This window comes from Burkholderia sp. A9 (assembly GCF_000801975.1).
Genome location: NZ_JSZN01000019.1, coordinates 1 through 57,417, shown reverse-complemented (window position 1 = coordinate 57,417; position 57,417 = coordinate 1). Strand labels below are relative to the sequence as shown.

Here is a 57,417-nt window from a genome sequence, read left to right as displayed (position 1 = left end):
ATTGCCGAGCCCCAGATTGGAGGTCGAGCTGTTGTGGAGATAGGCGAATTCCGAGTACAGGAAGGTCCGCTTCGACAGACTGTAAGTGCCGCCAAGCGTATACATCGTCGCGTTGCCGTTGCCCTTGTTCGCGTTGGCGTGATAAACGCCACTGGTCAAGTTGATGAACGGATTCACGAGGTATGAAACCCCCACCCACTCGTGGTCAACTGCCGTGGGCACGCCGCTGACACCCGACGGCAAGGCGCCCGCCGTCACACCGTAGCTGCCGGGAGACGCATCCGGCGCGCTCAGGTGCTGGTATCCGACGTACGCCTTGAGCGGACCCCATGCGTATGTGCCGCCGGCCATGATGGACCGGGAGCTGACGTAGACATTCGAAAACTTGCCGTTCGGATCACGCGTTTCGTCATAGATCGCGAGCAGTTCGAGATTGCCAGCGTTGTACATCGCCTTGACGCCGTCCGCGCGTCCTTGCGCACCGCCCAGCTGATTCGGACCCGAACCCGAGATGCCGGAACTGGACGGTGCCGAATTCCAGCCTCCCGGATTGTTGGTGAGGCTGTACTGCCCTTTCACGGTCAGCCCGCCAAGGCTCGGAGACGTGTATTCGAGTCCGTTGCCGGCCTGTGACCAGTTACGCCCACGCACCAGCGTCGACACGGCGAACTGCTGAAAGAGCTGCGGATCGAGATCGTAGCTATCCTGCATGATTTCGCCGGCACCCGTGTTGCCCATCTTGAACGTGCCGTACCTGTCGTTCGTCACGCCGACCCACGCATGACGGCCAAACAGGCTTCCGTTCTGGATGTTTCCAGTCAATGTGCTGATCCCGGTTTCGAGCTTGAAGATGACCTTCGTACCCGCACCCAGATCCTCCGCCCCTTCGATACCCCACCACGATTCGCCGAACCCGCCGCTTTGCATGCCGATGAGGCGCCCGTCTCCACGGCCGCTCCAGTACGTCATGCCGTTGTCGATCCGACCATAGAGCGTGACGCTGCTCTGTGCCTGCGCGCCGGCCGCCAACGCGAGCAGCGAAAGACAAAAAATTCCCTTCTTCATGTCGCTTCCTTGTGTTGAAACGTCTCCACCATGACCAGGCTTTCATACGCCGGCGATCAACCTCGGTCGACGTATTTGCCTGTACCCCGCGACAGATTCTATTGACGCAAATGGCATCGGAACGGCGATGGATGGGTCAGGAAAGCGATAATCAAATTTTCCTTGTCACGCTTTATTGATCGGGCTCCGGCGTCGGATGGTCACTTTCCGTGATCAGTATTTCTTGCACGGCTCGACTACGTGTTCGGCGCCGCACCATCTTCGACCTCGGTGTATCGCTTCCCGATGAAGTCGACCGTCCCGGCAGATCAAATCAATGAAATTCGTTGCCAATCCTTGTGTTCAAAATGCAACAACAATTATTAATAGCAGTACTTATCGATTCAATTATTCTCGTTGTGAATTGGCTCGCGTGGTGCCAGCAAAAACTGCAATGGCGGCCCAGCGCGTACGATCATGCATGGCGAAGCGATATCTGACCTGCACGCTGCCTGCGTGGTGCACATTCAAGGGTGATCGATGAGAATCGGAAAAGAACAGCGACGTGGCGCTGCGTCTGGTGCAAGACGTAGCGCCGCCATCGGTCAAAGAATGCATTCGGCCCGGCTCATGAACACCGCTTTACTGAGCCCCGATTTCGAGAAGAATGGGCAAGCTGGTCGTCGTATGTGACACCGGTCACCAGACGGACTCGCCATAGACGAGCGTGTGCAGACGCTTGTCCGGTGTAATGAGAACGGCGTCGACAGTGATCGCGGTCGCCGCGATCAATCGAAGGCTCATATCGATTTCAATGGGAAAATTCGCAGCTCGTATCGTGATGGCCGTATCCACCGGGATGACCCGCAGGCCGTCGATCGATACGAGCGTGGACAGCCAGCGTCGCTTGTCGACCGACAGCTTCAACCGTCCGCCATCGACATACTGCGACACCTCGAGAATGCTGATCACCGAAATGGCGAGCGCACCGGCGTGTCGTTCCCGTTCGATCCTTTCGCGCATGGCCAGACTCAGCGTTCCCTGCCCGCTGAGCCACATGACCAGTGCCGACGTGTCGATTACGACCAAGACGGCTCCGCTCAGGATTCCGCAGGCTCGCGGATCGGATCAAGGTCGAAGTGGACGATGGCGGCCGTTACCGCCGCCATCGCATTACGCTTCGGCCCGACGTATCGACGGATTTCGATGGTCGGCCGACCATGGTCTGTCACGATCACGCTTTCTCCGAGCATCTCGACCTGCCTGAACAGCTCGCACGCCTTCGTCTTGAACGTTGCTTTCGAAACGCGCTTTTCCATTCTCGCCTCGCTAACGGCGACAGCGATACTCAATGATCGCCATCGCAACGTAATTCGCCTGCATACTGCGCCACGAGCACAGCGTCCGTCCGTTGCGTGCCCGTGTCGCCTTTGGCCGCGGTCAGTGCGACTTGCCTCGTCGTCGAGATCCGCCGACCGTATAAATCGCGGCGGCGACAACAATGACCGTTCCTTCGATAACGCCCTGATAATTGGCACCGAGGTTCAGGATGTTGAAACCGTTTGCGAGCGTGACCAGAAGCAGCGCGCCGGCAAGCGTCTTGACGACGCTGCCCGACCCGCCGTAAAGCGACGTTCCGCCCAGGATCGCGGATGCGATGACGGCAAGTTCCTGCCCCTGCATCGCCGTCGGATTGATGGCACCAAGCCGGCTGCCGAACAACACGCCGCCGAAGCCCGCCACCCCGCTGCAAAGCACGAACGCCGCCATCTTGTAGAGCTTGACGTTGATGCCCGACAGTCGCGCGGCTTCCGGATTGCCGCCGACCGCATAGACTCGCCGACCGGTCGTCGTGAACGTGAGCACGGCCCACACGATCGCCGTGAAGACGGCCATGTAGATCACCGGTTTCTGGACCGTCAGCTGCGCGCCAGCCTGCCACGAAATGACGACCAATGCCATGCCGCCGGCAATCGCCCCGACGGGCGAAGCGATGCTCCGTCCGGCACGCCGTGCGCGCGACACGGACGACATGCCGCCCAGAATGAGCAACGCACCGATGACGAGCAAGGGCAATGCGATATGCACTCGTCCGGATTCAAACGCCTGCATGGCGGCCAATGCATCGGAATCCGACACCGAAAGCGAACGGCCGTCGGTAACGATCTGCACGACGCCGCGAATCGCCGTCAGTGTGCCGAGTGTAACAATGAACGCGTTGATGCCGAGGAACTGCACGATCGCGCCGTTCAGCACGCCGACCAGCATGGCGACGACTACCGCCATGCACGCTGCCGGCCAGAAACCCATCGAGTCGGCTGCTCCGACCAGCACCGCGGCCGACAGGGCGGCGACCGACGCAACCGACAGGTCGAAGTTGCCGGTAATCAGGATGACGGTCATGGCCACGGCTATCATCGCAACCAGCGACGACTGATAAAACACGTTCGTTATGTTCGCGAGCGTGAGGTAGTTCGCGCGTCCGGTATACGCGGTAACGACCGACAGCACGACCACCAGCACGATCAGCGCGTAATACACGCCCATCTCCCGCAAGCTCAGCAGTCGTCGCAACGTCGTCGACGTGTGCGACGGCGCACCGGCTGCGTCCTTGCCGGCGAATGGCTGCACGGACTGATTTTTCGAAGTAGACAGATTCATGATCACTCGCTCATTGTTGATTGCTGCGCCGTGCATGTCGCGCGCTGACCACCGGCCAGCAAAATCAGTTCATGCTCGGAAGTTTCTTGCGCCTGGCGTTCGGCGATGCACCGGCCGTCGCGCATGACGAGAATTCGCTGGCTGACAGCCAGCAATTCCTCGAATTCGGACGACACCATGATGACGGCATTGCCGGCGGCAGCGAGCTCGCGCACGAGCAGCAGAATGTCGGTTTTTGCGCCGATGTCGATGCCCGCGGTAGGCTCGTCGAGAAGAAAGATCTTCACGTCGCTGAACAGCCATTTGGCGATCGTCACTTTTTGCGCATTGCCGCCGCTCAGTTCCGTCACGATTGAATCGGGTGACGGCGCCTTGATCTTCAAACGCCGGATCGCCTCCGCTCCGCGCGCACGTTCAAGCTCGCGCTGCGGGAACAGGCGTCGCCGCGCAACACCTTCGAGTGCCGGCAGCGTCGTATTGCGCCAGATCTCGAAGCCTGGGACGAGCCCCTGGCCCATGCGATCTTCGGGAACGAGACCGATTCCCGCCTTGACCGCAGCCATCGTGGATCGCCGGATCGCCCGACCATTTACCCGGACTTCGCCAGTTGCGTCGGGGTCGGCGCCGAAGATCGCGTGCAAGAGCTCGCTACGTCCGGAGCCGAGCAGACCGGCGATGCCGATGACCTCGCCAGCCGCGACGCTCAAGGAAATGGGATCGAGCTTGCCTGGCGACGCAACGTTACGCAGCTCGAGCCGGACGCGTGCGTCGGGAGTAGCCCGCTGCAGCGGCGCACGCTCGAGTGCAACGATTTGCCGGCCGACGATCGCTTCGGCAAGCCGAGCTTCATCGAGCTCATGCGTATCGGCGCGCACGACGACCTCGCCATCGCGCAGGATCGTCACGCTATCCGTCAGCGACATGACCTCGTCGAGAAAGTGCGACACGAAGACGATCGCCTTGTTCTCCGCGCGCGAAAGATGGCGGACTATCCGATAGACGACCTCGCGCTCCTCGGTGGCAAGGGATGCCGTCGGCTCGTCCATGATGATGAGTTCCGCACCCGTGCCGAGCGCCTGGAAAATCGCGACCATCTGGCGCTGGCCGATCGACAGCTCGCTAACCGGGCGATCCGGATCAAGCCAGTACCCCGTGCGCTCGCAGATGTCCTTGTACCGAACACGCAGCGACATATCGCGTCGCCACCGCCCGCGATCGCCAAGAAAGACGTTCTCGAGCACGGACAACGTCGGAATCAGCGGAATGTGCTGATGAATGGTCGCGACGCCCATTTCGTTCGCTTCACGGGGGCTAGACCATTGAACGGGCGCACCTCGCCAAAGGATCTGCCCGCCGGTTGCCGGAAACGAACCCGACAGAATCTTGATCAGCGTCGACTTTCCCGCACCATTCGCGCCCAGCAGTCCATAGACCTTGCCGCGGGCAATGTCGAGGTCAACGCCGCGCAGCGCCACCAGCCCGTTCGGAAACGTCTTCGCGATCCGCTCGAGACGCATGAGCGGAACCTCCTCCGCGAGTTGCATCTTGCCTCCTTCTCTCTTTTTTTCACGCGTGGCGCAGGGGCTCAAGCGTCTCCCGTCCACGGACGCGCCGGCTGGCGGCGCGGTCTCCAATTTCCTGTGGCGTTCATCGCGAGTGACGAATCGACGTGCTGCGCCGTACCGTTCGCGATGTGTTCCAGGCGTTCTTCACTCCAACCCGCATTCCGGAGCTCGGACAGTCGAGCCAGTCGTCGAGGCAGATCATCGGTAATGCGGTTGCATACCGTGACGCCAGTGACGGCGCGCGCGGCCGATACATCCAGCTCGTGTCTCCTGACGAATAACTGCTTCTGCTGCTCGGGATCGTCGGTTATGGGTCGTTAGCGGCAATGTAGCTCGCACATCATCGACCGTCAATTAAAATGAAATGCGTTTCGATCAGTGGAATGCGAGTGCGTCACCCAGGAATCTCTCGACGCTGGTCGACGGCCACCGATCCGAGTCAACGCGGTTTCACTGCTTGGAACTTATTCTATTTAATGAAACCTATGCTACGATGCCCTCATCGGCCACCGTCATGCTGAAACCTCCCCGGTCAGGCACGGCCCGATTTGACATGCAGCGCAAGACCAAGGAGAACGACTGATGATCTACACTCGAAGCGGCGCCGACGCGCTCGCACAGCGCAGCACCATCGTTTCCCCCGGAACCGGGAACGAGCATTGGGGAACCACCTACTTCGGCCCGCGCTCGTCCGCGGGGTCGGCGCCCGGTCCGCAAGCCACGATGTCCGAACTCAGGGCGCACGAAACCATCGTCCCGCACTTTCACGGCGTCACGATGTTCCAGTGCTTCCTTGCCGGCGCCGGCACCCTCGGCAGCCGCGGTCAGGTGATCGAGCCGCTCACAGTTCAGTTCAAGGACCATCACACCGCGTATGGCCCGATCGTTTCGGGTCCGCAAGGGCTCTGCTTCGTCGCGATGCGCATGTACACCGGCAATTCCGAACCCGTGTATCTCGACAAGCCGGGCTATCGCGACCGGCTGCAGACCAGCAAGCGCCGGCACATCACATCCGAGCCCGTCCGCTTTTCGATCGCGCCCGTCATGCAATCGCGCACGGAAGTCGCGTGGGAAACGCTGTTCCATGACGACGATGACGGCATGCATGCCCAAGTCGTACGACTCGGCGCAGGGATGGCCGTCGAAGGCCCCGATCCGCGCGCCGCCGGCGGGTATTACGTGTTCGTCGGCAACGGCAGCCTGTTGCACGGCAGTGAAGAACTCCCGCTGTGGTCGATGATCGTTGTCGAGCCGAACGAAGAAAAATTCGAGATCCGTGCGGGCGAGCAGGGTCTCGAGGCGCTCGTGCTGCAGTATCCGCGCGAAGAACGGTAACGAATCTCGAGCCACCGCTCTCGAAGTGGCAAACGGGGGCGGTTTCGAGGCACACGAGAATGCTTGTCCGGCCATTCCGCTGTCTTCATCGGCCGGAACAAGCGCAATAACCGGACGCTCCCGACGCGACCTCCGTCGCGCGTCGCTCTCATCAGTGCATGGCGACCAATTCGACCGGAGAGCGTGCATAGCCCGGTTGAACTCAGATCACATGAGAGGCGACGCGAAATGAAGATTGGCTACATTGGGCTTGGCGCACTCGGCAGCCAGCTCGCACGCAGATTCCTGCCGGACCACAGTCTGTGCGTCTGGGACATCAACGCCGCCGCGGCGAACACCCTTGCGGCGCATGGCGCAGAGGTCGCGCCGACCGCGTCCGAACTGGCTCGGCGATCGGACGTCGTCCTCCTTTGCCTTCCCCGCAGCTCGGATGTCGAGCGTGTCGTGTTCGGCGCCGAAGGCCTGGCAGCCGGCCTGTCCGCCGGCAAGCTCGTCATCGATCAGACCAGCGGCGTACCCGAAACGACTCGCGATATAGCGGACAAACTCGCGAAATCCGGCATCGACATGATGGATGCGGCGGTATCGGCCAGTCCGCACGTCGTCGCCGCCGGTGGCGCCACGCTGATGGTCGCCGCGTCGGACGCCGTGCTCGAACGAGCCATGCCGGCATTGCAGGCGATTACGCCGACCATCTATCGATGCGGTTCGCGGGTTGGCGACGGCCAGGCAATGAAGATGGTCAACAATGCGATGAATGCCGGTTGCCGCCTCGGGACGCTCGAGGTCGTTGCCGCCGGCAGAAAAGCCGGCTTGTCGCTCGCATTCATGTCGGATTTCCTGGGCCGAAGCGACGCACGCAATCAAACGACGGAAAAGATGCTGCCCGCGCTCGTGCAACGGAAGTCGTCGACGAACTTCGCTCTTTCGCTGATGCTGAAGGATGTCACGCAGGCCGTGTCGCTTGGTATCTCGCAGCGTGTACCGATGCCGGTCACGGGCATCGTTCGCGGCTTGCTGCAGATCGGCATCAATACCCTCGGCAACGGGGCACAACTGGAAGATATGGTCGGTCTGATCGAGTCGATGGCCGGCACTCGGCTTGCCGACGACGCGTCGCAAGAATTCGATCGATCCGCCGTCCGTCGAGATGCGGAACAAGAAACCGTAGCACTCGTCTCGGATGCGATCGCCGCATTGTCCCGGTTGATCAGCTTCGAATGCATTGCTGCGGGCCTGCGATACGGGCTGGCACTCGACGACATGTCGCAAGTCATCAACAAGAGTTCGGGATGGAGCGACGCATCGAAGGCGGTCTTTTCCGAATTGCTGAGCGGCACGCGTCACGACGGCGCCGACCTGAAGAAGATCATGACCCGAATGGATGCCGCATGCATGCTGGGGGACGACTGCGGCGCTCCGATGCTGATCGCGAACGCCGTTCGTTGCCTGCTCGAGCAAGCGCTGAATCATGCCGGCGAGAACGCTCGCCTTGACGAGCTCGCAGCGTTCTACGATGACATGGCGAATGTTCGGCTGACGCCCTCGCACCAAACTGCATCCGCCCCAGCGCGGCAATTTCGCCCGGCCATCCATTATTGACGCCGCAGCGATCCGGGTTTTAGCCGCGGTCCCAGGCAGGCTCGCGACATCGCGGCCGCCCCGGCCGAACCCGGATCACATGCATTCAGCTATCCGGAACATCCATGGCAATCGACCTTGTCGTCAATGGCGAATCGAAGACGCTGGATCTCGATCCCGACACACCGCTCCTCTGGGTACTGCGCGATCACCTGGGCATGACCGGAACAAAGTTCGGATGTGGCATCGCTCAATGTGGCGCCTGCACGGTTCATGTCGATCGGGCTCCCGTGCGTTCCTGCCAGTTCCCGCTGCAGGCCGCCGCCGGAAGGCATGTCACGACGATCGAGGGATTATCGAATGGCGGGACTCACCCGCTGCAGACAATCTGGATCGAGGGCAACGTCGCACAGTGCGGATACTGCCAATCAGGCATGCTCATGGCAGCTTCCGCCCTGCTCCAAACGAATGACAACCCGAGCGATGCAGACATCGACGCTCAGATAACGAACATCTGCCGATGCGGCACCTATCCCCGCGTACGCGCCGCGATACACGAAGCCGCACGACGCTTCAAGAAGGCAAAGGCATGACGATGAATCTCCATCGCAGAGAATTCCTGATCAGGGCATCTGTCGTGGCCGGCAGCTTCGTGCTGGGCGTTGCCCGCTCCAGCAATGCGGACGCACTCGCCTCTCCGCGCCCTTGGGACGACCCCGCGCCGCCGGCCGGTGCGGAGTTTACGCCGTGGATCGTGGTCGGGCGAGACAACGTCGTGACAGTCAGGGTCGCCACGCCCGATATCGGCAACGGTGTCATGACGCAGGCGCTGATGACCGTCACCGAAGAACTGCACTGCGACTGGAACCAGTTGATCGGCGAGTATGCGTCGCCGCATCGAAACTACGTCGAGGAGAATGTCTATGCCCGGGGCATGGGTTACAACGGCTTCTTCGCCCGTTCGACATTGCCTCGCCGCATGGAACTGCTCCTGCAGGCCGGTGCCAGCGCGCGAGAACGACTGAAGGAAGCCGCCGCTCGCACCTGGAACGTACCGCGAAGCGAAATCGACGCAAAAGACAGCGTACTGATTCACGGGCGAACAGGCAGACGCCTGACTTACGGTTACGTCGCTGAACTCGCCGGTTCGATATCGCTCGACGCAGAACCCGCTCCCAAGCCGCAACGTGATTGGTGGTTTCTGGGCAAGGCTAGCCCGTCGCGTGTCCAGCAACCGTTGATCGCGCACGGCACGGCCGTCTATGGCATCGACGTGAAGTTGCCCGGCATGGTTCACGCTGCGCTCATGCAGGCGCCCGTACACGGTGGAAAACTCGTGCGCTACGACTTCGAAAAAGTTCGCACGATGCCCGGCGTGCTCGGTGTAGCGGTTGTCGACCCATCCGAACCACGCGACGCGATCGATCCCGACCGCGTCCCGTTCCCGATTGCATTAAGCGCGCCGCAAAGCGGGATCGCTGTCATCGCCGAACACTACTGGCAGGCCAAAAAGGCATTGGAGGCGATGCCGGTCGAGTGGTCCGATGGCCCTGGCGCTCAGTGGAAGACGCATGAACAGATCACCGCCGCGTGTCGAGGCGCCGTCGAGCGCGCAGGCGACAGGATCCTACTCAACCGCGGGGATGCCGCGAAACTCCTTGCGTCATCCGGCACCATCGTCGAGGCCGAGTACCACGCGCCGTTTGCAGAAAACGCGGCCATGGAGCCGCTCAACGGTACGGCACTGGTCACGGCGGAGCGCGTGGATGTGTGGCATCCGTCGCAACAGGCGCAGCAGGCACACATCGTCGCCGCCCAGGAGGCTGGTCTGTCGCCGGACAAGGCCTACTTCCACCAAACCTATGTGGGCGGCGGGTTCGGCCGACGCGTCACCGGCAACGACGTGCGCATGGTGGTCGCCGTCGCAAAGCGCTATCCAGGGCGTCCGGTAAAAGTCATCTGGTCACGCGAGGAGACCATGCGGCAAGGACGCTACAGGTCGATCGAATCCGTCCGGCTCCGCGCCGCGCTCGATACGGACGGCATGCCTGTCGCATTCCATGCCCACGCCGCCGGCGCGCCCGAGTTCTTCACGAACTACCTGCACGACGGCCCGCTGAGCGCCGGTATCGTCGACCACGTACTGGTCGAGTCGAGCACCGTGCCGCTCCACGTACTGACAGGCTCTTACCGCGGACCGGGCTACAACGCCCATGCAACGTTCATCGAAACGTTCGTCGACGAATGCGCGCATGCGGCAGGTGTTGATCCTCTGGCATATCGGCTCAAGCTGTACTCGAGATGGCCCGACCCCGGATGGCGTCGATGTCTGACCGAGGTGGCGGACAAGGCCCAGTGGGGCCGCGCTTTGCCGAAGGGGTGGGGCCAGGGCATCGCGATCGCAAACTACGGCATGAACGGCAAACCCGAGGCCGGCACGACGGTTGCGGCAGTCGTCACGGTCGAGGTGACCCGCGACGGCGACGTCCGGGTCGATTCCGTCGACATCGCATTCGATCCCGGGCATGTCGGCTATCCGGACGGGCTCGTGTCCCAGATGGAAGGCGGGTCCATCTTTGCGCTGAACTCGGCCCTCAACGAGCAGATCACGGTTGCGAACGGGAAAGTCGTCGAGAGCAACTTCCACAACTATCCGATGATGCGAATAGGCGATGCGCCGAAGCGCATCAGCGTCCATTTTGGTGGCGTCTCTGGTCACCCGCGCATGGCATGGGTCGGCGAATCGCCGATGGGCCCGGTGGCCGCGGCGCTCGGCAATGCACTATTCGCCGCCACCGGAAAACGATTGAGATCGATGCCCTACCGGCTCCATGACCTGAGCTGGACGTAATCCTCGTATCGCTCCGTCGGCGCTCACCCAGTCGACTCCGCCCACCGCGATCGTATCCGCCCGATCAGACAATCCTTCTGCAATGACAACTCCATCCTCGACCATCCCGAACCAGCGCACGGTATCGGCACTCGCACCGCTGATGGCGGTCGTGCTCGTCGCATTCCTGATCATCGGCATTGCGCTGCCGGTACTGCCGCTTCACGTTCACGACGACCTGAAACTCGGCACGTTCTTCGTCGGCCTGGTGACCGGCAGCCAGTTCGCCGCTTCGCTGTTCTCACGTGTCTGGGCCGGCCACTTCGCCGACAAATCAGGCGCGAAACTCGCCGTGATCGTCGGCATGGTATCGGCTTCGGTGGCGGGCCTCATTTACTTGTCGTCGCTCGCTGTCGCGTCGATGCCGCTCGTATCGGTGACCATCCTGATCGTCGGCCGCGCAGTTCTGGGCGCCGCCGAGAGCTTCATCATCACCGGCGCATTGAGTTGGGGGTTGGCGCGTGTCCACGCCGGCGTCTCCGGCAAAGTCATCGCGTGGATCGGGATGGCGATGTATGCCGCTTTTGCCCTCGGCGCACCGCTCGGCACTGTGCTGTATGCGAAGTACGGATTTTCGGCCATTGCATTCGCGACCGTGCTGATGCCGCTCGCCACCTTGACGCTGGTGCTGCCGATGAATGCGATCGCCCCGCTGTCACGAAGTGGTCCGTCGATGACGAAGGTCATCCGCGCTGTCACTGCACCGGGAATCGGCCTCGCGATGAGCAGCATCGGCTTCGGCTCGATCATGGCCTTCGTTTCGCTGCTGTTCGTCGAACAAGGCTGGCAGCCAGCATGGCTGTCTTTTACCGTTTTCGCGATCTCGTTCATCGCCGCGCGCGTCGTATTCGGCCATCTTCCCGACAAATTGGGGGGCGCCAAGGTCGCGCTCATCTTCGTGCTGGTCGAAGCCGCCGGACAGGCACTCATTTGGGCGGCGACCGGCTCTGCACCGGCACTGCTCGGCGCGGCAATGACCGGCATAGGTTATTCGCTCGTGTATCCCGCGCTAGGCGTCGAAGCCGTTCACCGCGTTCCCCCGCAAAATCGCGGGCTCGCGATGGGCGCCTATACGGCATTCCTCGATCTCGCGTTGGGAATCGCGAGCCCCGCACTCGGGCTGCTCGCACACTGGGCCGGCCTGCGCATGGTGTTTCTCGTCGCAGCAGTGATCGCATGCTGCTCCGCCGGCGTGTCTGTCGCGCTGATGAGGGCTGCCGGTCGTCGTTGACGTAGCTCCAGATCTCGGCATCGCGGCGCCGGGATCCGATACTGCAATCGCGGACAGACGCAGGGCTTTGCGTCCATCGTGACCGGCAATCGCAGAGCGACAACGCGCGACGCATCGACGGCCGCGCGTTCGACTACCAGGTTACTCCTCGACGAGCAACGTCGACGGCCGGCGCTTCTCGATTGCCCATTTCAGGAGCGCCGCGGAGCGATAGATCCCGTGCGCGAACTTGCCGTAGGGCAGTGTCGCGAACAGCGCCATCACGATCCCGAGGTGAACGGCCAGCAGCGTCGGCATCAGATTCGTGCTGCGCAGCGCAAGAAGTGCAAGCCCGGAGGCGGCGGTCAGGATCAGGAGCAGGACAAATCCGCGGTCCATCGGTTTCTGGGCCGGGTCGCCATGCAGCGGATGGCGCCTGACGTTAAGCCACAGGAGCCCACAGGTACCGACAAGCAGGCTCACGCCACCGACCGTACCAAGCACAACCGGCAAGCTCGCATAATCGTACGGCGCCTCGAGATGGAACGCGTAGTGATACAGCGTGGCCACGCAGGTCGACGCGAAACACAGCAGGAACCCATAGAACGTCAGGTGATGGAACCGTCGACGGAGAAGCGAGAAGGCGTCGTCATCGTTATTGCAGCCGTCGCCGTGACCGCCTCCGAGATATCGAAGCGTCAACACATTCTTCGTCGCCTCCAATGCGGCATCGATTGACGCGTCACCCGGATCCTCGTTGCGCCAGAACCGTCGCACGCCGATCCCGAGTGCCAGCGCCGAAAACAGGAAAACTGCACCGAACACGATCGCCAGGAAGTTGTGCGAAAAAATCGCGTAGAAATTGGATCCGGCGATATCGGCAGCCGATCGTGCGCCTCGCCCCGCCAGCATCAAAAAAGCCGTCAGCCCGGCAGCCAGCGCCACGGCGAGCGTCATTCCGTTTCGCTTGTAGAGCGATCCCAATGCCGGCGGCCATGCGTATTCGGTATACGTGCTTACGCGTACCTCTGCCATGGCGCGCGGTACGTTGACCGCGAATTCATGCGGCGGCGCATACTGACACGAATGAAGGCAAGCACCGCAGTTGTGACAGAGATTGGCGAGAAGATGAACGTCGGCACGCCCGAATTCGAGGCGGCGCGTCATCGCCGGGAAAACGGCACAGAATCCTTCGCAATAGCGGCACGCATTGCAGATCTGCATGATTCGACTGACCTCGCGTTCGCCGTCCGACAGAAGGACGCCACGCACCGTGGCCGGGGGAGTCTCCGCGAGCGCGTTCGCCTCGCGAGCAAGCGCTTCAAGCGACTGCATGATCGGTTTCCTTTTCATTGATTCGTTGGGCGGCGCGTGCCGCCTCGACACCGGCAATGCGGCCGAACGCCGTGCCGATTGCCATGCCGATACCGGCCGTATAGCCCTTTCCGAGGATGTTTCCTGCCATCATTTCTCCGGCGACGAACAGGTTCGGCGACGGCTTACCACCGAAGTGCACGGCCGCTTGTTCGTTGGTTTTCAGGCCGAGATACGTGAACGTGATGCCGGGACGCAGCGCATACGCATAAAACGGCGGTTTGTCGATCGGCTGGGCCCAGTGCGTTTTGGGCGGCGTGAGACCGTCGGTCCGGCAGTCGTCGAGCACGGCATGATTGAACGTGCCCGGGCGGCACGCAGCGTTGTACGCCTCGATCGTGTTGACGAAACTCTGCTCGTTCAAACCCGTCGCGCGTGCCAGTTCGGCGAGCGACCCGGCGCGGATTCCCGGAAATACCGGCGGCATGAAGCGTCCGACGGCTTTCGAATCGATGATCGAGTAGGCGATCTGACCTGGCTGGAAAGCGACAAGACGCCCCCAGATCGCGTATCGCTTCGGCCAGAAGTCCTCGCCCTCATCGTAGAACCGCTCTGCATTGCGGTTCAGCACGACACCGAGGGAAACGCAGTCGACGCGCGTACATATTCCGCCATCGTAAAGCGGCGCGCGGGCATCGATCGCGACACAGTGCGATTGCGACGGATCGCCGATTGCGTCGGCACCGGCGTCGATCATGTACTTGAGCACGACGCCTTCGTTGAAGCGCGTTCCGCGAATGAGGAAATTGTCGGCGACCCATTCCCCGTTGACCTCCCCCCATGCTTCGCGCAGCCACTTACGATTTGACTCGAAGCCACCCGCCGCCAGCACGCATGCACGGGCCTCGATGCGTTCTCCGCGCACCCGTGCCGCGACGAAACGCCCGTCCTCGATCTCGATCGCGTCGACCGGCGAGTCATAGCGCACGCGCACCCCGAGTGCCTCGGCGCTTCGATAGTAAGCGTTGACCAGTGCCTTCCCGCCTCCCATGAAAAATGCATTGGTCCGGGCGACATGCAATGCGCCCGACAGCGGCGGCTGAAATCGGACTCCGTGCCTGCGCATCCAGTCTCGACAGTTCGATGACGCGCGTATCGCGATCCTTGCGAGCCGCTCGTCCGTCAATCCGCCCGTCACCTTCATCAGGTCGTCGAAGTATTCGCTTTCCGGATACGCATCAACGAGCACATCTTGCGGCGCGTCGTGCATGCAGCGCAGATTGCGAGTGTGCGACGAATTTCCGCCGCGCCATTCGCGCGGTGCGGCTTCCAGCATCAGCACCGATGCACCGGCTTCCCGTGCCATCAGCGCCGCGCATAGCGCCGCGTTACCGCCTCCTATTACCAGTACGTCCAGCATCACCACCTCTTTCCCTTGATTGTCCCGGGCAGTGTAGGTGACACCTGGAATAGCGGACAGCAGCGCGCGGCGAAGACGTGTTCACGAAAATTGAAGACCGCCAGTTTCCGGATCGACGAGCGTTGCGCCCGTCCATTTTCCGCTCATCACGAGCTCACGTGCGACATCGAGGAGAACCACGCGCGCGGCGAGGCCGGGTGGGGACAGTTCATCGTCACACAGGCTCGCGAGCTGGTTGAGCCGAGTCAGGTGGGCACTCTGAATCGGCACGACGCTGAAAGTCGTAGCATCACATCGAGCCAATGCCGCGCCGGGCTGAACCGTCACACCAAGACCGGCGCCCACGGCCTCCATCAGCGTTGCCAGTCCATCGATCTCGGCGATGACGTTCATCTGGCGATTCGCTTTGGTGAAAGCCGCATTGACGAGCATGCGCAGGCCGTGACTGTCGCTGGGGAGCACGAGCGGGTAGGCGGCGAGTTCGCGAACGGACAGGCCCTTGATGTCGGACGGCAACGTCAGGGTGGTGGACGATATCGCAAATAGCCGCTCGTCCAGAAGTGGCATGGTGCTGAATCGCTTGCCGGCGGAACTGCCGAACAGGATCGCGAGGTCGATCTGCCGGGCGATGAGCATCGACTCGAGATTTCCGGACAGATTCTCGACGACCCGCAAGTTGATGTCCGGATACCGTGCGCGCATCGCACGAATGAACGGTAGCGCGACAACCCCCGACGTGCTCGGCGCGAACCCGACGGTGACCTGGCCAGCAAGCCGCCCGGTCTTCGCCGCACTGGCCGCATCATCTGCGTGGCGCAGCACCAGTTGCGCCTGATGCCAGAACGCAAGGCCGGCATTGGTGGGCTGAATTCCGGTTTTCGTCCGCTTCAGAAGCCGGACCGACAGTTCGCTTTCCAGCCGACTGATCTGCTGGCTCAGCGTGGACGTCACCACGTCGAGCTCCAACGCAGCGCGCCCCATGCTGCCGCATTCGACAACACGGACGAAATAGCGAAGTTGCCGAAGTTCCAAGAACTACCTCGTTGACGGAAAGCCTGTTGCCGAAGATTGGAATACTGCAGCGTATTACAATGCGTGCGATTCCCGCATGCGTCAATCCGCACTGCCCCGCGCGGCCCCGATTGGCGATACCGCTCCTGATCGGACAGGGAATGAACAGGGGAGCGACGCAGGCGCGCCGCCCTACGCCGTCGTCGCGGCCTCACCGAGCTGCCGTTCAGCTCGCATCGCATGACTTTGCAGCACGGGCACGTCGCGTCGGATCGCGGTCATTTCGGCGACGATTGCCACCGCGATTTCCGGCGGCGTCTGCGCACCGATGTGCAAGCCAACGGGCGCGTGAAGTCGGTCTATCTGATCGGCCGTGAGGTCGAACAATCCGACACGCTCCCGACGGCGGGCACAGTTCGCACGGGAACCGATCGCCCCAACGTAGAACGCGTCGGACTTCAACGCTTCGAGGAGCGCCATGTCGTCGAGTTTCGGGTCGTGTGTCAGCGCCACGATTGCCGTACTCGAGTTCACCCCGATCCGGATCAGCAGGTCATCCGGCATTTCCCGACTGAATTCGGTGCGCTCCACGCACCACGTCGCCATGTACTCTTCGCGCGGATCACATACGGTGACCGCGTATCCGAGCGGCAACGCCATCCGGGCGACATATTCGGACAGTTGGCCGGCTCCGATCAGGACCAACCTCAATCGAGGCCCGTGCATCGCTTCCAGGATGCGCCCGTCGAAGGACGTTCCCGCCGGCTCTGAAGCATGTCTGAATGTCGCCTCTCCGGTAACGACGTCGAGCGTACGGCGTACGGCTTCGCCATTCATTGTCGCGGCTAGCACTTCCGCAAGCTTCAACGCTTCGGTCAGCGGCTCGACCACCAATTCAAGCGTGCCACCGCACGGCAATCCGAACCGGTGCGCTTCATCAGCCGTTACGCCATAAGTCAGCGTTTCCGGACGCTCGAGCATGAGTGCTCCACTTCTGACCCGGTGAGCGAGATCATCCTCGATGCATCCGCCCGACACCGAGCCCTTCATTGCCCCATCCCGCCTGATTGCCAGAATCGACCCGACCGGTCTCGGTGCGGAACCCCATGTGTGCACTACCGTTGCCAGAACAACGGATGCGCCAGCACGCCACCAATCCAGTGCTGTCGTCAGTACTTCAACGTCGACGCTGTCCATGTGCTTATCGGCGCGACGTCGCAATTGCGACGGAATACGCCGCGACCATGGCTCCCGCCTGATCGCGCCATTTGGCGCCAGTCGGCTCGCTCAATTGCACTGCGATGACGAACCGTTCTCCGCGAGTTGCGGATGCGCCGAATTGCGCGCGCTCGCGACCTTGGCCGAAGCAGCCTGAGCATCGCTCACCCACGTGCCGGGGTTCGCGCGCGCGGGATTGAAGCCGGCGGCCTTGTACTGGATCATTTCGTTGCGAACCTGCTCACGCGTGAGGCCGTCGGCGGTGGCCTGTGCAGATGCCAGCAACGGGCTGGAAATAGCAAGGGCGGCAATGAGAAGACGATGGCTGAATTTCATGATGTTCACTCCAGAAAGACGAATAGAGACTTGCCGAATGCGCGCAGGCGAAACGACGTGATGCCGCGCCCGGCGCCGTCGTAGCGTGACCGCTCACCGTGGCTTCGCATCAGTCTGCAAAACCTGGCGGCAAGTACGGCGTCTCCACACAATGTGTGTCCTTCTGAGCCGCGTTTTGATTGTGATCGAGGTCGAATGCGCGCGACACGCTATCGACCATGCAAGCATGGAGTGTACGGTTTGCCGTCGCTTCGATTAAGTGGCGATTCCTGCTAGAACCTATTAGCATGGGTCATGAATCAAAGACGGCACACCGCCTCTTTGATGCTAGGATTCCAACCCTTCTATAGGGGTAACACCGGATGGCTCGAGAAAATTTCAATGACCTTCTCGTGTTTCTCGCTGTGGCGCGAGAACGGAGCTTCACGCGCGCGGCAGCGAAGCTCGGCGTGTCCCAGTCCGCGCTCAGTCACACGATTCGGGACCTCGAGGCTCGCCTGGGTGTTCGTCTACTTACGCGCACGACGCGCAGCGTGTCGACAACCGACGCGGGAGAAGAACTCCTGAAGACCGCCGCACCTCGTATCGAAGAAATCGAGGCGAAGCTGGCTTCCCTGTCCGATTTCCGCGACAAGCCAGCCGGCGTGGTCAGGATTACGGCCACCGATCATGCGATCGATTCGATCGTCTGGCCCAAACTGACGAACGTCCTGCGCGAGTATCCGGATATTCGACTGGAACTGACGGTCGACTACGGGCTCGCGAACATCGTCGAGGACCGCTACGACATCGGAATCCGGTTCGGAGATCAGGTCGCAAAAGACATGATCGCGGTACGCATCAGCCCCGATATCCCGATGGCGGTCGTCGGCGCACCCTCGTATCTCGAGGGCAAGTCACTGCCCAAGTCACCGGAAGACCTGCTCAACCACGACTGCGTGACATTGCGACTCACGACCACGAAAGGTGTATACGCGTGGGAACTGAAGAAAGGGAAGCGGGAGATCCAGGCGCGCGTGAACGGTCAATTGACGTTCAACACCCAGCAACAGATGCTGCGAGCCGCGGTGGACGGCTTCGGTCTCGCCTTTCTGCCCGAAGACGCCGTGCGCCCCTATCTCGATCGCGGTGAGTTGCTAAGCGTCCTCAAGGACTGGTGTCCGGCATTTCCAGGCTATCACGCGTACTACCCAAGCCGCCGGCAAGCATCCCGCGCATTCTCAGTCGTAATCGATGCATTAAAATATCGGCACTAATGCCGGCCTTGCCGGTATGGCAGCGAAACCGTCGTTCGAATGACGCTCACCCCGATCCGTCAGCCGTGAGCCGGCGCGGTACGAGCGGGAGTACAGATCGTTGCAGCGCGCGTGAAGCGCCCGAACTCCGCGCCGCAGGCAAGGTCGAAGGTTTCACGGCAGCCCTGGCGACGGACCCGGCCCTCCCCGTTGCCTCACATGCACCCCTCATCCCTGAATGGATTCATGAGCCGCGCTCATGACTTCAATCACGCCTTCCGGCGCAATTAATTACATTCCTTTCAGTATCATGTGAGTCGATATTGCGACGATGACCGCCCTTCCTTTGCGCGACCCGCTCGTTGCAGATTCGACGCCGGCGATCACCGCCCGTGTCAGCCGGCTCATTCGTATCCCTTATCAACTTGCAATCGAAGGAATGCCCAATGAGAAAGCTCATCATATTATTCGGATTTCTTATCACCTCATTTTCTGCGACGGCTGCCGACATGTCCGCTGGCGCCGACAACTTTTATCATAGCGATCGCGTGATTGCCAAGAAGGTCGAATTCTCCAACCAGTACAGGATGAACGTCGTCGGCAATCTCTTCGTCCCCAAAAACCTGGACCGAAATCAGAAGCATCCGGCAATCATCGTCGGTCATCCAATGGGCGCCGTGAAGGAGCAAAGTGCGAATCTGTATGCACAAAAGCTGGCCGAGCAAGGCTTCGTCACGTTGTCGCTGGACCTGTCGTTCTGGGGTAAAAGCGACGGGCAACCTCGCAATGCCGTCTCGCCCGACATCTATGCGGAAGACTTCAGCGCAGCGGTGGATTTTCTGGGCACCCGACCATTCGTCGATAGAAACCGGATCGGCGTGCTCGGCATCTGCGGCAGTGGAAGTTTCGTCATCAGCGCGGCCAAGATCGATCCGCGCATGAAGGCGATCGCGACGGTCAGCATGTACGACATGGGCGCCGCGAACCGCAACGGGCTGCGGCACGGGCAAACGCTTGAACAACGCAAGCAGATAATTGCCGCGGCGGCCGAGCAGCGCGATGTCGAGTTTTCGGGCGGTCAAATCCAGTACACGAGCGGAACCGTGCATGAACTGAAGGACGACACGCCTGCAATCCAGCGGGAATTCTTCGACTTCTATCGCACACCGCGCGGCGAGTACACGCCGAAGCGCTCGTCACCGGAACACACGACACACCCGACGCTGACCAGCAATGTCAAGTTCATGAACTTCTACCCGTTCAATGACATCGAGACAATCTCACCTCGCCCGATGCTCTTCATCACCGGTGAAAACGCTCACTCGCGGGAATTCAGCGAGGAGGCCTATCGTCTTGCCGGCCAGCCGAAGGAATTGCTTGTCGTGCCGGGCGCGGGGCACGTGGATCTTTACGATCGCGTCAACCTGATTCCGTTCGACAAACTGACTGCATTCTTCCGCGGTAATCTGTAATATCGCGCCGCTGCGTCCTGCAACATCGCTCGAGGCTCGACGCCACCGCCGATGTCGACGCCGCCGCACGCTGGCAAAACAGCGTGCGGCGCGTTTGCAGCCAATAATGCTGCCGGGGCGGGGCGGTCGAACGAACTCAGTGCACCGCAACCAGACGCTCTACGACCACAATTGATGAGGCACGCTCATCAGTCCAATCACTCCAGCGGCCTTTATCGATCACACGCGTCACGGTCTAATGGAGGCCTGACGGCATGATGGCTTACCGCCTCGTTCATGCTCAGTCGTCGTTCGGTACATCCTCTTTCTAACGGCTCGCGCGTTCCAGCGAGATGCTGCACGGCTCCGTGCTGCGTATGTCCGGTACCGGACAACGACCGCCCCCTACCGCTCGATGGCCCTTCCGACGGGCCCCCTACTGCACCGAAAGACGCAGCGACGAATCATTGCCGTGCGCTTTCAATCGTTCGCGCATTCCTGGTTCGGTTCGCGCGAACCCATGAGGAACGCTATGTCGACATTGACAGCACCGCCGCAAACTACGCGGCGAAACCTATGGAGCGCGGTCGGCTCGATGGCGATGTGCGCCGCGATGCTGATCGCTTCCGAGTTCATGCCGGTGAGTCTGCTCACGCCGATCGCAAGCGACCTTCATGCGACGGTCGGCATGGCAGGACAGGCCATCTCGATCTCGGGGCTGTTTGCCGTGGTGACCAGCCTGCTGATTCCATCGGTCACCGGCCGCTTCGACAGGCGGCACGTGCTGACAGCACTGGCAGCACTGATGCTGGTCTCGCTGGTACTGATCGCCGAAGCGCGGGATTTCACCATGCTGATGACCGCACGCGCGTTGCTCGGCGTCGTGATCGGCGGCTTCTGGTCGCTCGCAACAGCGACCATCATGCGCCTCGTCCCGGAACAAGCCATCCCGAAGGCGCTTGGCGTACTGTTCACGGGTAATGCCGTAGCCACGGCCTTTGCCGCTCCCATCGGCAGCTACGTCGGCGCGATGATCGGCTGGCGCGGCGTGTTCTGGGCGCTCGCACCCATCGTTATCGTCAACATGATCTGGCTATGGTCGAGCATCCCCTCGATGCCGGCCCAAGGCAGTCATCCCGTCGGCAAGGTCATCGGCCTGCTCAAGCGACCCAACGTGGCTTTCGGGATGCTGGCGGTCATGTTGACCTTCGGCGGCGCGTTCGCGATTTTCACGTACCTTCGCCCCTTTCTCGAGTCGTACACGCACGTTGACGTGACCCAACTGTCGATGCTGTTGCTGGGTCTCGGGCTCGCGGGCTTTGCGGGAACGTACGGTGCGAGCGCATTGATTGCCAAACGCCTGTATTTCCTGCTCATGATCCTGCCGCTCGCACTGGGTGCCGTGACGGTCGGCATGCTGTCGGTGGGCCACCTGCTGTGGGCGGTCGCGCTCGCGATGATCGCATGGGGCACGGTGAACTCGGCCATTCCGGTCGCATGGTCGACGTGGCTGACGCAAGGCGTCAAGGACGAACCCGAAAGCGGCGGCGGCCTGATGGTAGCGGCGATCCAACTGTCGATCATGGTCGGCGCGGAATTCGGCGGGATCCTGCTCGATCACGTGTCGATTGCGGCGACGCTCGTCGGAGGGACCGCACTGCTCGTGCTTTCCGCGTTGATCGTCGGTAACGGTACACGACTGCAACCGCGGAAATAGCCCGTTTACGGCCATCGGGAGACTCAGATCCAGTACGCCAGCACGCGCTCGCGCCAACCAATTTCGCGTGAATTGCCGCGCGGTATCTGCGTGATGCGTGCTTTCGCGACCCATACACGAAACCAGCAGTCTTGATGAAAAGACTCTACCTACGCGTGCTGAAGGTCTGTGCCGGCATCGTCCTGCTCGGTGCAATCGGTGCAGTTGCCTGTCTGCAGCATCCGTTGTTCGGTGCACTCCCGCAGGGCGAGCGCCTCGCGCGCATCCTGCGCTCGCCCAACTATGGCGGCGGAGCTTTTCGCAACCAGATCGACTCGCCGATGCTGACGACGAATCAGCCCGAATGGGAGATGTGGATGGAGACCGTCTTTGGACGAGGGAAAGGCCAGCCCCGGCCGCCCGGCGCCATCCCCGCGATCGGGACGAATCTCGAGGCGCTCGACCCGACGCAGGATCTTGTGGTCTGGCTCGGTCACTCGTCCTATTTCGTGCAGTTGGGCGGAAAGCGCATCCTGATCGACCCGATCTTCAGCACCAACGCAGCCCCTGTGCCTCGCACGAACACCGCGTTCGACGGCACTAGCATCTATGCGGCGGAAGACATGCCCGGAATCGATGCGCTATTGATCACCCACGACCATTACGATCACCTGGACTATCGGACCATTCAAGCTCTGAGACCCAAAGTGAAGCGTGTTGTCACGGGCCTAGGCGTAGGGGCACATTTCGAAGCCTGGGGTTATGACATGTCCATCGTGCGCGAGGCGGATTGGAACGACGTCGTCGAACTGACACCGGCACTGCACGTCCACGTCACCCCGGCACGGCATTTTTCGGGGCGTGGCCTGACGCGGAACCAGTCGCTGTGGGCCGGTTTCGCGATCATTTCCCCGAACCGCCGGATTTTCTTCAGCGGCGATTCGGGCTACGCCCCCCATTTCAGAGAGATCGGCCGGCGGCTTGGTCCATTCGACTGGGTGGCCCTCGATACCGGACAGTACGACCCGCGCTGGGCGAACGTCCACATGAATCCCGAGCCGGCCGCGCAGGCGGCCGAGGACCTGCGCGCCCGCGTGCTCACGCCGGCGCACGTGGGTCGCTTCTCCATTGCACCGCACGACTGGGACGACCCGTTCAGGCGCATCACCGTAGCCAGCGAGAAGCGCGATTATGCGCTGTGGACCCCGAAAATTGGCCGTCCCATGTACCTGGACGGCCGGATGCAAAAATTCTCGCCCTGGTGGGAGGAGGTCCATCCCGACCGCCCTCGGAAAGGTGTGGATGACCATGCGTCCTAGCGCGACGCCCGCAGCCAACCGGGTTACGGCAGTCGCATTTCAACCCGACAGAAATGTCGCAAGCAAGCAGCCCCCCTTCAACAACAGCAGGGAACGATCATGATCAAAGACAAAGTTGTAATCATCACCGGAGCGTCTTCCGGCATCGGCGAGGCAACCGCAAAGTTGCTGGCAAGCAAGGGCGCCAAAGTCGTACTCGGTGCGCGACGCGAGGAACAGCTGAAGCGGATCGCAAACGAGATCAAGCAAAGCGGTGGCCAGGCCGTCTACCAAGAGCTGGACGTGACCAGACAACCGGACAACGACAGCATCGTCAAACTGGCCAAAGCCGAATTCGGCCGCGTCGACGTCATGTTCTTGAATGCCGGGCTCATGCCGAATTCGCCGCTTTCCGCGCTCAAGATCGACGACTGGCATCAAATGGTCGATGTCAACGTCAAGGGTGTTCTGAATGGTGTCGCGGCAGTGCTGCCGGCCTTCGTCGAACAGAAAGCCGGCCACGTCATTGCCACCTCTTCGGTTGCTGGCCTCAAAGCCTACCCGGGAGGCGCCGTCTACGGCGGGACAAAATGGTTCGTACGTGACTTCATGGAAGTCTTGCGCATGGAGTCCGCCATGGAGGGCACCAATATCCGGACGGCGACGATCTATCCGGCCGCCATCAATACGGAACTGCTGGCGACGATCAGCGAGAAGGAGACGCTCGGCCAGATGCAGGGCATCTATGACAAGTACGGGATCTCTCCGGACCGAATTGCCAGCGTGGTTGCCTTCGCGATCGATCAGCCCGACGATACGACGATCAACGAGTTCACGGTCGGCCCGGCCAATCAGCCTTGGTAAGCAGGCAGCAAGCTCTTGGGGCGAGCATCGGCATGATCGCTCGGGATCGAAATCGGGCGCCCCGCAAGTGGCGCCGCTGCGAACGGTGCGATCGCTCGATCCAGTAGCAAATGCCTGGCGCTGCAGGCAGGCGTCGGGCAAGCCGCATCGGCGACGCCCGATGCACTCCAACTTCAGGTTGATGGTCAATCAACCTTCGATCCTCTTCTGATTCCCGGGAATGACGAGCACCATGCGGGGGCGCTCCGTCATTCGCGGTATCGCGGCAATCGACGCATTGCTCTGATTTCTTCCGCACGCGGGGCGTCAGGACCAACGACGACGCGAGCGCGATCCGGCAGACCACTGAAGCCGGCACGCATGGTCACGGGAGCGACGTCGAGTATCGATTCGCGGTCGGCATGCCGTCACGCGATGCATCTCGCTCCAGCCAACTCAACATCGTCCAACACAAATGGATAATGCAATGTCCAGGAATGAAAACATCGACCTCGTCCGGAGAATCTACGGCTCAGGTGCGGCGCCGGAAGCCACTCGCGAGCTCATGGCCCCTGATCTCGTCTGGGATATCACCCCTGGCTTCCCGCTCGGCGGCGTGTATCACGGCTACGAAAAGACGATGACGGATTTCTTCGGCCGGCTCATTCCGCTGTTTGCGTCCTGGAGCACGGAAGCGCAAACGTACTACGGGGACGACGATAACCACGTCTTCGTGGTCGGCGAGTATCACGGCGTCACCAAGGCGGGCCAAAGGGCCGACGTTCGTTTCATTCATGTGTGGACTGTGCGCGACGGCAAGCTCACCGCGTTGAAGCAAGTCGCCGACAGCCATGTCGTCCAGCGCGCGCTGGGCAACTAAAGGGTCGGTGCCACTTCTCGACCCAACCGCGCCCCCCTTCCGCAAACATACGAACCCACGTAATCAGGAGTCTTCATGAGAGCTGTCGGATTGACCGAATTCGGCGGACCGGAGGTACTGCGCCTCTTGAGTCTATCGACACCGGTGGCCCATGCAGGCGAGATTCGGATCCGCGTCACGGCGGCCACCGTCAACCCGGTCGACACGATGGTCCGCCGGGGGCTGGCGTTCGTCTCCGATGCAGCGCCACCTTACGTTCCAGGGATGGAGGCAGCAGGTGTGGTCGAGCAGATCGGGGAAGGAACCGAGACGGATCTGCGCGTCGGCGACCGTGTCGTCGCGATCGTTGTCGTGTCCGGAACGCGTGGCGCGTATGCCGAACAGCTCGTCGTTCCAGCAGAGTCCGTGGTCCGTGCTCCCGCCGGGACAACCGACGCAGAAGCCGCTACGCTCCCGATGAACGGACTGACGGCACGAATGGCCCTGGACATCCTGAAGCTGCCGGTGGGCAGTACCATCGCAGTCATCGGTGCAGCAGGCGCGGTCGGTGGTTACGCCGTACAGTTGGCAAAGGCCGAAGGATTCCGTGTCATTGCCGACGCCTCGCCCAAAGACATCCAGCTTGTCGAGGCGCTCGGAGCCGATGTCGTCCTGCGGCGCGGAAGTGATTTCCCGGATCTCGTACGCAACGAAGTGCCTGACGGCGTAGACGGATTGATCGACACCGCACGAGTCGGGTTGCCGGCCGCCCGTGCAGTGCGCAACGGCGGGCGGATAGCGACATCGGCTCCCGGCACGCCGCTCGTGACCGAGCGAGATATCGTCGCCGAGCGCACCTTCGTTCCGAAGTATGCGCTGAATCATTCCGCCCTCGAACAACTCCGTCAGTGGGTCGAGCAGGACCGCATCACGCTTCGAGTCGCCCGCACCCTGCCCGTCGAACACGCCGCCGACGCTCATCGCCTTCTGGAGGCCGGCGGTCTGCGAGGACGGGTGGTCCTGACTTTCTGAACGGACCGCGACCACCAATGAGCCAACCTTCCAACGACGTCGGGAATACGACCATGCCTATCGACACCCATGCCACCCTTCCCTCGGTCGGCCAGACCTGGCTCGCCGATCTGGGTCCGAATACACCGCTGGGTCACTTCACGGTGGAAATAACGTTCGAATCGCCAACTCGCGTCAGCTTTCTTGTCACGGGCGGAGCCATCAAGGGCAGATCCCAGACCATGGACTACACGACGGCCAAGCTTCGCGATGGCCTTTATGTGGTGCGCTGGACCGAACCCGAGTCGAACGACTTCGTCACGCACATAGAGGACTACACGGCAGGAGTCTGTATGGCCAGTTCAGTCGTCGGTGGCAAGTTCATCCAACTCGCGGGGACGTGGACCCGCGTACGCTGAACGGTTTCCATATCGCTGAATTGAGGGACCCGAAGCACGCCGCTATTACGAAATGCGCTCGCGCCGGGAGCGGGCGCGTTGCGAGGCATCGCTTGCGTAGGCCAAAACAAAGTCATCACTGTTTGCGAAGACCTGAGTTTGAGCCGGCAACCGTGCCGCCAGGATAAGAAAGCCAATCTTGCTGCTGCCTCGTTGACAACGTCAGCATCTACGTTCGTGTAGACAAAACCCGTGCCTTAATTCGAAAGCATTCTGAAATAATTTCGTTTCCCCTTGCCAGATCGCTCGCGTGCGAACTTTCACTTAAGACTCTTGATTATTTTCCCCGCAGTAATAAGTTCTCGCGCTCGCTCTTGAACCTCCGACGCATCCAACAAAAAGACGCATATAATCATTTTCTATCAAGCATTTACGTCGACTTTTTCACATCTCGAAATGTGAGGTGTGGACTTTTTTGTACGTTTCCTCGCCATACTCCCAAGTGCGGTCTTTTTTGTCTGTCGACACCAATCAACCCCACTCGCGATAGTGCCTTCGCGCATATCGTCATTTTACGATATATGATTCGGCCATCGACGATACTCGTTTGCACCGGTTTTCCAACCGAACGCCCCGAACACCACGCCCTTCCATGCCGACCGAACTCGACATCGACGCGATCCTGAAAGCGCTCTCGAACCCTGTGCGCCGGGAGATCCTCGTCTGGCTAAAAACGCCGGACGCGCATTTCCCGGAGCAGACGCTGCCGTATGACCGCGGCGTTTGCGCCGGGCAGATCGACGCGCGCTGCGGGCTGTCGCAGTCGACCGTCTCCGCGCACCTCGCGACGCTGCAGCGCGCGGGGCTCGTGACGTCGACGCGAATCGGCCAGTGGGCGTTCTTCCAGCGCAACGAGGCCGTCATCGACGCATTTCTCGACGCAATGCGCCGCGAACTCTAACCACCGGCCGAACCGGCCTTGCGGTACTCGCCGCGCGCCACGCGCCGGCGAGCCCGTTTTTCGTGAAGAGGTTATCTCCATGCCCACCCTGTTCGACCCCGTTACCCTCGGCGACCTGACCCTGCCGAACCGCGTCGTGATGGCGCCGCTCACCCGTGCCCGCGCCAGCGACGCGCGCGTACCGAACGACCTGATGGCCCGCTATTACGCCGAGCGCGCATCGGCCGGCCTGATCATCAGCGAAGCGACCTCGGTCACGCCGCAGGGCGTCGGCTACGCGGACACGCCCGGCATCTGGTCCGACGAGCAGGTGGAAGGCTGGAAGCGCGTGACGCAGGCCGTGCACGCGGCCGGCGGCCGCATCGTGCTGCAACTCTGGCACGTCGGCCGGATTTCCGATCCGGTGTTCCTGAACGGCGACCTGCCGGTCGCGCCGAGCGCGATCGCCGCGGACGGCCATGTGAGCCTGGTGCGCCCGCCGCGTCCGTACGTGACGCCGCGTGCGCTCGAACTCGATGAAATTCCGGGCATCGTCGCCGCGTATCGCAAGGGTGCGGAGAACGCAACGAAGGCCGGCTTCGACGGCGTCGAGATCCACGGTGCGAACGGCTACCTGCTCGACCAGTTCCTGCAGGACAGCACCAACCATCGCACCGATGCGTACGGCGGCCCGATCGAGAACCGCGCGCGCCTGCTGCTCGAAGTGGTCGACGCAGCGATCGACGTGTGGGGTGCCGGCCGTGTCGGCATGCACCTCGCGCCGCGCGGCGACGCGCACACGATGGGCGATTCCGACCCGGCCGCGACGTTCGGCTATGTCGCGCGCGAACTCGGCCGCCGCAAGATCGCGTTCATCTTCACGCGTGAATCGTATTCGGGCGACCAGCTGAGCCCGCGCCTGAAGGAAGCGTTCGGCGGCCCGCTGATCGCCAACGAGCAGTTCACGCTCGAATCCGCACAGGAAACGCTCGCGAGCGGCAATGCCGACGCGATCGCGTGGGGCAAGCTGTTCATCGCGAACCCTGACCTGGCGCGCCGCCTCGAACTCGGCGCACCGCTGAACAAGCCGGTGCCGGAGACGTTCTACGCGGAAGGCGAAACGGGCTACACCGACTACCCGGCGCTCAGCGACGCGGCCTGACGGCCGGCAACCCGTTCATGCGCGCACGTCCGCGCGCATGAACACCCGCTGTGTCTCGTCGAGCCCGCGTGCAACGTGATGCGCGCGGATCGCGCGCAGCGTGTCGTCGAGCGATGCGTCGTCGATGATGTGGAAGCCGAGGTGCGCGTAGTACGGCGCGTTCCACGGCGCAGCGCGGAACGTCGACAGTACGACCTGTGCGATGCCGTCTTGCGCCGCGCGCGTCATGATCCGTTCGATCAGGCGTGCGCCGATTCGCTGCCCGGCATGCGACGGCGCGACATCCAGCTCCTCCAGGTAAAGCCGCTGCGCATCGAGCAGCCGGTAGAACGCAAAGCCCACGCACGTCCCCGTTTCGTCCGTCGCGACATACGCGCGACCGTCGTCGATGCGGGCGAGCACGTCGGCCGTATCGGTCGGCTCGCCTGCGGCGATGTCGGGCATGCCGATGCCGCGAAAGCGCTGGGCGGCGGCCACTTCCACGGCGGCCATCGCGGCCGCGTCTTCCCGCGTGGCGGGACGAATCCGGATCGATACTGTCATCACGACGAGGTAGGCAGGCAGGAACGGCCGTCACTATAATCGAAACTTCATACGTTTCGAACGCCCCCGCCCACGAGGTTCGTCATGACGCTGTCCGCGCTCGCCGTGTTCGCCATCGCCCTGCTCGTCACCGCCGGCACACCCGGCCCGAGCGTCGCCGCACTCGTCGCGCGCGTGCTGACGAACGGCGTGCGAGACGTGCTGCCGTTCCTCGCCGCGATGTGGATTGGCGAGGCGCTGTGGCTCACGCTGGCGGTCGCCGGGCTGTCCGCGTTCGCGCGCACGTTCGAGACGGGCCTGCTCGTGCTGAAGCTGCTCGGCGTCGCCTACCTGCTGTTCCTCGCGTGGAAGATGTGGACCGCGCCGACCGACACGAAGGCCGACGACCTGCCGCGCGGCCAGTCGCCGTGGCGCATGTTCGTTGCGGGCACGCTGGTGACGCTCGGCAATCCGAAGATCATGCTGTTCTATCTCGCGCTGCTGCCGACGATCGTCGACCTCACGCATGTCGGTGTTCTCGCGTGGGCCGAGCTCGTCGGCACGATGCTCGCGATCCTGATCCTCGCCGACTGCTTCTGGTCGTTGCTCGCGGTGCGGGCACGCGCGTTTCTGACGTCGGCACGCGCGAAGCGGATCGCGAACCGGACGAGCGCGACCGCGATGGCCAGCGCGGCGGTGGCGATCGCGACGCGCTGAGTCGGCGTCGGGCATCGACGGGCACGGCCTTTCTTGCACGCAACTTCTGCATGAAAAATGGCGCCTCATGGCGCCATTTCTTCAAACTACCCGCCTTCCAGTACACATCGGCAACTCAAGCAGGCACTCCCGGACCCGTTCGCTCACGACGCCCCGATCAGCCCGTCCGCGGGAATGTTCAGTCCTTCGTGCAACTTCCGGATCATGGCGAGACTCAGCGATCGGCGACCAGCCAACCCGTCGTGCACCCGGTTGGTATTCCCGATGCACGGTTGCATGTCGGGGACCGGCAAGCCGGCTTGCTCCATCCGAAATTTGATCGCGTCGATCGGGTTCGGCGAAGCCAACGGGAAGTTCTCGGCCTCGTAGCGCCCGATCAGGATCGCCAGAACCTCCAGCTCGTCGCCCTCCCGCGTGCCCGGTGCAGGGTCTCGATCGACGAGCGCGGACACCGCCTTCAGGGCGGCCTTGTAGTCGGCCTCTGTTCGAATCGGGTGAATGTCCATCTCGTTACGCCATTTCCACGGTTGGCGCATCGATCCGGTCATATTCCGCGTGCGTACCGACAAACTTCACGTACACGATGCCGACCAGACAGGCCACCGCAACAATCAACCGTTGCCCTTGATGTTGAACACCACGCGGTTCCGACCAATGAAACTGGTACGGGGATACTGATCCTTGATGTTCTGCGGAGTCTTCCAGCTGGCCTTTGACGCTTCCATCTGCCACGCCAGCCGCGCCTGGCGCAACGGGGAACACGCGCAGATGCAGCACAATCGCTCGATCACTACCGCTCCTCCGCGCCACGACTGCGCATCGGTCTGATACACGCACGCTTGCGGCCCGCTGATTTCGTCATGAAGTGTGACGAACAAAGCGGACACGTTAACGAAGCTGACGAAGCGCTCGACACGAACCCGCACTAACAGCTCACCGACCTGCGCCTACCGCCGGACGCAGGCAGATGCTCATTGCACTCGACCAACGCCCGCACCAGCGCCCAGTCATCGTCGTCGCAGAAATCGAGCAGCATCGCGCCGCAGGTCCCGCGCTGCTCGCGCAACCGCTCGGCGAGCCGCGCCTGAATCCCCTGCACCCTGCCATCGCCGCGCGCGACCACCGACGGATTCGCGCCCATCCCCGTGCCGCTGCAGAAATTGATCGCCCAGCGGCCGCTCTCCGGCGACGGCATGCGGCTCAGCAGCGCCTCGATCACCCGCCACTTGTAGTGGATCGAACCGGCAACAGGCACACGATACTCATCCTGGATCACGAACGCCGCATCCGGATGATCGATCGTAAACGTCGCATTGTCGGGCCACGCGGTCAGGTCGATGCCGAGCGGCCGGCTGCTGCGAAACCGCCGCAACAGCACCACCGCGCCGCGCACGTCGCCGAGCGACGGCAGCGCGCCGCCCGCATGCCAGCGCAGCCGCGGATGCCGCGCGCAATGCGCGTCGAACGTCGCATCGAAGCCGCGCGTGCACGCGTGCGCGGGCCATTCGTCCTTCACCGACATCACGATGCATTCGCGTGGATGGGCATCGAGAAAACGCGTACAGTCCGCGAGCACGTCGTCGAACGACATGCCGAGCGCGATCCCGCCGTGATGAATGTCGAACGCGTCGCGCCGATGCCGGCAGCGGATGTCGAGCAGCCGCACGCCGTGCGCGAGCTGCGCATCGAGCGGCGCGCGCTGCGTACGCACGAGCGGATCGTCGACCGTATACGCACAGGTGTCATGGCTGCCCGGTAGGGTCAGCGTATGCAGCGGCCGCGCATCGTCGAGCGCCGACATCCAGTCGGCCAGCGGCGTGGAGGCTTCGTGTCGCGAAAGGATCATGAATCGATGACTGACAAGGAAAGAAAAACGTGGGTGACCGCGTCGGATGTCGCGGTGCGGGCCGGCGTGTCGCGCTCCGCGGTGTCGCGCGCGTTCTCGCCGACGGCGAGCATCGCGCCCGAAACGCGCGAACGCGTGATGGTGGCCGCGCGCGCGCTCGGCTACCAGGTCAACCTGATCGCGCGCGACATGATCACGCAGCGCAGCAGCATGATCGGCGTCGTGACGGCCGGGTTCGAGAATCCGTTCCGCGCGCGGCTGCTGTCGGACCTGATGGCCGCGCTCGGACAGCGTGCACTCACGCCGCTCGTGACCAACGCGGAAGATCCGCGCCAGGTCCGGCAATCGCTCGAACGGCTGCTCAGCTACCGGATCGCGGGCCTCGTGATGACGTCCGCGTCGCCGCCGCTGTCGGTCGCGCGGCAGTATCTCGAACACCGGATTCCCGTCGTGATGATCAACCGCGAAGCGAACCTGCCGGGTGCGGACGTCGTCGTCAGCGACAACGCGGCGGGCGCCGCCCATGCCGCGCAACGGCTCGTGCGGGCCGGCGCGCGCCGGCTCGCATTCGTCGGGCCGCGTACCGCGAACTACAGCGCACGATCGCGCGCGGACGCGTTCGAGCACGCGCTGCAACGCGGCGATGCCTTGGATGCGACGCTCGTGCGCGCGATCGATACGCACGCCGACACGCATGCCTGCGGCATCGACGCCGCGCGCCAACTGTTCGCGGCCGGTGAGCGCCCGGACGGCGTGTTCTGCTCGTCCGACCTGCTCGCGCTCGGCGTGATCGACGCCGCGCGCGACGCCTTCGGCCTGCGCGTGCCCGACGACCTGTGCGTGATCGGCTTCGACGACATCCCCGCCGCCGACTACGACGCCTATCGGCTCACGACGCTGCGCCAGGATACGCAAGGCCTCGCGCACGCCGCCGTCGACCTGCTCGCCGACCGGATCCAGACCTTCGACGGCGCATCGCGCACGCGCGTCGTGCCGGTTACGCACGTGGTGCGGCATAGCTGCGCGTAACACCCCGCGTCACTTCAGCCCGCCCGCGAAGCCGCGCAGCAGGTAGCGCTGTACATAGCCGGCCACGGCGAGCGTCGGCAGCGACGCCAGCAGTCCGGCGCTCATCAGGTCGCCCCAGTCGATGCCGTTCTCCGTCACGTAGCCGGCAATCGCGAGCGGCAGCGTGAAGCGGCTCGGCGTCGACACGAACAGCAGCGCGATCAGGAACTCGTTCCACGCGGCGATGAACACGAAGATCGCGGTGGCGATCAGCCCCGGCGCGCACAGCGGCAGCACGATCTGCACGAGCCGCCGCGCGAGCCCCGCGCCGTCGATGCAGGCGGCCTCCTCGTATTCGACCGGCACGTCGCGCACGAACGCGAGCAGCATCCAGATCGCCATCGGCAACGCGTAGATCTGGTAAGCGAGCATCAGCCCCGGCGTCGAGTCGAGCAGATGCAGCCGCTTCGCGAGCGCGAACAGCGGCACCGCGATCGTGATCGGCGGCATCAGTTTCAATGCCAGCACGAGCATCAGGAACAGCACATCCAGCCGCGCCGGAAACCGCAGCCTCACGAGCGCATACGCGGCCGGAAACGCGAGCGTCAGCGCGAGCAGCGTCGTGCCGAATCCGACCAGCAGCGAATTGGCGAGCGGTGCGCCGATGCCGTTCGACCACACCGACGCGAAATGCTCGAGCGTCGGCGCGGCCGGCCAGATCCGCAGCGGATGATCGAGGCGTTCGAGCGTCGGCATGAACGCAGCGCCAGCCATCCACAGGCACGGCAGCAGCAACAGCGCGAGCGCGATGAGGCGCAGCGCCCACGGCGCCGTGCGGCCGAATGCGGCACCCGTTCGCGCGGTCGAAATGCCTGCGGGGCGCGCCGTCATGCGCGCCGCTTGCGAACCGTCTGCCATACGTACCCCGAGACCAGCAGCGCGGACGCCGCGAGCATCAGCACCGACGCGGCACTCGCCGGCCCGACGTTGAAGAAGCGGAAGCCCGTGTCGTAGATGTAGGTCGACAGCGTCTGCGTCGCGTTGCCGGGGCCGCCGCCCGTCAGCGCATAGACCTTGTCGAACAGCTTGAACGTGTCGATCGAGCGCAGCAGCAGCGCGAGGCCGATCTGCGGCGCCGCGAGCGGCAGCGTGATGTCGCGCAGGCACTGCCATTCGCTCGCGCCGTCGGTGCGCGCGGCTTCGTACAGCTCCTGCGGGATCGATTGCAGCCCGGCCAGCACGATCAGGAACGCCATCGGCGTCCACTGCCACACGTCGACGAGCGCGAGCGACCACAGCGCGAGATGCGGATCGGACAACCAGCGCACGCCTTCGATGCCGAACCCGGCGAGCAGCGCGTTCAGGAAGCCGTCGAAGTTGAGCCAGTTGCGCCAGATCGCCGAGCACACGAGCGTGGACAGCATCATCGGCAGGATCGCGAGCGGCAGCGCGATGCGCCGCCCCGGGAACGCGCGCACGAACAGCAGCGCGAGGCCGAAGCCGAGCGCGACTTCGGCGAGCGACGCGACGATCGTGAAGCGCAGCGTGTTGCCGAAGCCGGCCGCGAACGCATCGTCGCCGAGCACCGCGCGATAGTTCGCGAGCCCGGCGAACGCGCGGCGGCCGGCCGCATAGTCGACCTGGCAGAACGAGTCGACCAGCACCTGCGCGACCGGATACAGCGCGAGCGCGGCCAGCACCAGCAGCGCGGGCCCGAGCAGCGCGACGAACGGCAGGCTGCGGCGGAGGGCTTTCATGCGCGACCTCCGGCCGCCGAGTTGACGCGCGCCGTCACTTGCCGGCCGCGGCCGTCGCCTGCGCGATCTTCTGCTGCGCCTGGCGCAGCGCGGCGTCGGGTGCGGCCTGCCCGGTCAGCGCGAGCTGCAGCTGGTCGCCGAGAATGCTTTCGACCTGCTGCCAGTCCTTCACGCGCGGTCGCGCACGGCCGGCTTCGAGCGCCTTCAGCTGATCGGGATACCAGCGGTACTGGCGCACCAGCGCCGGATCGTTGAACACGCTGCGGCGGGTCGGCGGAATGCCGATGCTGGCGAGGCGCGTCTGCGTATCGCGTGCGCTCAGGTACGCGAGGAAGTCCTGCGCGAGCTTCGCGTGCGGCGCATCCTTCGGAATACCCATCTGCCAGATGCCGAGCATCGGCGCCGGGCCGGCGGTCTGCCCGGGCGGTGGCTGCAGCGCGATCTGCCCGACCACGCGCGACTGCTTCGGATCGTCGAGCGCCGGCACCCACGCCGGCCACACCTCGATCGACTGCACGGCCGTGCCGCGCTGCAGCGCATCGCGCACTTCGGCGGCGCCGTACACGTCGACGTCCTTCGGCGCGGACGCCTTCAGCGCGAGGAAGGTCTTCAGCGCGGCCTGCGACTCGCGCGAATCGATCGTCACGTTGCCGGCGCGGTCGAACACGTCGCCGCCGTAGGCCCACAGGATCGGCAGGAAGCCGGTCACGACCGGATTGCCCTTGGTGCCGCGGAACACGACGCCCGACACGCTCTTGTCCGCACCGCCGACGGTCTGCGCGATCTTCAGCACATCGTCCCAGTTGCGCGGCGGCTGCAGCTTGTATTTCGCGAGCAGATCCTTCCGGTACGCGAACATCTCGACGTTGCCGACGATCGGCAGCGCGTACAGCGCGCCCGCCGCGTTGCGGCCGAGCGCGACCGCGGACGGCACGAGATCGGCGTCGGCGAGCGACGCCGGCAGCGGCTTCAGCCAGCCGTTGCCGATGAATTCGGGCGCCCACGTGTCGTCCATCATCACGAGGTCGTACGCGCCGGTGCCTTCGCGCATCGACAGCTTCAGCTTCTGGTACAGGTTCGCGTTCGGCAGCTTGAGCAGCTCGATGTCGGTGCCCGGGTGCAGCTTGTTGAAGCCGGCGACGGCGTCGGCCAGCCCCTTGCCGTAGATGTCGTCGCGGCCTGCGATGACGAGATCCGCCGCGAAGGCGTGCGAGGCGGCAAAGGACAGCGCAACGGCGGCGGACAGCGCGCGCAGGCGGCTCAGCAGGGTCATGAGGTCTCTCTCGATCGGCGTGGTGGCGGGACGGCCGGACGTTGCACACGTGTGCAACGCGGGCGACGCTTCGGGCGGCCTGAAGCGAACGCCATTGTTCACGTCGATCGTTAAGAATTTGTGGCACGCGGCGGGACGGGCGGCCAGCGCAGCCGCCCGCCCCGCGCGCTTCACCGCGTCCGTGCCGTCAGAAGTTCACGCGAATCCCGGCCATCACCGCGAGCTGCCGGCTCGAATTGCTGTTCGCGAGCACCGGGATCTGCGCGTAGTTCACCGCATTGCCGTTCGCGTCGGTGCCGAGCCCCGTGCCGCTCGCGACCTGCCCGATCGCGACCGCATACAGCGCGGTGCGCTTCGACAGGCTGTAGTTCGTGCCGACGTTCACCTGGTGGAAGCGCGTCGTGCCGCGCCCGGCAGTATGGGCGGCGTTGAAGATGTACGCGACGCCGCCCTGCAGCGCCGGCGTGAACAGGTACGTGACGTTCAGCTCGCCGATGTCGAACGTGAACGCCTGCGCGCGCGGCTGCGCATCGGTCGAGAAATAGCGGCTGTCGCCGAGGCGCGTATGCGTGTAGGTCAGCGCGACCGTCGTCGCGCCGAGCGTCACCGAGCCGCCCGCGCCGAACGCGCGCATCGAGCCGGCATCCTGCAGCAGGCAGTACATCGCGCCCGGGTTGCTGCACGCGAAGTCGCCGATATAGCCGCTCGCGCCGCCGAGTGCCGCATCGAGCGGCTGGTGCAGGTCGAGATAGCCGACCGAGAACGCAACCGGCGCGCGGGTGTAGGTCGCGGCGACCGCATAGCCGCGCTTCGCGGAAAAGTCGCCTGCCTGCCCGCCGAAGCTGAACGTGCCGCCGAACGTCAAGCCGTTGAAATCGGCGCTGGTGAACTTCACCGCGTTGTTGAAGTTGAACGCGGCGTTCAGGTTGTCGACGTCGCCGAGGTGCGAGCCGTACGGCGTCGCCCAGTTGTTGCTCGAGACGTAGGCGCCGAGCATGTCCGTGTACGAGTCGTATTGCCGGCCGAGGCCGAGCGTGCCGATCGAATCCTGGCGCAGCCCGACCCACGCCTGCCGGCTGAACGCGGTGCCGCCCTGCAGCGCCTGCCCGTTCGCGGACAGGAATTGCTGCTCGAGCGAAAACACCGCGTTGAGCCCGCCGCCGAGCGGCTCGGCGCCCTGGAACCCGAAGCGGGACGGCACGAGGTTGCCGCCGCCCATCTGCCACGCATGGCCGCCTCCCGTGCTGCCGTCGGCGCGCGTGAACTGCTGGTTCGTCGAGTAGATGATGCCGGTGTCCACGGTGCCGTACAGCGTCACGCTGCCCGAGCTCTGCGCGTGTGCGTGCATGCAACCCAGCGTGGCCGCGGCTGCGGCCAGTCGTCGTCCGATCTTCATGTCCCGCCCTTTGGTTTCATCGATTCGCACTGCAAACCGATGGTGTTGTCGATATGGGTGACAGGACTCTATCCAGCGAAAATTCAGGACCTCTATCCCAAATCAGCAAATGGTGAAGCGGGCGGGCGACACGCGACGGCGCCCGGCGGCACCGTCCCGGTGCGAAGACGTCATTCGGGCCGCAGGGTTTGCGACGGCAGCTCGCCGAACAGGTCGCGATACTCGCGTGCGAAATAGCCGAGATGCGTGAAACCCCAGCTCGCGGCGGCCTCGCCGACGCCGAGTTGCTGCGCCGAAGTCGTGCGCAGCAGGCGCCGCACCGCATTCAGCCGGATGGTGCGCAGGTAGCCGACGGGCGTGACGTCGGCGACGCGCTGGAAGCTCGTCTGCAGCGTGCGACGGCTGCAGCGCAGCGCGCGGCACAATTCGAGCACGGTGACGGGCTCCTCGGGCCGGTCGCGCAGGTGCTTCTCGCAGCGGCTGACGATATCGCTGTAGGTGGCATGCGTGATGTCGCGGCGCTCGACGCCGATGCCCTGGTCGAGTGCATCGAGGAACATGCCGAGCATCGCGTCGCGGAACATCTTGCGGGTGGCCGCGTATTCGAGGCAGCCGGGGTTGCGCTGCGCGTCGTCGATCAGCGACGACAACCGCGCGCCGAGCGCGACGCCCTGCGCGTCCGACAGCCGCGTGACGTGCCGCAGCTTGCGCGCGCCGGCCGCGCCGAACTCGGCTTCGCACAGCTCGTCGACCATGTCCGACGCGGCGCTGATCCCGACGAGCCCCATCCCTTCCGGCGTGTGGAACTCGAAATCCTCGCCGGCGCGCAGCGCGAGCAGCGCATAGCCGTCGATCGGCTGGCCCTGGAACGTGCCGGCAAGCGGCACCGACAACGGCACCGCGAGCGACGTGCGCCCGGCCGGTGCGAGGCCGGTTTGCGCGACACGCCGGTTGGTCGTCTCGCGGAAGAAATGGAAATCGTCGTACAGCACCTGCGTGACGGTGCCCCTGAACCGGCCCGGCGTCATCTGGCGGTAGACCTGATGCCAACCCGCGATCGCGAGCCCGTGGTCATGCACGTCTTCGTGTGAGCGTGACTGGAACAGCATCGGCATCTCCGGTGAAACCCTGAATCCACGTTGCGTCCGCCGGGTTCGCACGGCACGCAGCGTCACAGCTTACCCCCGCAAAATTCCGCGCAGCGCGGTTTCGAACGCAAGACAGGCCGCCGACAGCGCAGCGGCCTGCTCGCCGGTCAGGCGAGCGTAGCGGCGAAACGACGGCATCCGGTTCACGACCTCGCTGCCGCCGAACGGCACGACGGCGAGCGTCCAGCGCCCGTCGCGCGCGGCGATCATGCAGTCGGTCAGGTGCAGTGGACGCAGCGCGTCGGCGAGCGACGGCTGCGCGACGAGCGCGGCCACCGTCCGCACGAATTCGGGGTCGCATCCCGGCGCAGGTTCGGCTGCGACGCCGGTGCGCCGCAGCCAGCCGGTCTGCTGCACGCGTGCGCGGCCCTGCCCGGCCGGGCCGCGCGTGCCAACCGACACCTGCACACTGACCGTATGCATCAGGAACTGGCGGTCGACCCGTTCGTCGACGCTCACGCGCACGCCGTTCGGCAGTCGGGCCGTGATTTCGCCGACGCCGCCGTCAGCCTCACGCGCGGCACCCAGGTCGGCCAGCACGCGCGCGGCGATCGCGCCGGGCCGATGGCCTGGCGGCGGCGTATCGGGCGCCGCGCGCCAGCGGGTGAGCGCGGCCCTCACGATGCAACGTGCTCGTTGCGCAGCACTTCCTCCACCGGCACCGGCTTGAACGGATGCCGGCGCTGCACGACGATCGTCCAGAACAGCGCGTACAGCGCGGTGAGCCCGAGCATCGCGCCGAACGGCACGTAGATGTCGCGCGCGTTCATGCCGGGCGGCGTGATGTACCAGATCGCGAGCACGATGCCGACGCTCGACACGATCTGCGGCAGCGGGAACAGCGGCGAACGATACGGGCGCGGCAAGTCCGGGCGACGGATCCGCAGCATCACGACCGACGCGGTGACGAGCAGGTACGCGGTGCCCCACGCGCAGGTCGCGGCGAGCACGAGGTGCAGGATGCTGTCGAGGTTGCCGTTGATCAGCCACGCATGGAAGATCGGCACGATCGCGGACGCGACGATGCCGACCACCGGCGTCTTGAAGCGCGGATGCAGATACGCGAAGCAGCGCGGCAGCGCGCCGTCGATCGCCATCCCGTACAGGATGCGCGGCAGCCCGGCCATCAGCGTGTTGATCGTCGCGGCGCCCGCGCACAGGAACGCGATGCCGAACCACACGCGGCCGAACGGCCCAAGCACCTGCAGCGCGAACGCGGGAATCGCGCCCGGCGTGTCGAGCAGGTGCGTGAGGCCGTCCGGGCTTACCGGCACGTTCGCGACCTGGCGGCGGATCGCCGCGCCGTACAGGAACATGCAGATCGCGACGCCGACGAGGCCGAGCGCCATCGCGCGCGGAATCGTGCGGCCCGGCGCCTTCATTTCCGGCGCGAGCGGCGTGACGAACTCGCAGCCGACGAACATGAACATCGCCATCCCGACCAGCGACAGCACGGCCGGCACCGACGTGCCGACTTCCGAGCCGCCGAACCAGCCGTCGAGGTGCACGGCCGGCGCGGCCGCGAGGCCGAGGATCCCGAAGATCATCAGCGACAGCCACATGCCGGCCGTCAGCACGATCTCGAGCTTGCTGAACACCTTGACGCCGATGATGTTGGTGATCGCGAACGTGACCACGAGGCCGACGCCGACGAGCCACGAACTGTTGTGCTTCTCGAACGCGGCGTTCAGCGACTCGAAGTTCACGAGCGCCATGATCCCGCTCAGGATCGTCTCCGCCGTGCCGGCGAACACGTGCACGAGGAAATAGGCGGAAATCGTGCCGGTGATCGCCCAGAAGCGGCCGAGCCCGCACGACAGGTAATCGTAAACCGAGCCGGCCGTCGGCAGCATCGCGGCGGCTTCGGAGAAGGTCGTCGCCTGCGCCTGCATCATCACGAACGCGATGATCATCGCGACCGCGAACGCCCAGCCGCCCATCCCGAAACCCGACGTCGCGGTGAGGATCACCGGGCTCGCCATGATGAGGCCGACGGCACTCGCCAGCGCGGTCGGAAAACCGACCGCGCCCGCCTTCAGCACCGTGCCGCCGCCCGCTTCAGCCGACGCACCGGCGGGCGTATCGCCCGCGGCGCCGGTCACTCCTGGCCATCCCGACATCTTCGTCTCCTTCCTTTATCGGCCGTCGCCAGCGCTGCGGCGCCCGCTCCGGTTCCGTGCTTCGCGGTCGGCCCGGGGCGGCGCTTCAGCGCTTCGGCACCCAGGCCACTGTCGATCCAATCTGGATCCGATGTCGAAAAAATACGCAGGCAAAATAATCCGGTCATAGCGCAAATCGGCAAACCGGCGGTGGCGAGCGGGTTATCCCGCCCGCCACCGCCGGTTCGTCGTCACGCGTTCACGGCATCACGGCCTCACGCGAACGGCACGGCCTCGAAGCCGGCCGCGAGCGCGTCGACGATCCGGTCGAGCTGCTCGCGCTGGATCACGAGCGGCGGCGACAGGATGATCTTCGTGCCGACCGGGCGCACCAGCACGCCGTGCTCGCGCGCGACTTCCGCGACCGCGTTCGCATAGCCGGACAGCGGGTCGATCGGCTCGCGGGTCTGCTTGTTCGCGACCAGGTCGAGCGCGAGCATCAGCCCCTTGCCGCGCACTTCGCCGACTGCCGCGAAACGTTCGGGGAACGACTGCAGCGCTTCGAGCAGATACGCACCCTGCTTCGCCGCGTTCGCCGGCAGGTCTTCCTTCATGACGATGTCGAGGCTCGCGATCGCGGCCGCGCACGCGACCGGGTGCCCGGCATACGTGTAGCCGTGCATGATCGCGCCGCCGAAGTCCGCGTTCGCGGCGAATGCATCCTCGATCCGCGCGTTCACGGCCGTCGCGCCGAGCGGCACGTAGCCGGACGAGATTCCCTTCGCGAGACACATGATGTCCGGGCGCACGCCCCAGCCGCGGCTGCCGAACATGCTGCCGCTGCGGCCGAAGCCGGTCACGACTTCGTCGGCGATCAGAAGCACGCCGTAGCGGTCGCACACCTCGCGCACGAGCGGCCAGTAGTTGGCCGGCGGCACGATCACGCCGCCCGCGCCCTGCACCGGCTCCGCGATGAACGCGGCGACCGTGTCGGGGCTCTGGAACTGGATCTCGCGCTCCAGCATTTCCGCGCAGATCCGGCCGAGTTCCTCCGGATCCTGCGTGAACGGGTTGCGGTACAGCCACGGCGTCTCGACGTGGAAACAGCCGGGCAGGTTCGGCTCGTAGTTGCGGCGGAACACCGTGTTGCCGTTCACCGACGCGCCGCCGAAGTGCGTGCCGTGATAGCCCTGCTTCAGCGAGATGAACTTCGTACGGTCGGCCTGGCCGCGCACTTTCCAGTACTGGCGCGCGATCTTCAGCGCGGTCTCGATCGAGTCGGAACCGCCCGAGCTGTACAGCACGCGGCGCATCCCTTCCGGCTCCAGCATGTCGATCAGCTTCTTCGACAGCTCTTCCGCACGCGGATGCGAGATGCCGTCGAACAGCTGGAAGTATTCGAGCTCGTCGAGCTGGCGCACGATCGCGTCCTTCACCTCCTGGCGGTTGTGCCCGACGTTCACGTTCCACAGGCCCGCGACGCCGTCGACGAGTTGCTTGCCGGTTTCATCGAACACGTAGCAGCCGTCGCCGCGCACGATGCGGATCGGCTTGCGCCGTTTCATTTCGTTCGGGTGCAGCATCGGGTGCCAGAACTTCGCTTCGTTGTAGCTCATTGCAGTCTCCACTCTCGGATCGGTTGAACCTTGGGTTGTCCAGGTTCGAGGTTCAAGGTTCGGGATGCGCGCCGCGTCAGTGCGCGATGCAGACGGATTTGGTTTCGGTGAAGCCCTCGATCGCGTACTGGCCGAACTCGCGGCCGATGCCCGACTGCTTGTAGCCGCCGAACGGCATCGACGGATCGAGCGGGATATGGCAGTTCACCCACACGGTGCCGGCCTCGATCTGCGGCACGAGGTTCATCACGCGCTTCAGGTCGTTGCTCCAGATGCTCGCGGCGAGGCCGTACGGCGACGCGTTCGCGAGACGCACGGCGTCGGCCGCGTCGTCGAACGGCACGACGACGATCACCGGACCGAACACCTCGTCGCGCACGATCGCGCTGTCCGGGTGCGGATCGGCGATCACGGCCGGTTTCACGTAGTAGCCGGGCAGGTCGTCGGCCGGCGTGCCGCCCGCGAGGAACGTGAGCCCCGCGCGGCGCGCGCCTTCGATGTGCTGGACCACCTTGTCGCGATGGTGCGCGGAGACCAGCGGGTTGATCTGCGCGGTCGTGTCGAGGCCCGCGCCGAGCTTCATCGACTGCGCGACGCCCGCGAGGCCGTCCGCGAGTTGCGCGAACTTGCTGCGATGCACGTAGAGGCGCGACGCGGCCGCGCACACCTGCCCCTGGTTGAAGAACGCGCCGGCGGCGACGCCGTCGAGCGCCTGCGCGACGTCGACGTCGTCGAGCATCACGATCGGGTTCTTGCCGCCGAGTTCGAGCGAGAAGCGCGTCATGTTCTGCACGGCCGCCGCGCCGACCAGCTTGCCGGTCGCGGTCGAGCCGGTGAACGAGATCTTCGCGATCGACGGGTGGCTCGACAGCGCGGCGCCGCAGGTGCGGCCGCCGGTGACGACGTTGAACACGCCGGGCGGCACGCCGGCTTCACGCGCGAGTTCGGCGAGGCGCAGCGCGGTGAGCGGCGTTTCCGGCGACGGCTTCAGCACGATCGTGCAACCGGCCGCCAGCGCCGGAATCAGCTTCCACACCGCGATCATCAGCGGGAAATTCCACGGCACGATCGCGGCGACCACGCCGACCGGCTCCTTGCGCGTATAGGCCGTATAGCGCGCGCCGGGCGGGAACGGGATCGACACGTCGAGCGTCTGGCCGGTGATCTTGGTGGCCCAGCCGGCCATGTAGCGCACGTATTCGACGCTCGCGCCGACCTCGATCGCACGCGACACGTGGATCGACTTGCCCTGGTTCAGCGTTTCGAGCTGGGCGAGCGTTTCGGCGTCGGCTTCGATCAGGTCGGCGAGTTTCAGCAGGATGCGCTCGCGGTCGGCCGGGCGCAGCCCGCTCCATACGCGCGTATCGAACGCGTGCTTCGCGCTCGCGACTGCGCGGTCAACGTCGTACGCGTCGGCATCCGCGACCGTCGCGAGCGGCTCGCCCGTCGCCGGGTCGTACACGTCGAGCCGGGCGCGCGCGTGCGCAGGCTGCATGGCGCCGTCGATGAAAAGGCCGAAGTCGCGCGCGACGAAGGTGCGCACGGTGTCGCTGACGGCGACGAAGTTCGTGGAAGTCATGCGTGTCTCGAAGATTGTCGTGGCTAGGCGCATGCGTTCGGGCATGCGGGCGTCGAACCACTGTATCGACGCAGGATCACGCCCGGTGAGCGCAAATTGGCAGCGCGTGGGGGATGAAGGCGCGGGCGATTCGGGAAGCTGTGACGACGGCGCGCTATCGTCAGATCAGTGGCGCGGCGCGGCGCGGTGCGGCGCGGTGCGGCACGGTGCGGTGCGGCGCGAGTGCGGGTGCGGGTGCGGGTGCGGGTGCGGGTGCGGGAAAAATTACAGGAACAACGCACCGACCAGCCCGGTGCGGTTCGACACCCCCAGCTTCCGGTACATGCGCATCAGATGCGTCTTGATGGTCGGCTGACCGAGCGCGAGATCGCGCGCGATCTCCTTGTTCGAGCGGCCGTCACGCACGAGGCGCGCGATCTGTTCCTCGCGGTAGGTCAGCCGCTCCTCGCAGCCGATCCGGTGAATCCCGCGCCGCGCGCGCAGCAACGGGGCCAGCGCGGCTTCGGCAACCGGTTGCAGCCGCGCCAGCGCGTCGATCTCGCCCGGCGCGAACCGCCCCGCCAGGCGGTTGCCATCCACATCGCCGTTCCCGAAGCGCAACAGCGAGAACGCGCCGACTGTCCGTCCGGCATCGTCGCGCAGCCAGATCTCGACGACATCGGCGACATCGTGCCGCCGCAGGAAGCGGGTCCAGTATGCGGACGCGTCGCGTCTTTCGTCAGGCAATTGGGAAGCGAGCGTCACGACCGCGTGCACGCCCGCCGCGCAGCGCGACGGATGCAGCGGATCGAGCATCCGGTAGCGCGCGATATAGGTGCGATGCATCGACTCCGGCATCCCGAACAGCTCGAAATCGGCCGGCTCGCCGCTCAGGTCGAGCCGGTAGAACACGATCGCGGACGGGCTCGCGAATGCGTCGAACGCATCCACGCACGCGCGCAGCGCGCGTTGCCGGTCGGCGGCTTCGTGGTCGGCGGGAACGGATGAGGTCGGCATGGTGGGGTCGGCAGTCGGCCGAACGCGTCGAAGTTCGGGCCAGCCTACCGGCGCCGAAATGTGCCGGTGAGCACAAATCGGCAAATCGTCCGCGGGCGGAAGATGGAGCACCCGCCAGCCATGTCGCGACAACGGAATCCATCGACGAGATAGCGCCCGTTGTGCGCCGCGCGCTCGACGATCAGCCGCGGACGTGGTGCGAAACATCGTGCGCGCCGATCGGGTCCGATCGGAACCATCGGCGAAGTTGACGGAGCGGCACGCGCGTGCGGCCTCGAAACGGAGGCGGAGGCGGAGGCGCAGCAGCGTGTGCGCCCCGCCCCGTCAGTGTCAGTGCGCGTTCGCGGCGAACGTATCGCAGGCGCTGACCTCGCCCGACTCCATCCCGCGCCGCAGCCAGTACACGCGCTGCTCGCTGGTGCCGTGCGTGAAGCTCTCCGGCACGACGTAGCCCTGCCCTTGCTGCTGCAGCCGATCGTCGCCGATCGCGGCCGCCGCCTTCAGCCCCTGCTCGAAATCGCCGGGCTCGATCAGCCGCTGATTCGCGCGCTGCGCATTGTTCGCCCACACGCCGGCGAAGCAGTCGGCCTGCAGTTCCATCCGCACCGACAGCGCGTTCGAGCGCGCCTCGCTCGAACGCCGGCGCGCGGCGTCGACCTTGTCGGAAATGCCGAGCAGGTTCTGCACGTGGTGGCCGACTTCGTGCGCGATCACGTAGGCCTGCGCAAAATCGCCGCCCGCGCCGAAGCGCTTGCGCAGTTCGTCGTAGAAGCCGAGATCGATATACACGTTGCGGTCGCCCGGACAGTAGAACGGCCCCATCGCGGTCTGGCCGGTGCCGCACGCGGTCGGCGTCGAGTTCGTGAACATCACGAGCTTCGGCGGCTCGTACTGCACGTGCAACTGCGTATTGAAGACGCCCGTCCACGTGCGCTCGATATTGCCTAGCACCTTGCGAGTGAATACCGCGCCGGGGTCATTCGCCGGTGCGCCCTGGCGCTGCGTCGGCGCGGGCTGCGCCTGCTGCTGCTGCCGGCCCTGCAGCGCCGATGCGCCTTCGAGCACGACGCGCGGGTCGATCCCGAAGAAATACGATGCGGCCAGCGCGACCACGATCGTGCCGATGCCGATCGTCGCGCGGCCGCCGCCAAACCCGCCCCCGCCGCGTCGGTCCTCGACGTTGACGCTTTCACTTTCGTCGTCCAGCCTCATTGCCGGCCCCTCCCTGCTCTTGTCGATGGTCCGGCCGCGCCAGCGCGCAACCGGGCGATCCGCCGCCGTCGCCGTCACACGATCCGTCGGCGGACGCGATGGCTCCGCATCGCGCGCACGCTCACGCCGATCTCGCCGCCTGCCGCTCCGCTTGCACGACGGAATCGGCCGGCCGACGCGCCGCGCACCGGTGTGCGGGCTCGCCCGCGCCATTTTGCCGGGCTTTCGTGACTTATCCCAAAAATGTGGAGGATAGATCGATTCGGTGCCGAACATCGTCAGCCTTTGCAAAATGGGCCGCCATCTCGCTGGTCGGCCCGGTGCCGGGCGCAACGCTCGCTCGTCCGGCCGGTTCGCGTTCATCCTTTCGGCGGATACCGGCGTGCGCCAGCGCCGCCTAAAGTGACCGGACACGACACCCTTCCGGAGCACGACATGACGCACCCGCAACCCCGTACGATCGCGATCACCGGCGCAGGCACCGGCATCGGCGCCGCGTGCGCGCGCCGCTTCGCCGCACGCGGCGACCGCGTCGTGCTGATCGGGCGGCGTCGGGCGCCGCTCGACACGCTAGCCGCCGAGACAGACGGCCTCGCGCTCGCCGGCGACGCCGCGAGCACGGCCGACTGGGCGCGCTTCCTGCCGGAGATCGCCGAGCGGTTCGGCCGTGTCGACGCGCTCGTCGCGTGCGCGGGCGGCCACGGCCTCGGCCGCGCGGACGAAACCGATGACGCTCAGTGGCGCGATGCGATGCGTGCGAACCTCGACACCGCATTCGTCAGCGCGCGCGCATGCCTGCCCGACCTGATCGCGCAGCGCGGCAGCATCGTGCTGGTCGCGTCGATCGCCGCGCTCGCGGCCGGCCCTGGCGTGTGCGGTTATACGGTCGGCAAGCATGCGCTGCTCGGGCTCGCGCGTTCGCTCGCACGCGACTACGGGCCGCACGGCGTGCGTGCGAATGCGGTATGCCCGGGCTGGGTGCGCACGCCAATGGCCGACGCGGAAATGGCGCCCCTGATGTCCGCATCCGGAGACACGCTCGACGGCGCGTATGCGCGCGTGAGCGCCGACGTGCCGCTGCGGCGCGCGGCCGATCCGGACGAGATCGCGGCCGTGTGCGCGTTCCTCGCGTCACCGGATGCGTCGTTCGTGACCGGCGCGACGCTCGTCGCCGACGGCGGCGCACTGGTCGTCGACGTACCGACGCTCGCGTTCGACCAGCTGTGACGGGATGCATGGGGACACGCCGCCCGCGCGACGCATCGTTGCGGGCGGCCGCGCGACGTCGCGCGCTCGTCTTCCGGCACGCCACCTCCCGCCCCGGCGCCCGGCACCCGCGCACGGCCCGCTCGTTTGCCGTCTTGAAAATCCGCTAACATCGACCGATCCCGCCGCCCCGCTCGGCACCGCCTCACCGTCGGAATTCGATGAACATCCGGTTTCTTGAAACCTTCGTCTGGCTCGCGAAGCTGGAAAACTTCCGGCTCACGGCCGAGAAACTGCACACGACGCAGGCCGCCGTATCGAGCCGCATCGCGTCGCTGGAAGAGGCGTTCGACGTGCGGCTGTTCGACCGCAACACGCGCTCGGCTACGCTCACGCCCGCGGGCCGGCGCATGCTCGCGTACGCGGAGCGGATCGTGCGGCTCGACAGCGAGATGCGGCGCGACATCGACGCGGCGAGCGACGCCGGCCTGATCCGGATCGGCGTGATCGAGTCGATCGTGCACAGCTGGTTTCCGGCGCTGATGGCGCAACTGCGCGAGCGCTATCCGCGCCTCGACGTCGAGATCACGAGCGACACGACGCTGCACCTGATCCGGCTGCTGAGCACCGACGGCGTCGACCTGATCCTGCAGACCGACCCGGTGCCGGGCCCCGACTTCACGAACCTGCCGCTGTGCGAGTTCCCGGTGCACTGGGCGGCGAGCCCGCGCCTCGGGCTCGGCGGCGAACGGCTCGACGTCGCGCGGCTCGCCGCGTATCCGATCATCAGCTTCTCGCGTCACTCGGGGCCGCACGCGACGATCGAACGGCTGTTCGCGGCCGTCGAGCGGCCGGCCAGCATCAACTGCATCACGTCGGTCGCCGCGATGATCCGGCTCGTCGCCGACGGCTTCGGCGTGGCCGCGCTGCCGCCCGCGATCATCGGGCGTGAGCTGCAGGAAGGCGCGCTCGAGCTGCTCGATGTCGAACCCGAATTCCCCGCGCTGCCGCTCGTCGCGTCGTATCGCACCCAAGGCCTGCCGGTCGCCGCGCGCATCGCCGAACTGGCGAGTGAAGTCGCCCGCGCGATGCCGGCTGGGTCGAGTCGTGCGAAGCCGGACACATCGGCAAAAGCCGAGGCCGACACCGTCGACAAGCGCCCCGTCCGGCCGGCGACCCACAAGAAAACCGCTGCGGCAAAACGCACACCGCCATCCGCGCCCGCCACCCCGGCGAAACGCCGTCCGCGCCGCTCATAAGAAAACCTGTTCACCGCGAATTTGTTTTCTTGTTGGACGGGCGCGGCACGTCTTCGGGAAACTGCGGTTCCTGACACACCCCGTCACAAGGAACCCCGCGATGACCCGCCTTTCCCTTCCGCACGGCCAGCTCTGCGTCTGGACGGATATCGACCCCGCATACGAAACCGATTTCAACGCGTGGTACGACCGCGAACACATGCAGGAGCGTGTCGCGATTCCCGGCTTCACGCATGCGCGGCGGTTTCGCGCGACCGATGACGGCCCGCGCAAATACCTCGCGCTGTACGTGACGGACACGCTCGACGTGTTCCGCAGCGACGCCTACCGGCGCGCGTTCACGCAGCAAACGACCTGGTCGCTCGCGAACTTCGAGCGCATGACCGGCACCCAGCGGCGGGTCGGCGACCTGACGCTCGAGGCCGGCGACGGCGAAGGCGCGCATCTCGCGCTGTTCGTGCTGCCGCCGGAGCGCATCGACGTGCCGCACCTGCGCGAGCGCTTCGAGGTCGCGCTGCGCGAATCCGGCATCCACGCGGCACGGCTGTTCCGCACCGCGCCGGATCTGTCCGCGCCGATCGGCGCCGCTGCCGCCGCACGTCCGGCCGCCGACGCGCTCGTGCTGATCGAGGGCAGCGACGCGGCCGTCACGCGCCGTGTCGCTGCCGCCATCGCCGGACCCGACGACGTGCGCACCTTCGAGCTGCTGTGGCGCGCCGTTGCACCGCTGCCGGTTGCGCCCCGTGGCGCCGAAGCGAAGCCGGCCGCCGCCGCACTGCCCGCCTGAACCCGGACGCCGCCACCGGCCGCGCCGCGCGCCCTGCGCACGCGGCCGGCGCATCGGCCCCTGCTCGTCATCCCGTCATCCTTCACGACCTGCCCGACACCATGAGCACTCTCGCCCAGCCCGCCGCCCACGCGCCCCGCCGCGTCCGCAACAGCCGACTCGCGACCGCGAGCATGATCGGCACGTCGCTCGAGTGGTACGACTTCACGATCTACAACACGCTTGCCGCGCTCGTCTTCAACCATCTGTTCTTTCCGTCGGTCGACCCGCTGGCCGGCACGATCCTCGCGTTCTCGACCTATGCGGTCGGCTACGTGTCGCGTCCGCTCGGCGGTTTCGTGTTCGGCAATCTCGGCGACCGCATCGGCCGCCGCGCGGTGCTGATGCTCACGCTCGTGCTGATGGGGGTCACGACCGCGCTGATGGGCGCGCTGCCGACCTATGCGCAGGCCGGCATCCTCAGCCCGATCCTGCTCGTCGCGCTGCGCTTCGTGCAGGGCGTCGCGCTCGGCGGCGAATGGGCCGGCGCGGTGCTGCTGTCGGTCGAGCACGGCGACCAGAAGCGCCGCGGGCTGTCCGCGTCGTGGACGCAGATCGGCCCGTCGTTCGGCACGCTGCTCGGCACCGGCTGCATCGCGCTCGTGACGATGTCGACCACGTCCGACACCTTCCTGTCGTGGGGCTGGCGCGTGCCGTTCGCGGCCAGCGCGCTGCTCGTCGTGTTCGGCTTCTGGCTGCGACGCGGCGTCGACGAAACGCCGCAGTTCGAGCAGCTCGCCGAATCGCACACAACCGCCGAGGTGCCTGTCGCCGAAGTGCTGAAGTGCCATTGGCGGCGCCTGCTGATCGCGGGCGGCTCGCGGATCGGCTCCGACGTGCTGTACGCGCTGATCGTCGTGTTCACGCTGACCTACGTGACGACCGTGCTGCACCTGTCACGCCCGGTCGCGCTGACGGCCGTGATGGTCGGCACGGCCTGCAACGCGCTCGCGGTGCCGTTCTTCGGCGCGCTGTCGGACCGCTTCGGGCGCCGTCCGGTGTACCTCGCCGGCGCGATCGCCGGGATCGTGTGGGCGTTCGTGTTCTTCACGATGCTCGATTCGGCGCGGCCGGGTGCGATCGTCGCGGCCGTCGCGATCGGCCTCGTGATCCACGCGGTGATGTACGGCCCGCAAGGCGCGTTCGTCACCGAACAGTTTCCGACGCGCGTGCGTTACGCGGGCTCGTCGCTGGCCTACACGCTCGCCGGCATCGTCGGCGGCGGCTTCGCGCCGCTCGTGATCGCCACGCTGTTCCGCCAGACGGGGACGACGACGGCCGTGTCGCTGTACGTCACCGCGTCGCTCGTCGTGACCTCGATCGCCTTGCTCGCCGCGCGCGAAACCGCGCACCGGCCGCTCGCGGATTGAGCTTCCCCGTCGATCGTTCAATTCATTCGCACTTCAAACGGATACCCGCATGCAAGCCCTGTCGTTCAACGTGATGTCCCTGCAAGGCGCGCCGGCCCATCTCGACGTCGAGATCGAACGCGTCGTGATCGCCGGCTGGGCCGGTCGCGATCCGGACGCGATCCGCGCGCACATCGACGAACTCGCGGCGCTCGGCGTCGCGCCGCCGTCGACCACGCCATGCTTCTATCGCGTGTCGTCCGCGCTGCTCACGCAGGCGCCGTCGATCGGCGTGCTCGGCGCACGCTCGGGCGGCGAGATCGAGTGCGTGCTGATCGACAGCCCGGTCGGCACGCTGGTGACGGTCGGGTCGGATCATACGGATCGGGAAGTCGAAGCCTACGGTGTCGCGGTGTCGAAACAGGTGTGTGCGAAGCCGCTCGGCCGCGATGCGTGGCGCCATGCGGACGTCGCCGGTCACTGGGATGCGATCGAAATGCGTTCGTGGTTGATCCGGCCCAATGGCGAACGCGTCGCGTATCAGCACTGCGCGGTCAGCGGGCTGCTCGCGCCGGACGCGCTGTGGCAACGCTTCGACGACCGGCGCAGGATGCCCGCGCGCTGCGCGATGTTCGGCGGCACGGTCGCGGTGCATGGCGCGATCGCGGCGATGGGCGACGGTGACGCGTTCGAGATGGAACTGCACGATCCGGTGCTCGGGCGCAGCCTTCGGCACCGCTATGCGGTCGAGGTGTTACCGGTCGTGGCGTGATGGAAGTTGGCGAGTGCGCGGGCCATCGAGGGCATGACCCGCATGCGGGCTCGCCACCCGCCTGCGCCGCTCGCCGTCATCGCAGGCACCCCAGCCCCGCCAGTGCCTCCGCCACCGCCGTATCGAGCGGTGTCACCGGCTCGCGGCCCAGCACCGCCGTCACCCGCGCGTTGTCCATCCGGAGCGGCTCGCGCCACAGATAGCGCATCTCGAGCATCTCGCGCATCGTCGTGACGAACGGCGCCGCGACCCACACGAGCCACCACGGGAACCGCCGCACCGTCGGCCGCATCCCGTGCCGCTGCGCGACGCGGCGCACGGCCTGCGCCATCTGCGTGCCGTCCGCGTCCCAGTGGCCGCCGAGATGAAACCGCGCGAACGGCTCCAGCGTGTCGCGTCGCTCGAGCAGCTCGACCATCGTGCGCGCGACGTCCGGCAGGTACGCCCATTGATGGCCGACACCCGGCCGGCCCGGCACGCTGATGGCCGCAACGGGCCGTCCAGCCTTGACGAGTCCCTGCCCGAACCAGTTGTTGCGCGCGTGCGCCCCGAAGAAATCGCCGGCGCGCACGATGATCGTCCGCACACCCTGCGCGGTCGCCGCCTGCAACCGCCGCTCCATCTCGACGCGAATCGCGCCCTTGCGCGTCACCGGATGCTGCGGCGCCTCTTCGCGCAACACCGGAAACGTGTCGGGGCCATAGTTGTAGACCGTCCCGGGCAACACGACGGTCGCCTGCGCCACCGTCGCCGCCGCGATCGTGTTGTCGATCATCGGCAGCACCTGCTGACCCCAGTTCCGGTAGCCGGGCGGGTTCACCGCATGCACGATCACGCTGCAACCGCGTGCGGCACGGACGACCGCCTCGCGATCCAGCGCGTCGCCGCGCATCCATGCGATGCCGTCGCGCTCCACCGTCTCGGCGTCGAGCCCGCGCTTGAGCGCGCGCACCTGCCAGCCGGCAGCGCGCAACTGCCGCGCGACCTCGCTGCCGATGCCGCCGCTCGCGCCGAGCACGAGTGCCTGTCGTTGGGTCCCGCCTGCGTTCGTCGTCATGCCGTTCTCCGTGAGTGAACCGTCGTCAGCACGCATTCTGGCGGTCGTCCGGCTAACAAGGAATTGCAGAACGCGATGGATCGGCTATACATTTATGCATGACCACCGACCTGAACTGGGAACGCTACCGCACCTTCCTCGCGGTGCTGACGGAAGGCTCGCTGTCGGGCGCGGCGCGCGCGCTCGGCATCACGCAGCCAACGGCCGGGCGCCACGTCGCGGCGCTCGAAGCCGCGTTCGGCCAGACGCTGTTCACGCGCTCGCCGTCGGGGCTGCTGCCTACCGAAGCGGCCCTTGCGCTGCGCGGCCATGCCGAGGCGCTGCGCAGCGCGGCGGCCGCGTTCGAGCGTGCGGCCGCGAGCCACGGCGCGGGCGTGCGCGGCACCGTGCGGATCTCGGCCAGCGACGTGATCGCGGTCGAGGTGCTGCCGCCGATGCTCGCGCAGTTGCGGCGCGACCATCCTGGGCTCGTGATCGAACTGGTGCCGACCGACCGCATCCAGGACGTCCTGAACCGCGAGGCCGACATCGCGGTGCGGATGGCGCCGCCCACGCAGGACGCGCTCGTCGCACGGCGGGTCGGCGCGATCGACGTCGGGCTGCATGCCCGTGACGATTACCTGGCACGCAACGGTACACCGGCGACGATGGACGAACTCGCGCATCACGCGCTGATCGGTTTCGACACGGTGACGCCGTTCATTCGCGCGGCCGGACGCGGCATGCCGTACTGGAAGCGCGATGCGTTCGCGCTGCGCACCGACAGCAATCTGGCGCACCTCGCGATGATTCGCGCGGGCTGTGGGATCGGCTTCTGCCAGAGCCGGCTCGCGCAACGCGATGCGCGGCTCGTGCGGGTGCTGCCGGACGGGCCCGCGATGAAACTGGAAACCTGGGTGGTCATGCACGAGGATCTGCGGACGAGCCCGCGCTGCCGGGCCGTGTTCGATGTGCTGGCGAACGGGCTGCGCGCGTATGCCGAAGGAACGGCCGACTAGGCCGTTCGAACCGGCCGCGTACGCGACTCGCCGCGGATCGCGCTACTCGTAGATCTTGCCGGCGAGCAGGATGTCCGCCATGCGCCGCCACGGGTTGTCGGGCAGGTCGTAACAACGCAGCCCTTCCTCGGACGCTTCGGCCCAGTCGACCATCGCCGCCAGGTACGCTCCGATCGAGTTGTTTTCCCAGCCGAGCGCGGCGGCCGCGTACGGCGACGGCGGCACGTCGGCCTCGAGCTGGCGCTCCTTGTGCCAGTCGTGGCCGAGCACGCGCAGGAAATGGATCAGCGAGCGCTCGTCGACCACCCGCTCCAGCGCGTGCTGCAGCCGCTCGGCCATCTGGGCTTTCAGTTCGTCGTTCATGCGTATCGTTCCGTGCGGGTCCATTCGAATGCGTGCCGATGCCCCGCACGCGGCACGTCTTCACATCAGCAACTGCCGCGACAGCACCTCGCGCGCCTGCGTGACGGTCTCGCGTTCGCCCGGCATCGGCGGCGTCAGCGAGAACACCGCGTCGGGCAACGCCGGCAGCCGGTATTTCGCACCGAGCCGCACCAGGCCCTCGCCGATCGCCGACGCGCACAGGCAGCCGACGCCGAGCCCCGCCGCCAGCATCGACTGCAGCCCCGCGACGCCCGACGCACTGTGCACCAACACGTACGGCGCGTGCTGCTCGTCGAGCGAGCGCACCGCGATCTGATGCATCATGCAGTCGTCCGGCAGCAGCACGAGCGGCAACGGCTCGGGCAGCTGCTCGGCCAGCGCGGGCGACGCGACCCACGACAGCGGCTCGCGCCGCAGCACCCAGCGCGTATCGGCCGACGCGGGCCGGAACGGGCCGCTCGACAGGTTCATCACGACGCCGAGATCGATCTGTCCGCGCGCATGCGCGGCCTCGATCTCCGCGCTCTTCATCGCGCTCACGTGCAGGCTCAGTTGCGGGTAGCACTCCCGCAGCCGCGCGAGCAGGCCCGCGACTTCATGCGTCCGGTAGTAGTCGGTGATCGCGACGCGCAACTCGCCCTTGATCGCCTGCCCGCGCAGTTCGTCGAATGCGGCCTCGTTCAGCGCGACGATGCGCCGGGCGTGCTGCAGCAAGCGCGCGCCGGCCGGCGTCGGCTCGACGCCGCGTTTGCTGCGCACGAACAGTGGCACGCCGGCGCGCGATTCGAGCTTGCGCACCTGCTCACTGACCGTCGACTGTGACAGATGCAGCAGCGGCGCGGCCGCCGTAAGGCTGCCCGCATCCGCCACCGCCGCAAAAGTGCGCAACTGATCCAGGTCGAAACCGCGCATGGCCCCCTCCATCCATCGAATAACCCGATGGATGCTACCACCAATTCCCGCTTTTCCGAATCATCGACGGTGCCCAGAATATCGGTTCAACGGCCCGCCCGAGCCCGTTTCAGCGGGTTTCGACATACGGTGCGGCCCTCATTCTTCCAGACCTCCGTTCATGACCGACAACACCCTCGCTCCTTGCGCACCGGCCGGCGCGGCCGCCGCGGCACCGCCGCGCAGCCATCACGGCTGGGCGCTCGTGGTCCTGCTGGTCGGCGCCATTCTGCCGCCGCTCGACTACTTCATCGTGAATCTCGCGCTGCCGGCCATTCGTGACGGTATCGGCGCGCGGCCGGCCGAGCTGCAGCTCGTCGTGTCGGCGTATGCGTGCGCGAACGCGGTCGTGCAGATCACCGGCGGCCGTCTCGGCGACCTCTACGGCCGCAAGCGGATGTTCATGTTCGGCATGGCCGGCTTCGTGGTCGCGTCGACGCTGTGCGGGCTCGCCGGCAGCGGCGCGGTGCTGGTCGGCGGGCGCGTGCTGCAGGGGCTGTTCGCCGCGATCCTCGCGCCGCAGGTGCTCGCGACGATCCGCAGCGTGTTCAGCCCGCAGGAACAGGTGCGCGTGATGGGCTTCTACGGCTTCGTGTTCGGCCTCGCGGCGGTGATCGGCCAGCTCGGCGGCGGTGCGCTGATCAGCCTGCATCCGTTCGGGCTCGGCTGGCGTGCGATCTTCCTGGTCAATCTGCCGATCGGCATCCTCGCGCTGCTCGGCAGCTGGCGCTTCATCCCGGAAAGCCGGCCGCCGCGCGGCCAGCGCATCGACGTGCCCGGCACGGTGCTGCTGTCGCTGTTCCTGCTGATGCTCGTCTATCCGCTCACGCACGGGCGCGACACCGGCTGGCCGCTGTGGATGGTTGCATGCGTCGTCGGCGCGCTGCCGATGCTCGGTGCACTGCTGGCGGTCGAAGCACGCCGGCTCGCCGGCGGCCGCGATCCGCTGCTCGACGTGCGCCTGCTGCGCAACCCGGTGGTCGCGCTCGGGCTCACGCTCGCGTTCCTGTTTTACATGCTGAGTGCGTTCTTCCTGAGCTACGGGATCTACCTGCAGGGCTGCCTGAACTGGTCGCCGCTCGCGTCGGGGCTGGCGATCCTGCCGCTCGGCGTCGGCTTCCTCGCGAGCCCCCTGCTGATGCCGCGCCTCGTCGAGCGGTTCGGCGGCTATCGCGTGCTCACGCTCGGCTTCGCGATGCTCGCGGCCGGTGTCGCGACCGCCGCCGCGCTGGCCAGCGAACAGGCACCCGGCCCCGGCTTTTATGCCGGAATCGCGACAATCGGCATCGGGCAAGGCCTCGTGCTGCCGTCGGTCGTGCGGATCGTGCTCGCGGAAGTCGACGCGGCACGCGCGGGGGTCGCATCCGGCATGGTCACCGCGATGCTGCAGATCGGCGCGGCCGTCGGCGCAGCGACGCTCGGCGGGCTGTTTTTCGCGCGGCTCGGCACGCAGCCGGCCGCGGTCGATTACGTGCAGGGGTTCAGGACGGCGATGGGGGCGCTGACGGCCGTGCTGCTCGTGTGCGTCGCGCTGTCGGCCGCGCTCGGGCCGATGCATCGGCGGGTGCGGGACGGCGCGTGACGACGCGGGCCTGAGAACGCATTGCCGGCAGCGAATCGGGGCATGCGCGACCGCTTGCCGGCATCGGGCTCACTGATGATGCTTGAGTTGCGCGTGCCGCGCTTCCCATTCGGCCAGTTCGACGCGATAGCGCGCCAGCGCTTCGTCGTACAGGTCGAAAACGCACGGCGAGCAGCCGCTGTTGCAACAGTCTTCCAGTTCGGGTTGTTCGGGCGGGGTCGGACGCGGATCGTCGGCGAGCGTATCCGCAGAGGCAGGCTTGGTCACGGCTTCAGTCACATGATGTCGAATGCCAAGTATAAGGTGATGATCAGCGGCATGCAGGCACACGACCCACGCAGTCGAGCATCCGCACATCCACCACCGATCGACAAGAGTCGTGTCATGGCCGAAGCAGTGAATCCGCCGGAACGCTGGGCACCGTTCGGCGCGTTGTCGATGGCCGTGATCCGGGGCGACGGCCGGATCGTTCATCTGAAGGGACAGGTCGCACTCGACCGGGACGGACACGTCGTCGGTGTCGGCGACCTGCGCGCGCAGGTCCGGCAAACGCTCGACAACATTCGCAACGTGCTCGCCGCGCTGGGTGGGCTGATGCAGGACGTGATCTCGCTGGTTCACTACGCAACCGACATCGACGCGTTCATGCAGGCCGGCGACATCCGCAAGACGTTCTTCGCTGAACCCTGTCCCGTGACGACAACCGTCCAGGTCGAACGTCTCTACCGCCGCGATCTGCCGATCGAAATCGCGGCGATCGCGGAAATTCAACGGGCGAGATTTCGCATGCCCTGACGTCGTCAGTGAGTGCGATAGCCCGCCCCCCCGCTACGCCACGCGACCGCTCACCGGAATCGATGCGCCGGTGATCGCCTGCGCATCCGTCGACAGCAGGAATCCGATCGTCGCCGCGATCTGTTCAGGCCGGACCCAGCGCGTGAAATCCGCGTCGGGCATGTCCGCGCGGTTCGGCGGCGTGTCGATGATGCTCGGCAGCAGCGCATTCACGGTCACGCCGCGATCGAGCAGTTCCGCCGCCAGCGCTTCGGTGAGCCGCGCGACGCCCGCCTTCGCGGCCGCGTATGCACCCATCCCCGCGCCGGCCTTGAACGCCGCGCCTGCGCCGATGTTGACGATGCGGCCGGCCGGGCTCTCCACCAGATACGGCAGCGCGGCCTTCGACGCGTTCAGCGTCGTCTTCACGTTCAGGTCGTACATGCGGTCCCACGTCGCCGCATCGCCGTCGGCGATCGTCTGCCACACGAACGCGCCCGCGATGTTGAGCAGCGCGTCGACCCGGCCGAATTCGCGACGCACGGTGTCGAGCGCTCGCACGGCCGCCTGCGGATCGACCAGATCGATTCCGCCGATGCGCAGCGCATCGGC

Annotated in this window: 55 protein-coding genes and 1 pseudogene (1 of these 56 only partly in view); 26 read left to right on the top strand and 30 right to left on the bottom strand. The window is 65.5% G+C overall.

Features of this window, described 5'->3' with window-relative positions:
• The 5 genes from PI86_RS10865 to PI86_RS10845 form a co-directional block, all read right to left on the bottom strand.
• On the bottom strand, positions 1-1,065 hold the 5' portion of the coding sequence (locus tag PI86_RS10865) for a porin (protein WP_039321851.1). The gene continues 117 nt to the left of window position 1, outside the view; 1,065 of the gene's 1,182 nt are visible here — the first part of the coding sequence; it begins with the start codon at positions 1,063-1,065; the stop codon falls past the left edge of the window.
• Between the two features lie 678 nt (positions 1,066-1,743).
• Positions 1,744-2,133 carry a type II toxin-antitoxin system VapC family toxin gene (locus PI86_RS10860; protein ID WP_039321847.1) on the bottom strand — a complete coding sequence of 130 codons (390 nt, stop codon included), beginning with the start codon at positions 2,131-2,133 and terminating at the stop codon, positions 1,744-1,746.
• Positions 2,134-2,144: 11 nt separating this feature from the next.
• Positions 2,145-2,363 carry a type II toxin-antitoxin system Phd/YefM family antitoxin gene (locus PI86_RS10855; RefSeq protein WP_039321844.1) on the bottom strand — a complete coding sequence of 73 codons (219 nt, stop codon included), beginning with the start codon at positions 2,361-2,363 and terminating at the stop codon, positions 2,145-2,147.
• Positions 2,364-2,484: 121 nt separating this feature from the next.
• Positions 2,485-3,705: an ABC transporter permease gene (locus tag PI86_RS10850; protein WP_082012210.1), complete on the bottom strand. Its 1,221-nt coding sequence runs from the start codon at positions 3,703-3,705 to the stop codon at positions 2,485-2,487.
• Between the two features lie 2 nt (positions 3,706-3,707).
• Positions 3,708-5,249, bottom strand: coding sequence for a sugar ABC transporter ATP-binding protein (locus PI86_RS10845; RefSeq protein ID WP_039321841.1), 1,542 nt, complete (start codon positions 5,247-5,249; stop codon positions 3,708-3,710).
• Between the two features lie 125 nt (positions 5,250-5,374).
• Between PI86_RS10845 and PI86_RS17340 the strand changes: the two genes are divergently transcribed.
• The 6 genes from PI86_RS17340 (at position 5,375) to PI86_RS10820 (ending at position 12,307) form a co-directional block, all read left to right on the top strand.
• A complete protein-coding gene (locus PI86_RS17340; RefSeq protein WP_161792365.1) occupies positions 5,375-5,551 on the top strand; it encodes a hypothetical protein in 177 nt (58 codons plus the stop codon).
• A gap of 301 nt (positions 5,552-5,852) precedes the next feature.
• Positions 5,853-6,605 (top strand): hypothetical protein, encoded by a 753-nt coding sequence (locus PI86_RS10840; RefSeq protein WP_235362733.1) that lies wholly within the window; start codon positions 5,853-5,855, stop codon positions 6,603-6,605.
• Positions 6,606-6,833: 228 nt separating this feature from the next.
• Positions 6,834-8,207, top strand: coding sequence for an NAD-binding protein (locus PI86_RS10835; protein WP_052319424.1), 1,374 nt, complete (start codon positions 6,834-6,836; stop codon positions 8,205-8,207).
• A gap of 110 nt (positions 8,208-8,317) precedes the next feature.
• Positions 8,318-8,779 carry a (2Fe-2S)-binding protein gene (locus PI86_RS10830; protein WP_039321903.1) on the top strand — a complete coding sequence of 154 codons (462 nt, stop codon included), beginning with the start codon at positions 8,318-8,320 and terminating at the stop codon, positions 8,777-8,779.
• On the top strand, positions 8,776-11,037 hold the full coding sequence (locus PI86_RS10825) for a xanthine dehydrogenase family protein molybdopterin-binding subunit (protein WP_039321839.1): 2,262 nt from the start codon (positions 8,776-8,778) through the stop codon (positions 11,035-11,037). The genes PI86_RS10830 and PI86_RS10825 overlap by 4 nt, the downstream gene beginning before the upstream one ends.
• Before the next feature lie 82 nt (positions 11,038-11,119).
• Positions 11,120-12,307: an arabinose transporter gene (locus PI86_RS10820; protein ID WP_039321836.1), complete on the top strand. Its 1,188-nt coding sequence runs from the start codon at positions 11,120-11,122 to the stop codon at positions 12,305-12,307.
• Between the two features lie 141 nt (positions 12,308-12,448).
• On the opposite strand, the gene tcuB is transcribed toward PI86_RS10820, so the two are convergent.
• The 5 genes from tcuB to PI86_RS10795 all read right to left on the bottom strand — a co-directional run bounded on the left by tcuB (position 12,449) and on the right by PI86_RS10795 (position 17,585).
• Positions 12,449-13,621 (bottom strand): tricarballylate utilization 4Fe-4S protein TcuB, encoded by a 1,173-nt coding sequence (gene tcuB, locus PI86_RS10815; protein WP_039321833.1) that lies wholly within the window; start codon positions 13,619-13,621, stop codon positions 12,449-12,451.
• On the bottom strand, positions 13,608-15,020 hold the full coding sequence (tcuA, locus tag PI86_RS10810) for an FAD-dependent tricarballylate dehydrogenase TcuA (RefSeq protein WP_039321830.1): 1,413 nt from the start codon (positions 15,018-15,020) through the stop codon (positions 13,608-13,610). The genes tcuB and tcuA overlap by 14 nt, the downstream gene beginning before the upstream one ends.
• 81 nt (positions 15,021-15,101) lie before the next feature.
• Entirely contained in the window at positions 15,102-16,052 is a 951-nt protein-coding gene (locus PI86_RS10805) for a LysR family transcriptional regulator (RefSeq protein WP_039321828.1), read from the bottom strand.
• A 171-nt stretch (positions 16,053-16,223) separates the two neighbouring features.
• On the bottom strand, positions 16,224-17,228 hold the full coding sequence (locus PI86_RS10800) for an XdhC family protein (protein ID WP_039321825.1): 1,005 nt from the start codon (positions 17,226-17,228) through the stop codon (positions 16,224-16,226).
• 90 nt (positions 17,229-17,318) lie between these two features.
• Positions 17,319-17,585: a DUF4148 domain-containing protein gene (locus tag PI86_RS10795; RefSeq protein WP_039321824.1), complete on the bottom strand. Its 267-nt coding sequence runs from the start codon at positions 17,583-17,585 to the stop codon at positions 17,319-17,321.
• Between the two features lie 362 nt (positions 17,586-17,947).
• On the opposite strand from PI86_RS10795, the gene PI86_RS10790 reads away from it, so the two are divergent.
• The 10 genes from PI86_RS10790 to PI86_RS10745 all read left to right on the top strand — a co-directional run bounded on the left by PI86_RS10790 (position 17,948) and on the right by PI86_RS10745 (position 28,478).
• Positions 17,948-18,841 carry a LysR family transcriptional regulator gene (locus PI86_RS10790; protein WP_039321821.1) on the top strand — a complete coding sequence of 298 codons (894 nt, stop codon included), beginning with the start codon at positions 17,948-17,950 and terminating at the stop codon, positions 18,839-18,841.
• A 425-nt stretch (positions 18,842-19,266) separates the two neighbouring features.
• Entirely contained in the window at positions 19,267-20,292 is a 1,026-nt protein-coding gene (locus PI86_RS10785) for an alpha/beta hydrolase (RefSeq protein WP_039321817.1), read from the top strand.
• Positions 20,293-20,803: 511 nt separating this feature from the next.
• Complete coding sequence (locus PI86_RS10780) at positions 20,804-21,988, top strand: MFS transporter (protein WP_082012208.1); 1,185 nt, start codon at positions 20,804-20,806, stop codon at positions 21,986-21,988.
• Positions 21,989-22,122: 134 nt separating this feature from the next.
• Positions 22,123-23,286 (top strand): MBL fold metallo-hydrolase, encoded by a 1,164-nt coding sequence (locus PI86_RS10775; protein WP_052319423.1) that lies wholly within the window; start codon positions 22,123-22,125, stop codon positions 23,284-23,286.
• Between the two features lie 99 nt (positions 23,287-23,385).
• Positions 23,386-24,129, top strand: a complete 744-nt coding sequence (locus PI86_RS10770; RefSeq protein ID WP_039321815.1) for an SDR family oxidoreductase — start codon at positions 23,386-23,388, stop codon at positions 24,127-24,129.
• Positions 24,130-24,595: 466 nt separating this feature from the next.
• The gene (locus PI86_RS10765) at positions 24,596-24,988 is read left to right on the top strand and encodes a nuclear transport factor 2 family protein (RefSeq protein WP_039321813.1); all 393 of its coding nucleotides are present in this window, start codon (positions 24,596-24,598) and stop codon (positions 24,986-24,988) included.
• 75 nt (positions 24,989-25,063) lie between these two features.
• Positions 25,064-25,999, top strand: a complete 936-nt coding sequence (locus PI86_RS10760) for a quinone oxidoreductase family protein (protein ID WP_039321811.1) — start codon at positions 25,064-25,066, stop codon at positions 25,997-25,999.
• A gap of 53 nt (positions 26,000-26,052) precedes the next feature.
• Entirely contained in the window at positions 26,053-26,397 is a 345-nt protein-coding gene (locus PI86_RS10755; protein WP_152608090.1) for a MoaF-related domain-containing protein, read from the top strand.
• Between the two features lie 631 nt (positions 26,398-27,028).
• Positions 27,029-27,337 (top strand): ArsR/SmtB family transcription factor, encoded by a 309-nt coding sequence (locus PI86_RS10750; protein WP_039321805.1) that lies wholly within the window; start codon positions 27,029-27,031, stop codon positions 27,335-27,337.
• 79 nt (positions 27,338-27,416) lie between these two features.
• On the top strand, positions 27,417-28,478 hold the full coding sequence (locus tag PI86_RS10745; RefSeq protein WP_039321802.1) for an alkene reductase: 1,062 nt from the start codon (positions 27,417-27,419) through the stop codon (positions 28,476-28,478).
• A gap of 15 nt (positions 28,479-28,493) precedes the next feature.
• Here the strand turns inward: PI86_RS10745 and PI86_RS10740 are convergent, their stop codons facing one another.
• Positions 28,494-29,021, bottom strand: a complete 528-nt coding sequence (locus PI86_RS10740) for a GNAT family N-acetyltransferase (protein WP_039321799.1) — start codon at positions 29,019-29,021, stop codon at positions 28,494-28,496.
• Between the two features lie 84 nt (positions 29,022-29,105).
• On the opposite strand from PI86_RS10740, the gene PI86_RS10735 reads away from it, so the two are divergent.
• Positions 29,106-29,717 (top strand): LysE family translocator, encoded by a 612-nt coding sequence (locus PI86_RS10735; protein WP_039321796.1) that lies wholly within the window; start codon positions 29,106-29,108, stop codon positions 29,715-29,717.
• A 143-nt stretch (positions 29,718-29,860) separates the two neighbouring features.
• On the opposite strand, the gene PI86_RS10730 is transcribed toward PI86_RS10735, so the two are convergent.
• The 3 genes and pseudogenes from PI86_RS10730 to PI86_RS10720 form a co-directional block, all read right to left on the bottom strand.
• On the bottom strand, positions 29,861-30,223 hold the full coding sequence (locus tag PI86_RS10730; protein ID WP_039321793.1) for a helix-turn-helix domain-containing protein: 363 nt from the start codon (positions 30,221-30,223) through the stop codon (positions 29,861-29,863).
• Between the two features lie 4 nt (positions 30,224-30,227).
• A pseudogene (locus tag PI86_RS10725) lies at positions 30,228-30,508 on the bottom strand (type II toxin-antitoxin system HigB family toxin).
• Between the two features lie 134 nt (positions 30,509-30,642).
• Positions 30,643-31,563 carry a phosphatidylinositol-specific phospholipase C gene (locus tag PI86_RS10720; RefSeq protein WP_152608089.1) on the bottom strand — a complete coding sequence of 307 codons (921 nt, stop codon included), beginning with the start codon at positions 31,561-31,563 and terminating at the stop codon, positions 30,643-30,645.
• Positions 31,564-31,569: 6 nt separating this feature from the next.
• Between PI86_RS10720 and PI86_RS10715 the strand changes: the two genes are divergently transcribed.
• Complete coding sequence (locus tag PI86_RS10715; RefSeq protein WP_039321893.1) at positions 31,570-32,592, top strand: LacI family DNA-binding transcriptional regulator; 1,023 nt, start codon at positions 31,570-31,572, stop codon at positions 32,590-32,592.
• Between the two features lie 9 nt (positions 32,593-32,601).
• On the opposite strand, the gene PI86_RS10710 is transcribed toward PI86_RS10715, so the two are convergent.
• The 11 genes from PI86_RS10710 to ypfJ form a co-directional block, all read right to left on the bottom strand.
• The gene (locus PI86_RS10710; RefSeq protein WP_039321890.1) at positions 32,602-33,462 is read right to left on the bottom strand and encodes a carbohydrate ABC transporter permease; all 861 of its coding nucleotides are present in this window, start codon (positions 33,460-33,462) and stop codon (positions 32,602-32,604) included.
• The gene (locus PI86_RS10705) at positions 33,459-34,328 is read right to left on the bottom strand and encodes a carbohydrate ABC transporter permease (protein WP_014898850.1); all 870 of its coding nucleotides are present in this window, start codon (positions 34,326-34,328) and stop codon (positions 33,459-33,461) included. The genes PI86_RS10710 and PI86_RS10705 overlap by 4 nt, the downstream gene beginning before the upstream one ends.
• A 34-nt stretch (positions 34,329-34,362) precedes the next feature.
• A complete protein-coding gene (locus tag PI86_RS10700) occupies positions 34,363-35,601 on the bottom strand; it encodes an ABC transporter substrate-binding protein (RefSeq protein WP_039321787.1) in 1,239 nt (412 codons plus the stop codon).
• A gap of 187 nt (positions 35,602-35,788) precedes the next feature.
• Complete coding sequence (locus PI86_RS10695; protein ID WP_039321784.1) at positions 35,789-36,997, bottom strand: porin; 1,209 nt, start codon at positions 36,995-36,997, stop codon at positions 35,789-35,791.
• Between the two features lie 170 nt (positions 36,998-37,167).
• A complete protein-coding gene (locus PI86_RS10690; protein ID WP_039321886.1) occupies positions 37,168-38,106 on the bottom strand; it encodes a helix-turn-helix domain-containing protein in 939 nt (312 codons plus the stop codon).
• A 69-nt stretch (positions 38,107-38,175) separates the two neighbouring features.
• Positions 38,176-38,766, bottom strand: a complete 591-nt coding sequence (locus tag PI86_RS10685; RefSeq protein WP_039321781.1) for a DUF3156 family protein — start codon at positions 38,764-38,766, stop codon at positions 38,176-38,178.
• Positions 38,763-40,265, bottom strand: coding sequence for an APC family permease (locus tag PI86_RS10680; RefSeq protein ID WP_039321778.1), 1,503 nt, complete (start codon positions 40,263-40,265; stop codon positions 38,763-38,765). The genes PI86_RS10685 and PI86_RS10680 overlap by 4 nt, the downstream gene beginning before the upstream one ends.
• 254 nt (positions 40,266-40,519) lie before the next feature.
• Positions 40,520-41,860 (bottom strand): aspartate aminotransferase family protein, encoded by a 1,341-nt coding sequence (locus PI86_RS10675; protein WP_014898844.1) that lies wholly within the window; start codon positions 41,858-41,860, stop codon positions 40,520-40,522.
• 76 nt (positions 41,861-41,936) lie between these two features.
• Positions 41,937-43,439 (bottom strand): aldehyde dehydrogenase family protein, encoded by a 1,503-nt coding sequence (locus PI86_RS10670; protein ID WP_039321775.1) that lies wholly within the window; start codon positions 43,437-43,439, stop codon positions 41,937-41,939.
• Between the two features lie 264 nt (positions 43,440-43,703).
• The gene (locus PI86_RS10665) at positions 43,704-44,435 is read right to left on the bottom strand and encodes a helix-turn-helix transcriptional regulator (RefSeq protein ID WP_039321772.1); all 732 of its coding nucleotides are present in this window, start codon (positions 44,433-44,435) and stop codon (positions 43,704-43,706) included.
• A gap of 330 nt (positions 44,436-44,765) precedes the next feature.
• Positions 44,766-45,647, bottom strand: coding sequence for a KPN_02809 family neutral zinc metallopeptidase (ypfJ, locus tag PI86_RS10660; RefSeq protein WP_039321883.1), 882 nt, complete (start codon positions 45,645-45,647; stop codon positions 44,766-44,768).
• A 435-nt stretch (positions 45,648-46,082) separates the two neighbouring features.
• On the opposite strand from ypfJ, the gene PI86_RS10655 reads away from it, so the two are divergent.
• The 5 genes from PI86_RS10655 (at position 46,083) to PI86_RS10635 (ending at position 51,059) form a co-directional block, all read left to right on the top strand.
• Complete coding sequence (locus tag PI86_RS10655; RefSeq protein WP_039321769.1) at positions 46,083-46,874, top strand: SDR family NAD(P)-dependent oxidoreductase; 792 nt, start codon at positions 46,083-46,085, stop codon at positions 46,872-46,874.
• A 200-nt stretch (positions 46,875-47,074) separates the two neighbouring features.
• Entirely contained in the window at positions 47,075-48,112 is a 1,038-nt protein-coding gene (locus PI86_RS10650) for a LysR family transcriptional regulator (RefSeq protein WP_039321765.1), read from the top strand.
• Positions 48,113-48,212: 100 nt separating this feature from the next.
• Positions 48,213-48,899, top strand: a complete 687-nt coding sequence (locus PI86_RS10645) for a DUF4286 family protein (protein WP_039321762.1) — start codon at positions 48,213-48,215, stop codon at positions 48,897-48,899.
• 89 nt (positions 48,900-48,988) lie between these two features.
• Positions 48,989-50,308 (top strand): MFS transporter, encoded by a 1,320-nt coding sequence (locus tag PI86_RS10640; protein WP_039321879.1) that lies wholly within the window; start codon positions 48,989-48,991, stop codon positions 50,306-50,308.
• A gap of 49 nt (positions 50,309-50,357) precedes the next feature.
• Positions 50,358-51,059 (top strand): DUF2848 domain-containing protein, encoded by a 702-nt coding sequence (locus PI86_RS10635; protein WP_039321759.1) that lies wholly within the window; start codon positions 50,358-50,360, stop codon positions 51,057-51,059.
• A gap of 76 nt (positions 51,060-51,135) precedes the next feature.
• On the opposite strand, the gene PI86_RS10630 is transcribed toward PI86_RS10635, so the two are convergent.
• Complete coding sequence (locus PI86_RS10630; RefSeq protein ID WP_039321756.1) at positions 51,136-52,116, bottom strand: NAD-dependent epimerase/dehydratase family protein; 981 nt, start codon at positions 52,114-52,116, stop codon at positions 51,136-51,138.
• 98 nt (positions 52,117-52,214) lie between these two features.
• Between PI86_RS10630 and PI86_RS10625 the strand changes: the two genes are divergently transcribed.
• Positions 52,215-53,114 carry a LysR family transcriptional regulator gene (locus PI86_RS10625; RefSeq protein ID WP_039321753.1) on the top strand — a complete coding sequence of 300 codons (900 nt, stop codon included), beginning with the start codon at positions 52,215-52,217 and terminating at the stop codon, positions 53,112-53,114.
• Between the two features lie 42 nt (positions 53,115-53,156).
• Here PI86_RS10625 and PI86_RS10620 read toward each other — a convergent pair whose 3' ends face one another.
• Both PI86_RS10620 and PI86_RS10615 read right to left on the bottom strand, forming a co-directional pair.
• Positions 53,157-53,477 carry a DUF7660 family protein gene (locus PI86_RS10620; RefSeq protein ID WP_014898833.1) on the bottom strand — a complete coding sequence of 107 codons (321 nt, stop codon included), beginning with the start codon at positions 53,475-53,477 and terminating at the stop codon, positions 53,157-53,159.
• A 60-nt stretch (positions 53,478-53,537) separates the two neighbouring features.
• Positions 53,538-54,410 (bottom strand): LysR family transcriptional regulator, encoded by an 873-nt coding sequence (locus PI86_RS10615; protein WP_014898832.1) that lies wholly within the window; start codon positions 54,408-54,410, stop codon positions 53,538-53,540.
• 160 nt (positions 54,411-54,570) lie between these two features.
• Between PI86_RS10615 and PI86_RS10610 the strand changes: the two genes are divergently transcribed.
• Positions 54,571-56,031, top strand: coding sequence for an MFS transporter (locus PI86_RS10610; protein WP_039321750.1), 1,461 nt, complete (start codon positions 54,571-54,573; stop codon positions 56,029-56,031).
• Positions 56,032-56,100: 69 nt separating this feature from the next.
• Here the strand turns inward: PI86_RS10610 and PI86_RS10605 are convergent, their stop codons facing one another.
• Positions 56,101-56,298: an oxidoreductase-like domain-containing protein gene (locus PI86_RS10605; RefSeq protein WP_039321747.1), complete on the bottom strand. Its 198-nt coding sequence runs from the start codon at positions 56,296-56,298 to the stop codon at positions 56,101-56,103.
• Between the two features lie 117 nt (positions 56,299-56,415).
• Here PI86_RS10605 and PI86_RS10600 point away from each other — a divergent pair, with 117 nt between their 5' ends.
• Positions 56,416-56,826 carry a RidA family protein gene (locus tag PI86_RS10600; protein WP_039321744.1) on the top strand — a complete coding sequence of 137 codons (411 nt, stop codon included), beginning with the start codon at positions 56,416-56,418 and terminating at the stop codon, positions 56,824-56,826.
• A 33-nt stretch (positions 56,827-56,859) separates the two neighbouring features.
• Here the strand turns inward: PI86_RS10600 and PI86_RS10595 are convergent.
• The coding region (locus PI86_RS10595; protein WP_039321741.1) for an SDR family NAD(P)-dependent oxidoreductase at positions 56,860-57,417 on the bottom strand (558 nt) is incomplete at its 5' end.

Coding starts and splice junctions, on each gene's coding strand:
- PI86_RS10855 (WP_039321844.1), bottom strand. CDS start 2,363: ATGGAAAAGCGCGTTTCGAAAGCAACGTTCAAGACGAAGGCGTGCGAG.
- PI86_RS10850 (WP_082012210.1), bottom strand. CDS start 3,705: ATGAATCTGTCTACTTCGAAAAATCAGTCCGTGCAGCCATTCGCCGGC.
- PI86_RS10845 (WP_039321841.1), bottom strand. CDS start 5,249: ATGCAACTCGCGGAGGAGGTTCCGCTCATGCGTCTCGAGCGGATCGCG.
- PI86_RS10840 (WP_235362733.1), top strand. CDS start 5,853: ATGATCTACACTCGAAGCGGCGCCGACGCGCTCGCACAGCGCAGCACC.
- PI86_RS10835 (WP_052319424.1), top strand. CDS start 6,834: ATGAAGATTGGCTACATTGGGCTTGGCGCACTCGGCAGCCAGCTCGCA.
- PI86_RS10825 (WP_039321839.1), top strand. CDS start 8,776: ATGACGATGAATCTCCATCGCAGAGAATTCCTGATCAGGGCATCTGTC.
- PI86_RS10820 (WP_039321836.1), top strand. CDS start 11,120: ATGACAACTCCATCCTCGACCATCCCGAACCAGCGCACGGTATCGGCA.
- tcuB (WP_039321833.1), bottom strand. CDS start 13,621: ATGCAGTCGCTTGAAGCGCTTGCTCGCGAGGCGAACGCGCTCGCGGAG.
- tcuA (WP_039321830.1), bottom strand. CDS start 15,020: ATGCTGGACGTACTGGTAATAGGAGGCGGTAACGCGGCGCTATGCGCG.
- PI86_RS10800 (WP_039321825.1), bottom strand. CDS start 17,228: ATGGACAGCGTCGACGTTGAAGTACTGACGACAGCACTGGATTGGTGG.
- PI86_RS10795 (WP_039321824.1), bottom strand. CDS start 17,585: ATGAAATTCAGCCATCGTCTTCTCATTGCCGCCCTTGCTATTTCCAGC.
- PI86_RS10790 (WP_039321821.1), top strand. CDS start 17,948: ATGGCTCGAGAAAATTTCAATGACCTTCTCGTGTTTCTCGCTGTGGCG.
- PI86_RS10785 (WP_039321817.1), top strand. CDS start 19,267: ATGAGAAAGCTCATCATATTATTCGGATTTCTTATCACCTCATTTTCT.
- PI86_RS10780 (WP_082012208.1), top strand. CDS start 20,804: ATGTCGACATTGACAGCACCGCCGCAAACTACGCGGCGAAACCTATGG.
- PI86_RS10775 (WP_052319423.1), top strand. CDS start 22,123: ATGAAAAGACTCTACCTACGCGTGCTGAAGGTCTGTGCCGGCATCGTC.
- PI86_RS10770 (WP_039321815.1), top strand. CDS start 23,386: ATGATCAAAGACAAAGTTGTAATCATCACCGGAGCGTCTTCCGGCATC.
- PI86_RS10765 (WP_039321813.1), top strand. CDS start 24,596: ATGTCCAGGAATGAAAACATCGACCTCGTCCGGAGAATCTACGGCTCA.
- PI86_RS10760 (WP_039321811.1), top strand. CDS start 25,064: ATGAGAGCTGTCGGATTGACCGAATTCGGCGGACCGGAGGTACTGCGC.
- PI86_RS10755 (WP_152608090.1), top strand. CDS start 26,053: ATGCCTATCGACACCCATGCCACCCTTCCCTCGGTCGGCCAGACCTGG.
- PI86_RS10750 (WP_039321805.1), top strand. CDS start 27,029: ATGCCGACCGAACTCGACATCGACGCGATCCTGAAAGCGCTCTCGAAC.
- PI86_RS10745 (WP_039321802.1), top strand. CDS start 27,417: ATGCCCACCCTGTTCGACCCCGTTACCCTCGGCGACCTGACCCTGCCG.
- PI86_RS10740 (WP_039321799.1), bottom strand. CDS start 29,021: ATGACAGTATCGATCCGGATTCGTCCCGCCACGCGGGAAGACGCGGCC.
- PI86_RS10735 (WP_039321796.1), top strand. CDS start 29,106: ATGACGCTGTCCGCGCTCGCCGTGTTCGCCATCGCCCTGCTCGTCACC.
- PI86_RS10730 (WP_039321793.1), bottom strand. CDS start 30,223: ATGGACATTCACCCGATTCGAACAGAGGCCGACTACAAGGCCGCCCTG.
- PI86_RS10720 (WP_152608089.1), bottom strand. CDS start 31,563: ATGATCCTTTCGCGACACGAAGCCTCCACGCCGCTGGCCGACTGGATG.
- PI86_RS10715 (WP_039321893.1), top strand. CDS start 31,570: ATGACTGACAAGGAAAGAAAAACGTGGGTGACCGCGTCGGATGTCGCG.
- PI86_RS10710 (WP_039321890.1), bottom strand. CDS start 33,462: ATGACGGCGCGCCCCGCAGGCATTTCGACCGCGCGAACGGGTGCCGCA.
- PI86_RS10705 (WP_014898850.1), bottom strand. CDS start 34,328: ATGAAAGCCCTCCGCCGCAGCCTGCCGTTCGTCGCGCTGCTCGGGCCC.
- PI86_RS10700 (WP_039321787.1), bottom strand. CDS start 35,601: ATGACCCTGCTGAGCCGCCTGCGCGCGCTGTCCGCCGCCGTTGCGCTG.
- PI86_RS10695 (WP_039321784.1), bottom strand. CDS start 36,997: ATGAAGATCGGACGACGACTGGCCGCAGCCGCGGCCACGCTGGGTTGC.
- PI86_RS10690 (WP_039321886.1), bottom strand. CDS start 38,106: ATGCTGTTCCAGTCACGCTCACACGAAGACGTGCATGACCACGGGCTC.
- PI86_RS10680 (WP_039321778.1), bottom strand. CDS start 40,265: ATGTCGGGATGGCCAGGAGTGACCGGCGCCGCGGGCGATACGCCCGCC.
- PI86_RS10675 (WP_014898844.1), bottom strand. CDS start 41,860: ATGAGCTACAACGAAGCGAAGTTCTGGCACCCGATGCTGCACCCGAAC.
- PI86_RS10670 (WP_039321775.1), bottom strand. CDS start 43,439: ATGACTTCCACGAACTTCGTCGCCGTCAGCGACACCGTGCGCACCTTC.
- PI86_RS10665 (WP_039321772.1), bottom strand. CDS start 44,435: ATGCCGACCTCATCCGTTCCCGCCGACCACGAAGCCGCCGACCGGCAA.
- ypfJ (WP_039321883.1), bottom strand. CDS start 45,647: ATGAGGCTGGACGACGAAAGTGAAAGCGTCAACGTCGAGGACCGACGC.
- PI86_RS10655 (WP_039321769.1), top strand. CDS start 46,083: ATGACGCACCCGCAACCCCGTACGATCGCGATCACCGGCGCAGGCACC.
- PI86_RS10650 (WP_039321765.1), top strand. CDS start 47,075: ATGAACATCCGGTTTCTTGAAACCTTCGTCTGGCTCGCGAAGCTGGAA.
- PI86_RS10645 (WP_039321762.1), top strand. CDS start 48,213: ATGACCCGCCTTTCCCTTCCGCACGGCCAGCTCTGCGTCTGGACGGAT.
- PI86_RS10635 (WP_039321759.1), top strand. CDS start 50,358: ATGCAAGCCCTGTCGTTCAACGTGATGTCCCTGCAAGGCGCGCCGGCC.
- PI86_RS10630 (WP_039321756.1), bottom strand. CDS start 52,116: ATGACGACGAACGCAGGCGGGACCCAACGACAGGCACTCGTGCTCGGC.
- PI86_RS10625 (WP_039321753.1), top strand. CDS start 52,215: ATGACCACCGACCTGAACTGGGAACGCTACCGCACCTTCCTCGCGGTG.
- PI86_RS10620 (WP_014898833.1), bottom strand. CDS start 53,477: ATGAACGACGAACTGAAAGCCCAGATGGCCGAGCGGCTGCAGCACGCG.
- PI86_RS10615 (WP_014898832.1), bottom strand. CDS start 54,410: ATGCGCGGTTTCGACCTGGATCAGTTGCGCACTTTTGCGGCGGTGGCG.
- PI86_RS10610 (WP_039321750.1), top strand. CDS start 54,571: ATGACCGACAACACCCTCGCTCCTTGCGCACCGGCCGGCGCGGCCGCC.
- PI86_RS10600 (WP_039321744.1), top strand. CDS start 56,416: ATGGCCGAAGCAGTGAATCCGCCGGAACGCTGGGCACCGTTCGGCGCG.